The 57,121-nt window shown below is 69.7% G+C and carries 47 protein-coding genes and 1 tRNA gene (2 of these 48 only partly in view); 29 read left to right on the top strand and 19 right to left on the bottom strand.

The window, feature by feature from the left end:
- From HUA78_RS01045 to HUA78_RS01035, 3 genes are all read right to left on the bottom strand, one after another.
- Positions 1-630, bottom strand: the 5' portion of a protein-coding gene (locus tag HUA78_RS01045; RefSeq protein ID WP_174453529.1) for a zinc metalloprotease HtpX. The gene continues 357 nt to the left of window position 1, outside the view; only the first 630 of its 987 coding nucleotides appear in the window; the start codon lies at positions 628-630; the stop codon falls past the left edge of the window.
- A 304-nt stretch (positions 631-934) separates the two neighbouring features.
- Positions 935-2,368, bottom strand: coding sequence for an HTTM domain-containing protein (locus HUA78_RS01040; RefSeq protein ID WP_174475474.1), 1,434 nt, complete (start codon positions 2,366-2,368; stop codon positions 935-937).
- Positions 2,361-3,584, bottom strand: a complete 1,224-nt coding sequence (locus HUA78_RS01035; RefSeq protein ID WP_174475473.1) for an imelysin family protein — start codon at positions 3,582-3,584, stop codon at positions 2,361-2,363. Before HUA78_RS01035 ends, HUA78_RS01040 begins: the two co-directional genes overlap by 8 nt.
- Positions 3,585-3,743: 159 nt before the next feature.
- On the opposite strand from HUA78_RS01035, the gene HUA78_RS01030 reads away from it, so the two are divergent.
- On the top strand, positions 3,744-5,210 hold the full coding sequence (locus HUA78_RS01030) for a hypothetical protein (RefSeq protein ID WP_254623516.1): 1,467 nt from the start codon (positions 3,744-3,746) through the stop codon (positions 5,208-5,210).
- Positions 5,211-5,342: 132 nt separating this feature from the next.
- On the top strand, positions 5,343-7,781 hold the full coding sequence (locus tag HUA78_RS01025; protein WP_174475471.1) for a TonB-dependent receptor domain-containing protein: 2,439 nt from the start codon (positions 5,343-5,345) through the stop codon (positions 7,779-7,781).
- Between the two features lie 49 nt (positions 7,782-7,830).
- Here the strand turns inward: HUA78_RS01025 and HUA78_RS01020 are convergent, their stop codons facing one another.
- Positions 7,831-8,241, bottom strand: coding sequence for a hypothetical protein (locus tag HUA78_RS01020; protein WP_174453534.1), 411 nt, complete (start codon positions 8,239-8,241; stop codon positions 7,831-7,833).
- 163 nt (positions 8,242-8,404) lie between these two features.
- Here HUA78_RS01020 and fni point away from each other — a divergent pair, with 163 nt between their 5' ends.
- From fni to HUA78_RS00995, 5 genes are read left to right on the top strand one after another with little or no spacing between them, the layout of a single operon-like run.
- Positions 8,405-9,463 carry a type 2 isopentenyl-diphosphate Delta-isomerase gene (gene fni / locus HUA78_RS01015; protein ID WP_174463118.1) on the top strand — a complete coding sequence of 353 codons (1,059 nt, stop codon included), beginning with the start codon at positions 8,405-8,407 and terminating at the stop codon, positions 9,461-9,463.
- Positions 9,464-9,502: 39 nt separating this feature from the next.
- A complete protein-coding gene (locus tag HUA78_RS01010; RefSeq protein ID WP_141644230.1) occupies positions 9,503-10,831 on the top strand; it encodes a hydroxymethylglutaryl-CoA reductase, degradative in 1,329 nt (442 codons plus the stop codon).
- A gap of 5 nt (positions 10,832-10,836) precedes the next feature.
- Positions 10,837-11,769 (top strand): mevalonate kinase, encoded by a 933-nt coding sequence (gene mvk / locus HUA78_RS01005; RefSeq protein ID WP_141644229.1) that lies wholly within the window; start codon positions 10,837-10,839, stop codon positions 11,767-11,769.
- An 8-nt stretch (positions 11,770-11,777) separates the two neighbouring features.
- Complete coding sequence (gene mvaD / locus HUA78_RS01000; protein ID WP_174453536.1) at positions 11,778-12,764, top strand: diphosphomevalonate decarboxylase; 987 nt, start codon at positions 11,778-11,780, stop codon at positions 12,762-12,764.
- Positions 12,764-13,843: a mevalonate kinase gene (locus HUA78_RS00995; protein ID WP_174475470.1), complete on the top strand. Its 1,080-nt coding sequence runs from the start codon at positions 12,764-12,766 to the stop codon at positions 13,841-13,843. Before mvaD ends, HUA78_RS00995 begins: the two co-directional genes overlap by 1 nt.
- A 63-nt stretch (positions 13,844-13,906) precedes the next feature.
- Here HUA78_RS00995 and HUA78_RS00990 read toward each other — a convergent pair whose 3' ends face one another.
- Complete coding sequence (locus HUA78_RS00990) at positions 13,907-15,079, bottom strand: BamA/TamA family outer membrane protein (RefSeq protein WP_174453537.1); 1,173 nt, start codon at positions 15,077-15,079, stop codon at positions 13,907-13,909.
- 182 nt (positions 15,080-15,261) lie between these two features.
- Here HUA78_RS00990 and HUA78_RS00985 point away from each other — a divergent pair, with 182 nt between their 5' ends.
- A complete protein-coding gene (locus HUA78_RS00985; RefSeq protein ID WP_174475839.1) occupies positions 15,262-16,815 on the top strand; it encodes an alkaline phosphatase family protein in 1,554 nt (517 codons plus the stop codon).
- A 71-nt stretch (positions 16,816-16,886) separates the two neighbouring features.
- Positions 16,887-17,930: a lysylphosphatidylglycerol synthase transmembrane domain-containing protein gene (locus HUA78_RS00980; RefSeq protein WP_141644238.1), complete on the top strand. Its 1,044-nt coding sequence runs from the start codon at positions 16,887-16,889 to the stop codon at positions 17,928-17,930.
- Between the two features lie 75 nt (positions 17,931-18,005).
- On the opposite strand, the gene HUA78_RS00975 is transcribed toward HUA78_RS00980, so the two are convergent.
- From HUA78_RS00975 to HUA78_RS00945, 7 genes are all read right to left on the bottom strand, one after another.
- Positions 18,006-18,089: transfer RNA gene (locus HUA78_RS00975), tRNA-Leu, on the bottom strand.
- 89 nt (positions 18,090-18,178) lie between these two features.
- Positions 18,179-18,556 (bottom strand): 2Fe-2S iron-sulfur cluster-binding protein, encoded by a 378-nt coding sequence (locus tag HUA78_RS00970; RefSeq protein WP_141644225.1) that lies wholly within the window; start codon positions 18,554-18,556, stop codon positions 18,179-18,181.
- Position 18,557: 1 nt separating this feature from the next.
- Positions 18,558-20,402: a Fe-S protein assembly chaperone HscA gene (gene hscA / locus HUA78_RS00965; protein WP_174466345.1), complete on the bottom strand. Its 1,845-nt coding sequence runs from the start codon at positions 20,400-20,402 to the stop codon at positions 18,558-18,560.
- Complete coding sequence (hscB, locus tag HUA78_RS00960; protein ID WP_141644223.1) at positions 20,399-20,956, bottom strand: Fe-S protein assembly co-chaperone HscB; 558 nt, start codon at positions 20,954-20,956, stop codon at positions 20,399-20,401. The genes hscA and hscB overlap by 4 nt, the downstream gene beginning before the upstream one ends.
- A 112-nt stretch (positions 20,957-21,068) precedes the next feature.
- Positions 21,069-21,470, bottom strand: coding sequence for an iron-sulfur cluster assembly accessory protein (locus HUA78_RS00955; protein ID WP_141644222.1), 402 nt, complete (start codon positions 21,468-21,470; stop codon positions 21,069-21,071).
- 44 nt (positions 21,471-21,514) lie between these two features.
- Positions 21,515-21,916: a Fe-S cluster assembly scaffold IscU gene (gene iscU / locus HUA78_RS00950; protein WP_141644221.1), complete on the bottom strand. Its 402-nt coding sequence runs from the start codon at positions 21,914-21,916 to the stop codon at positions 21,515-21,517.
- Between the two features lie 98 nt (positions 21,917-22,014).
- Positions 22,015-23,376 carry an IscS subfamily cysteine desulfurase gene (locus HUA78_RS00945; protein WP_254614657.1) on the bottom strand — a complete coding sequence of 454 codons (1,362 nt, stop codon included), beginning with the start codon at positions 23,374-23,376 and terminating at the stop codon, positions 22,015-22,017.
- Between the two features lie 372 nt (positions 23,377-23,748).
- Between HUA78_RS00945 and HUA78_RS00940 the strand changes: the two genes are divergently transcribed.
- Positions 23,749-25,584 (top strand): SPFH domain-containing protein, encoded by a 1,836-nt coding sequence (locus HUA78_RS00940; protein ID WP_174453540.1) that lies wholly within the window; start codon positions 23,749-23,751, stop codon positions 25,582-25,584.
- Positions 25,585-25,646: 62 nt separating this feature from the next.
- Positions 25,647-27,089, top strand: a complete 1,443-nt coding sequence (locus HUA78_RS00935) for a protein-disulfide reductase DsbD (protein WP_141644218.1) — start codon at positions 25,647-25,649, stop codon at positions 27,087-27,089.
- A 7-nt stretch (positions 27,090-27,096) separates the two neighbouring features.
- Here HUA78_RS00935 and HUA78_RS00930 read toward each other — a convergent pair whose 3' ends face one another.
- The 3 genes from HUA78_RS00930 to HUA78_RS00920 form a co-directional block, all read right to left on the bottom strand.
- Entirely contained in the window at positions 27,097-27,714 is a 618-nt protein-coding gene (locus tag HUA78_RS00930; RefSeq protein ID WP_174453541.1) for a tRNA-uridine aminocarboxypropyltransferase, read from the bottom strand.
- The gene (locus HUA78_RS00925; protein WP_141644216.1) at positions 27,711-28,259 is read right to left on the bottom strand and encodes a hypothetical protein; all 549 of its coding nucleotides are present in this window, start codon (positions 28,257-28,259) and stop codon (positions 27,711-27,713) included. Before HUA78_RS00925 ends, HUA78_RS00930 begins: the two co-directional genes overlap by 4 nt.
- 104 nt (positions 28,260-28,363) lie before the next feature.
- The gene (locus HUA78_RS00920) at positions 28,364-29,233 is read right to left on the bottom strand and encodes a DMT family transporter (protein ID WP_174475469.1); all 870 of its coding nucleotides are present in this window, start codon (positions 29,231-29,233) and stop codon (positions 28,364-28,366) included.
- Between the two features lie 82 nt (positions 29,234-29,315).
- Between HUA78_RS00920 and HUA78_RS00915 the strand changes: the two genes are divergently transcribed.
- The 8 genes from HUA78_RS00915 (at position 29,316) to HUA78_RS00880 (ending at position 41,161) form a co-directional block, all read left to right on the top strand.
- The gene (locus HUA78_RS00915) at positions 29,316-30,923 is read left to right on the top strand and encodes a sensor histidine kinase (RefSeq protein ID WP_174453543.1); all 1,608 of its coding nucleotides are present in this window, start codon (positions 29,316-29,318) and stop codon (positions 30,921-30,923) included.
- A gap of 137 nt (positions 30,924-31,060) precedes the next feature.
- Complete coding sequence (locus tag HUA78_RS00910) at positions 31,061-31,648, top strand: RNA polymerase sigma factor (RefSeq protein WP_141644213.1); 588 nt, start codon at positions 31,061-31,063, stop codon at positions 31,646-31,648.
- Positions 31,645-34,620 (top strand): CHAT domain-containing protein, encoded by a 2,976-nt coding sequence (locus tag HUA78_RS00905; RefSeq protein WP_174475467.1) that lies wholly within the window; start codon positions 31,645-31,647, stop codon positions 34,618-34,620. The genes HUA78_RS00910 and HUA78_RS00905 overlap by 4 nt, the downstream gene beginning before the upstream one ends.
- Before the next feature lie 147 nt (positions 34,621-34,767).
- On the top strand, positions 34,768-34,959 hold the full coding sequence (locus HUA78_RS00900) for a hypothetical protein (protein WP_174453545.1): 192 nt from the start codon (positions 34,768-34,770) through the stop codon (positions 34,957-34,959).
- Between the two features lie 241 nt (positions 34,960-35,200).
- Positions 35,201-35,797, top strand: a complete 597-nt coding sequence (locus tag HUA78_RS00895; protein ID WP_174453546.1) for an RNA polymerase sigma factor — start codon at positions 35,201-35,203, stop codon at positions 35,795-35,797.
- On the top strand, positions 35,794-38,808 hold the full coding sequence (locus HUA78_RS00890) for a CHAT domain-containing protein (protein ID WP_174475466.1): 3,015 nt from the start codon (positions 35,794-35,796) through the stop codon (positions 38,806-38,808). Before HUA78_RS00895 ends, HUA78_RS00890 begins: the two co-directional genes overlap by 4 nt.
- A gap of 109 nt (positions 38,809-38,917) precedes the next feature.
- Positions 38,918-39,106, top strand: coding sequence for a hypothetical protein (locus tag HUA78_RS00885; protein WP_174453548.1), 189 nt, complete (start codon positions 38,918-38,920; stop codon positions 39,104-39,106).
- A gap of 717 nt (positions 39,107-39,823) precedes the next feature.
- Positions 39,824-41,161, top strand: a complete 1,338-nt coding sequence (locus tag HUA78_RS00880) for a M24 family metallopeptidase (protein WP_174475465.1) — start codon at positions 39,824-39,826, stop codon at positions 41,159-41,161.
- 7 nt (positions 41,162-41,168) lie between these two features.
- On the opposite strand, the gene HUA78_RS00875 is transcribed toward HUA78_RS00880, so the two are convergent.
- Both HUA78_RS00875 and rtcR read right to left on the bottom strand, forming a co-directional pair.
- Positions 41,169-42,071 carry a hypothetical protein gene (locus HUA78_RS00875; RefSeq protein ID WP_174475464.1) on the bottom strand — a complete coding sequence of 301 codons (903 nt, stop codon included), beginning with the start codon at positions 42,069-42,071 and terminating at the stop codon, positions 41,169-41,171.
- 127 nt (positions 42,072-42,198) lie between these two features.
- A complete protein-coding gene (gene rtcR, locus HUA78_RS00870; protein ID WP_141643493.1) occupies positions 42,199-43,845 on the bottom strand; it encodes an RNA repair transcriptional activator RtcR in 1,647 nt (548 codons plus the stop codon).
- Between the two features lie 144 nt (positions 43,846-43,989).
- On the opposite strand from rtcR, the gene HUA78_RS00865 reads away from it, so the two are divergent.
- Both HUA78_RS00865 and rtcA read left to right on the top strand, forming a co-directional pair.
- Entirely contained in the window at positions 43,990-45,225 is a 1,236-nt protein-coding gene (locus HUA78_RS00865) for an RtcB family protein (RefSeq protein WP_174475463.1), read from the top strand.
- Between the two features lie 186 nt (positions 45,226-45,411).
- Positions 45,412-46,428: an RNA 3'-terminal phosphate cyclase gene (gene rtcA / locus HUA78_RS00860; protein WP_174475462.1), complete on the top strand. Its 1,017-nt coding sequence runs from the start codon at positions 45,412-45,414 to the stop codon at positions 46,426-46,428.
- Positions 46,429-46,618: 190 nt separating this feature from the next.
- Here the strand turns inward: rtcA and HUA78_RS00855 are convergent, their stop codons facing one another.
- Positions 46,619-48,487 carry a S8 family serine peptidase gene (locus HUA78_RS00855; RefSeq protein WP_254623515.1) on the bottom strand — a complete coding sequence of 623 codons (1,869 nt, stop codon included), beginning with the start codon at positions 48,485-48,487 and terminating at the stop codon, positions 46,619-46,621.
- Between the two features lie 396 nt (positions 48,488-48,883).
- Between HUA78_RS00855 and mutM the strand changes: the two genes are divergently transcribed.
- The 3 genes from mutM (at position 48,884) to HUA78_RS00840 (ending at position 51,474) form a co-directional block, all read left to right on the top strand.
- Positions 48,884-49,738, top strand: a complete 855-nt coding sequence (gene mutM, locus HUA78_RS00850) for a bifunctional DNA-formamidopyrimidine glycosylase/DNA-(apurinic or apyrimidinic site) lyase (RefSeq protein WP_174475837.1) — start codon at positions 48,884-48,886, stop codon at positions 49,736-49,738.
- Positions 49,739-49,849: 111 nt separating this feature from the next.
- On the top strand, positions 49,850-50,092 hold the full coding sequence (locus HUA78_RS00845; protein ID WP_174475461.1) for a hypothetical protein: 243 nt from the start codon (positions 49,850-49,852) through the stop codon (positions 50,090-50,092).
- 8 nt (positions 50,093-50,100) lie between these two features.
- The gene (locus tag HUA78_RS00840) at positions 50,101-51,474 is read left to right on the top strand and encodes a sigma-54 dependent transcriptional regulator (RefSeq protein WP_141643497.1); all 1,374 of its coding nucleotides are present in this window, start codon (positions 50,101-50,103) and stop codon (positions 51,472-51,474) included.
- A gap of 1 nt (position 51,475) precedes the next feature.
- Here the strand turns inward: HUA78_RS00840 and HUA78_RS00835 are convergent, their stop codons facing one another.
- Positions 51,476-52,189 carry a hypothetical protein gene (locus HUA78_RS00835; protein WP_174463107.1) on the bottom strand — a complete coding sequence of 238 codons (714 nt, stop codon included), beginning with the start codon at positions 52,187-52,189 and terminating at the stop codon, positions 51,476-51,478.
- Positions 52,190-52,294: 105 nt separating this feature from the next.
- Here HUA78_RS00835 and HUA78_RS00830 point away from each other — a divergent pair, with 105 nt between their 5' ends.
- The 5 genes from HUA78_RS00830 to HUA78_RS00810 all read left to right on the top strand — a co-directional run.
- Positions 52,295-53,407 (top strand): PleD family two-component system response regulator, encoded by a 1,113-nt coding sequence (locus tag HUA78_RS00830; RefSeq protein ID WP_217442317.1) that lies wholly within the window; start codon positions 52,295-52,297, stop codon positions 53,405-53,407.
- 57 nt (positions 53,408-53,464) lie between these two features.
- Complete coding sequence (locus HUA78_RS00825) at positions 53,465-54,214, top strand: YebC/PmpR family DNA-binding transcriptional regulator (RefSeq protein WP_141643500.1); 750 nt, start codon at positions 53,465-53,467, stop codon at positions 54,212-54,214.
- A gap of 23 nt (positions 54,215-54,237) precedes the next feature.
- Entirely contained in the window at positions 54,238-54,813 is a 576-nt protein-coding gene (gene ruvC, locus HUA78_RS00820) for a crossover junction endodeoxyribonuclease RuvC (RefSeq protein ID WP_174453554.1), read from the top strand.
- Positions 54,810-55,418: a Holliday junction branch migration protein RuvA gene (gene ruvA / locus HUA78_RS00815; RefSeq protein ID WP_141643502.1), complete on the top strand. Its 609-nt coding sequence runs from the start codon at positions 54,810-54,812 to the stop codon at positions 55,416-55,418. Before ruvC ends, ruvA begins: the two co-directional genes overlap by 4 nt.
- A gap of 277 nt (positions 55,419-55,695) precedes the next feature.
- Positions 55,696-57,121: the 5' portion of an ELWxxDGT repeat protein gene (locus HUA78_RS00810; protein WP_174453555.1), read on the top strand. Its footprint extends 83 nt past the window's final position; 1,426 of the gene's 1,509 nt are visible here — the first part of the coding sequence; the start codon lies at positions 55,696-55,698; the stop codon falls past the right edge of the window.

Raw genomic sequence — 57,121 nt, 5'->3', positions numbered from 1 at the left:
GAACGCGCCGCCGAGGCCGCCCTCGTCGTCATCGCTCCGGCTGAGCATGGAGCCGCCGAACCAGAAGAGCATCTGCGCCGCGTAGCTGATGATACCGGCCAGCGTGGCCGCCACCGTGCCGATGAGCGTGTCGCGGTTGCGCACGTGCCCGATTTCATGCGCGAGCACGCCCTCCAGCTCGCGCTGGTCGAGGATGTCCATGATGCCCGCCGTCACCGCGACGGCGGCATGCTTGGGGCTGCGGCCCGTGGCGAACGCATTTGGCGAGCGCGTGGGCAGGATGTAGACCTTCGGCTTGGGCATGCCCGCGCGGGTCGCCAGTCGCTCCACCATCTGATGCAGCCACGGCGCCTGCTCATAGGGCAGTGGCTTCGCGCCGTGGATGGCGAGCGCGATCTTGTCGCTGAACCAGTAGGAGCCGAAGTTCATCACCACGGCGAAGAAGCCGGCGAACATCAGACCCTGGGCTCCGCCCAGTCGCTGGCCGATGACGAGCACCAGCGCGGTGAGGCCCGCGAGCAGCACCGTCGTCTTGAGCGCGTTGCCCAGGCGGTGCCACCCACCGCCGCCGTGCAGCGCCGGACGTCCGCCGCCGTTCCGGGAAGTTTCGTGGGTGCCAGTGAGTGCCATGTCGTCTCGTTCCTTTCCCCCGTTCAGGGGCTTCAGAAACGTAAACAGGCGGGCCGGCTCGTCAACGAAAGCCCCTGGATGTGTCCATGAATCCAGGGGCTTACGTCATCGCTCGGAAGCAGGGCAGGAGGGCAGGCAAGCCGTCGCCCGATAGCGCGCCGTGCGGGCTCGCGAGCCCTCTTGAGGACCGGAGGCGTCGTGGCTCGCGGCCCAATGGCAGGGGGCCGGGTGAGCCTGCGCGGGGACGGTTGGCGCGCCGCGAGGCCCCTCGTGGATGCCGCGAGCCGAGCCCGTCCCGAGGTTGTCAGGGCGAATCAACGCGCGCGGTGCGCATGGTCGGGCGCAGCCGGATGGGCGGTGAGTCGGGCGCTGGGAGAATCCACGCCTTGGGCGCGAGCCCATCCCGCTCTCGCGCCAGGTCCACGTTTGGATCCACGAGCACCTCCGCGGAGCGCCCGTTCAACGAAACGCGGACATCCGCACGCACCTCCACCGCGCCATGGCCTCGAGACTCGAAGTCGCGGGCGATGTGTCGGGCGAGCTGGAGGATGAGGTCGGGCTGCACGGACATCTCCCGCTCCTGCAGGCGGGTGAGGTGCTCACTCGGCGAGACGTGCCACTCGCGTCCCGTGCCCGGTGCGCGGACGATGAACGTCACGCTGCCGTTCTTCTCGCGCGCCATCACCCGCCAGGAGAAGCGCATGCCCTGCTCGTGCCAGAGCACGTTGCCGCCGTACAGGTGCGTGCGCAGCGGGACGGCAAGCTGCACCACGCCGTACGCCACCGCCGCGCCGAGCGCCACCCAGGCCTTCCATCCCGGCGACGCGAGCCCAGCGGTGCGGGGAGTCCAGGAGACCGCATCGCGCCATGGCAGTCCGCGCAGTCGCGCCGCCAAGCGTCGGGGCCAGGAGGGCTCGAAGAACACGAGCGCGGCCGTCACCATGATGAAGGGGAACATTCCGATGGGGAACAGCACGGACGTGGCCGCGTGGAACACGATGACCACGACGTACGCGAACGGGCGCAGCCGGCGCGACAACAGGAACGCGACGATGGTGGTGTCGAAGAGGAAGCCGGACCACGCCGCCGCATAGGCCACCCAACGCTGCTCCAGCAGGGGCCCCACCCACGGCAGGCTCGTGCGGGCCGACAGCCAGATGTTGAGTGGCTGCGCGTGCACCAACCAGTCGGAGGTGAGCTTCGCCAGTCCGGCGAACACGTAGACGACGGTGACCTGGAAGCGCAGCAAGAGCGTGCACCACGCGGGCAGCGTGTCGCTCCGGAGCGCGGGCCTGCGCCATGCATCGACGGAGAACGCGCGGTGCGCCGGCACGAAGATGAGCAGCCCGAGCAACAGGCTCACCAGGTAGTAGTGGTTCAGGTAGTTGCTGACGTCGACGAGCTGCACATACGTGAAGGCCACGAAGAGCAGGACGGCCGTCGCCCGATAGAAGAGGCCCGCCGCGAGGAATGCGCCCAGCAGCGCCAGCGCGGCGAACACCAGGTGCATCCACGGCGCGGGCAGCGACGGCACCCAGTCGAAGCCCCAGTAGCTGAAGTGGAACCGGGGGCGCACGAACAGCACGTCCACCCAGCCATAGGCGAGGAAGCGAATCGACGAGACGGTGATGAGCACCCCGAGCGCCACCCGGAACGCCGCCAGCGCCGCGATATCTCGCGGCGCCAGCAACAGCTTCCAGAGGCGCTCGTTTCGGGAGCCGAGGGCCTGCTCAGTCATTGTCCCCTTCGACGGACTGGGGCAGCTCCAGGTCCAGCACCGTGACGAGCTCCGTCTTGAGCACGTCCGTGACGCCCTTGAACGCGTCATGGAGCGCGCGCACGGACGGCTTGTCCTGGGCCAGCGCCTGCTTCAGGTCCTCTTCCTCGATGGTCGCGAAGGCGGCCTCGGCGGCGACGATTCGCTCACGGAGCTTCTGGGCCAGCGCCTCCGCGCCCGCGGCCACCAGCACGTCATCGAAGCCCGTGCCCGTGTAACCCTCACCGCAGCCCTCCGCGAGCAGCCGGAAGCCCCGGACATTGGCGCGCAGGTTCGCCTTCGAGCGGTTCGCGAACTGCGATTCGAAGTGCTCAGGGCACGATTCCGTCGAGCACTCCCGCATACCCAGGGGACGTGCCAGCTTCAGGTCCTTGCCCTCGCGCTCGAAGTAGAACATCGCGTCGCTCACCGCGTTGAGCGCGGCCTGGTTCGTCGGGAACACCGTGTTGCCCGAGCCCGCGGACGCCAACGTGTTGGCGAAGTTGTCCTGGTCCGCTGCCCACGCCTTCACCAACTGCGTGGCTCGCTGATTCACGTCCTGCGCCACCGCGAGCGCATAGGCGCGCTTGCGCGTCGCCCGCTCTGTCGGTGACAGCGCCGCCCAGGTGCCCTGCGCGACGATGGGCGAGGTGCCCTGACACGCCGTCTCCTCGCCCTCGTGGAACAGCAGGTACTCCAGTGCGTACAGCCCGCGCCGGCTCACCAGTGACGTCGGGAAACCCGCCGTTTCGTAGCTCTTGCTGACGACCTGCTCCTCCACGGCGCACCGACTCACCAGGGGCCACGAATAGACGTTGTCGCGCAGCTCCGCGCCGCCCGCCGCGCTGCGAGGCGCCGCCGGTCCCACCTGCATGACCTCCGCGACCTGCCAGACGTCCATGGCCGCGTGGAACGCCGCGCGCGCCTCCGCCTGCGTCGTGGCATCCGGCTGACCCGCGTACCGCGACACCGCCCCCGTCAGCGCGGTGCTCGCCTCCAAGAACTGCCGCGCCGTCTTCTCCACGCAGGCGCCCGTCGCCTTCAGGAGGTCCGCGCGCGTCGTGTCCGTGCCGCCCGGCCCCGCGTCCTCCTTGCCTTTGTCGGACTCCTTGCAGCCCGGAAGGCAGGTCAGGGCGGTGAGGAGCAGGAGCGCGCTGGTGCGGCGCGCGCGGAGGGGGCCCGGCGACTGGGTCTTCATGAGGGTCTCGATCATCTCGGGGAAGTCAGGGTGCTCAATGCTCGCGCGCTTGACAGCACGTGTGGATCCGTTTTACGAGCCGCACCCTGATTTTGAGAACGATTGTCATTAGCAGATTACGAAATATTGCAGGGAGAGGGGCATACGATGAAGAGCGGGATGCAGCAGCGTAAATCGTTCGCGGGCGTAGCGGCTCTTTCGCTCGCACTGGCGGTGTTCAGCAGCGCCTGTGGCGACGACGACGAGAAGGACCCGCAGAACACGCCGGACTCTGGCACGCCTGACTCCGGAACGCCCGACTCTGGCACGCCCGACTCCGGCACGCCTGACGCGGGCCCGGTGACGACGGTGTCGGACGCCGACATCGCGCTGGCTCGCTTCAACACGGACGGCACGCTGGACACGACGTTCGGCGCCAGTGGCACGACGCGCGTGGACCTGAGCACCGTGGCGGGTGGAACGAAGGACGCCGTGTGGGGTCTGGCGGCGGATGGGTCCAACCGGCTCGTCGTCTTCGGCTCGCGCCGTGGCGAGGGTGACCGCGTCGACGCGGACCGCGTGGTGGTGCGCTTCTCGGCCAACGGCGCCCGCGATACGACGTTCGGCACCGAGGGCGTGTACACGCTCAACGTCTCCAACCTGAGCGACGGCGCGCGCCACGGCATCGTCCAGGCGGACGGCAAGATTGTCGCGTCGGGTTACACCAGCCAGCCGACGGGCGTGGGCACGCAGGCGGCCAACCGCATCGTGCTGCTGCGCCTGGATGACGCGGGCAAGGCGGACAACACCTTCGGCTGGAAGGGCGTGGTCAACTCCGCGCCGTTCGGAGCCGTCAACCCCCCCACCAACCCCGAGTGGGGCATGGCGGAGGCGTACGCGGTGGGCCAGTTCAGGGACGGCAGCTACGTCACCACCGGCTACGGCCGCAGCGCGTCCTCCGGCACGGTGGACGTGGTGAACTTCAAGTACTCGGCCACGGGCGAGCGCGACCTGAATTGGGGGTCGAACGGCATCGCCCTGCTGGACCTGGTCAGCGACAACGACCGCGGCCGCAACCTGCTGGTGCTGAACGACGACCGCGTGTGCACGGTGGGCAGCGCGACGCCGGTGGCGCAGAAGATCTCCGCCCTGGTGTTCATGCTGGACAAGAACGGCGCCCGCGACACGACCTTCAACACGGAGGGCTACAAGCTGTACGACTTCGAGCGTCCGGAGCAGGCGTTCTTCGGCGTGGCGAAGTCCGCGGATGGCAACTGGGTGGCCGCGGCGGGTTACCGCGCCGGTGGCAGCGAGGATGACGACGGCGTGCTGGCCATCATCCCGGTGGGCGGCTCGGGCACCGAGGTCTTCAAGGCGGCGCCCATCTCCGAGACGGACCATGACCGCTTCTGGTCCGTGGCCTTCGACGCGTCCAACCGCGTCTACGTGGCGGGCTTCGTCACCGAGGGCGGCGACAACAAGATGGTGGTGGCGCGTTACACGACGGCTGGCGCGCTGGACACCACGTTCGGCACGGGCGGCGTCGTGAAGCACAACTTCATCGTCGGCAAGACGGAGGAGGCCGTGCGCGGCATCGTCGTGCAGTCCGACGGGAAGATCGTCGTCGCGGGCACGGCCGACAAGTAGTAGCAGCACGGTTTCGAAGCACCCAGTCCTGGAGCCGGGGAGTCGGGTCCCTTCATGGGCCCGGCCACCCCGGCTTCCTGGCGTCTGGCGCAGTGCCACCGCACATCATCGAGACAAGGGCGTACTTCGCAGATGGCATGGTTCAAGGACAGGCTGAGGCGGGCGCGGAGCTGGACGGCTCCGGTGCTCATGGTGGGGTTCGTGTCGTCGTCGGCCGCCCAGTCCGTGCCGGGTGCTCCCAGCGAGGCTGCGACTCCGTCAGAGGCGGCTCCTCCGGTGGCCCCATCGCCCGTTGGACCTGCCGAGGAGCCCGCTCTTCCCTCGACGTCCTCTCAGCCAGAGCCCCTTGTCGACGTGCCCGTGCCTTCGGAGTCGGTGGCCACACCGTCGGCGCCGGAGGACGCGCCGCTGGCTCCGGAGCAGGCCGGTAGCGTGCCCGCGCAGGCGCCCACCGCGCCGGACGCGGTGCCCGAGGCGGGGCAGCGGAAGTTCGAGAGCGTGGTGGTGGGGACCTCGGAGACGCGCACGAGCGGCTCGGTCCACATCCTCAAGCCCGCGCAGCTGGAGCGCTACGAGAAGGACGACCCGAGTGCGGTGCTGATGAGCGTGCCCGGTGTCTACGCGCGTGGCGAGGATGGCTTCGGGCTTCGGCCGAACGTGGGCCTTCGCGGCGTGAATCCGGACCGCAGCAAGAAGGTCACCCTGTTGGAGGACGGTGTCCTCTTCGGCCCGGCGCCGTACTCCGCGCCCGCGGCCTACTTCTTTCCGCTCGTCACCCGCATGCAGTCGGTGCGCGTGCTCAAGGGCCCCTCGGCCATCCAGCATGGTCCACAGACTGTCGCGGGCTCCGTCGAGTTCCTCACGCGCGACATCTCCGCGTCGGAGTCCGCGTGGCTGGACATCGCCGGAGGTGGCTACCTGTACGGCAAGGCGCACGGCGTCTTCAGCGCGAGCACCGAGCGAGCGGGCTTCCTGGTGGAAGGCATCCACCTGCGCAGCAATGGCTTCAAGGAGCTCGACGGTGGAGGCACCACGGGCTTCCGGCGCAACGAGTGGATGGCGAAGGCCCGCTACCGCCTGGTGACCGAGGGGGAGATTCGCCAGAGCCTCAACCTCAAGCTGGGCTACTCCGACGAGCTGTCCAACGAGACGTACCTGGGCCTGTCCGACGCGGACTTCCGCGCCAACCCGCTGCGCCGCTACGTCGCCAGCGCGCTGGACCGGATGAAGTGGCACCGCACCCAGGTGGCCCTCAGTCACGTGCTGGAAGCCGGCTCGCTGGCCATCACCACCACGGCCTACCGCAACGACTTCGCGCGCGTGTGGCGCAAGGTGAACCGCTTTGGCGGCGCCGCCATCGCCACCGTGCTCGCGGACCCGACGAGCGCGCGCAACTCCATCTACTACGGCGTCCTCACCGGCCAGCTCGACACGTCGTCGACGCAGGACACGTTGCTCATCGGCCCCAATGACCGCACCTTCGTGTCGCAGGGCCTCCAGAGCGTCGCGCGGTGGACCACGACGACGGGCCCGCTGAGCCACAGCCTGGAGGTCGGCGCGCGCTTCCACTACGACAGCATCGACCGCAAGCACACCGAGGACGCGTACCGCATGGCGGGCGGCGAGCTCGTCTCCGCTGGAGCGCCCACGGCCACCACCGCCGACAACAAGGACGCCACCCACGCCCTCGCGCTGCACGTGACGGATGCCATCGCCTGGGGACCGCTGGTCCTCACGCCGGGCGTTCGCCTGGAGGTCATCCGCTCCCGCTCGTATGACCGCATGACGGGGGAGGACACGGACGGCTCGCTCGAGGTGTTGATGCCGGGCCTGGGCGCGTATGGCGCGCTGACGCCGAACCTGGGCCTCTTCGCGGGCGCGTATCGGGGCTTCTCGCCGCCCTCACCGGGCCAGCCCGACGCGGTGAAGCCGGAGAAGAGCATCAACTACGAGTCGGGCGCCCGCTGGACGCGTCGGGGCGAGCGCTTCGAGGTCGTCGGCTTCTTCAACGACTACTCGAACCTCACCGCCATCTGCACCTTCTCCAGCGGCTGTGTGGATGACGACCTGGACCGACAGACGGACGCGGGACAGGCCCACATCTACGGACTGGAGGTCTTCGCGGAGAAGACGTTCCGTCCCGGAGGCGGCGTGACGTTTCCGCTCTCGGCTTCCTACACCTTCACGCGCACGGAGCTGCTCACCGACTTCCGCTCGGCGGATCCGCAGTTCGGCGACGTGAAGGCCGGCGACGAGCTGCCCTATGTGCCCAGGCACCAGGTCTTCGCGTCGGTGGGCGTGGAGGGCGCGCTGGGTGGCGTCATCCTGAGCGCGCTCTACATCGACAGCATGCGCGAGAAGGCGGGGCAGGGTGAGGCGGCGCCCGGCGAGCTGACGGACTCCCAGCTCACCTTCGACGTCAACGCGAACTGGAACTTCTCCCGCTGGGGACAGCTCTACTTCAGCGCGCGCAACGTGTTCGACTCGGCGGACATCGTCTCCCGTCGTCCCTATGGCGCGCGCCCCAACGCCCCCCGCACGGTGATTCTCGGCTTCAAGCTATCGCACTGACGCAAGGACCCCAGGTGCCCCGGAGGAACCCGGCCGGGGCGAGGGAGGGTCAGAGATAGAAGCGGTCCGTCACGCCGGCGGTGCGCTGGAGGATGGCGCTCCAGCCGAGCCACAGCTCGATGCCACTCTTCGCGGTCTCCGACTCGCCCCCCAGCGCGCCGAGCGAGCCCGTGCAGCCCGCGAGCGTGCACAGCCCGGACTCCGTCAGGTGCTCCAGCAGCGCGCGAAGCGTGGGCATGCCTCGTGATTCGAAGCGGTCCGAGACGTCCGCGCGGTTCTCGAAGTAGGGCTCATCCAGCGCGCCCCGCAAGAAGCGCTCGAGTGCCCACCAGAAGAGATACACCTCCGCGCGGCGCCCCGACGCGGTTGCCGCGGCGGCGATGGACAGGCCCTGGTGCACCCGGTCGTAATCTCCGCTGTGCAGGAAGATGACCACCTTGGATGACGCGGGCGCGCTCATGCGGGCCTCATACCGTCCAGCAGTGTCCGCCGTCCATTGAGTCACCAGGGCGGACCGCTCGGGCCCTTTGGCTTGCGCCCGTCCCCCGGCGCTTGCTAGGAAACCCGCGAGCCATCGGGCACTTACACGCCCTGACGGGCACTTGGGACGGGCTGCTTCTCTCATGGTCGAGGACATCACAGCGCGGCGCAAAGACGCTCACCTCGACCTGTGCGCCACCGGTGACGTCGAGCCGGGCGGAAACAGCACCCTCCTGGAGCACGTCCACCTGGTCCACTGCGCCATGCCAGAGATGGCCGTGGAGGACGTGGACCTGTCCACTCCGTTTCTTGGAAAGCAGTTGCGCCACCCGCTGCTCGTCACGGGCATGACAGGCGGCACCGAGCGCGCGGGCGCGGTCAATCGTGACCTCGCATTGCTCGCTGAGCGACATGGTCTGGCGTTTGGTGTTGGAAGCCAGCGCGCCATGTCGGAAGACGTTGCGCGGGCCGCATCCTTCCAGGTGCGGCAGGTCGCGCCCACGGTGGCGTTGCTGGGCAACATCGGGCTCTATCAGGCGGTGCGGCTGGGCGTGGACGGGGTTCGGCGGTTGATGGAGGACATCGGCGCGGACGGCATCGCGTTGCACCTCAACGCGGGCCAGGAATTGACCCAGCCCGAGGGCGACCGGGACTTCCGGGGCGGCTACGACGTGGTGGGGGCGCTGGTGAAGGCCTTCGGCGACCGGCTGCTCGTGAAGGAGACCGGGTGTGGCATCGGTCCGGATGTGGCCCGGCGGCTGGTGGCGCTGGGGGTCCGGAACCTGGATGTCTCCGGCCTGGGCGGCACGTCGTGGGTTCGCGTGGAACAACTTCGGGCCACGGGCGTACAAGCTCAGGTGGGCGCGGAATTCAGCGCGTGGGGAATTCCCACGGCGGCCGCGGTGGCGACGGTGCGCGCGGCCGTGGGGCCGGAGGCTCGGCTGGTCGGCAGCGGCGGGGTGAGGACGGGGCTGGAAGTGGCGAAGGTGCTCGCGCTGGGCGCGGACCTGGGCGGAATGGCGCTGCCGCTGTTCCGGGCGCAACAGGCGGGTGGGGTGGAGGCGGCGGAGCAGGCGCTGGCGGTCATCCTGTCGGGATTGCGACAGGCGCTCGTGCTCACGGGAAGCAGAAGCTGCGCTGAGCTGAGGCAGCGGCCGCGGGTGGTGACCGGAGTGTTGAAGGATTGGATTGCGGCGCTATAGCGGCCGTGCGCGTCGACGCAGGAAGAGGGAAGACTCAACATGTCTGAGACGGTGACGTCCCGGCTCTCCGGGTTCCACAAGCTGCCGATGGATGAGCGCCTCGCGCAGCTCGCTCGCATGTTGCGGCTTTCGCCCGCGGACCTGGAGCAGCTTCGCGGCACGGAGGCTTTGCAGCCGGTCCTGGCCAACCAGATGATCGAAAACGCGGTGGGAACCTTCTCCCTGCCGCTGGGGTTGGGACTCAACCTCCAGGTCAACGGGCGCGACTACCTGGTGCCCATGGCGGTGGAGGAGCCGTCGGTGGTGGCGGCGGTGTCGTTCGCCGCGAAGATCGTCCGCGAGGCGGGCGGCTTCATCGCCGAGGCCGACGAGTCGATGATGATTGGCCAGGTCCAGGTGACGCGCTATGGCGACCCGACCGAGGCCACTCAGAAGATTCTGGCGCACAAGGAGCAACTGCTGGCCCTGGCCAACAGCTTCCATCCCGCGATGGTGGCGCGCGGTGGCGGCGCGAAGGACGTGGAGGTTCGCGTGTTGCCGGCCCCCGAGGGCCCGCGCGGCGAGCCGCTGCTCGTGGTGCACATCCTCATCGACACGCAGGAGGCGATGGGGGCCAACCTCATCAACACCGTGGCGGAGGGCGTGGCACCGCTCGTGGAGCAGATCACCGGCGGCAAGGTGTACCTGCGCATCCTCTCCAACCTGGCGGACCGCCGGCTGGCGCGCGCCACGTGCCGCATCCCCCTGGCGATGCTCGCCGACTTCGAGATGCCCGGTGAGACCATCGCCGAGGGCATCGCCCAGGCCAGCCGCTTCGCGGAGGCGGACCCGTACCGCGCGGCCACGCACAACAAGGGCGTGATGAACGGCATCGACTCGGTGGCCATCGCCACGGGGCAGGATTGGCGCGCGATTGAAGCCGGCGCGCACGCGTTCGCCTGCCGTGGCGGTCAGTACCGCCCGCTGTCGACGTGGTACCTGGAGGAAGGTCACCTGGTGGGCCGCATCGAGCTGCCCATGGCGCTGGGCCTGGTGGGCGGCCCCATCAAGGTGCACCCCGGCGTGCAGATGGCGCTGAAGCTCCTGCGCGCCTCGAGCGTGCGTGAGCTGTCCATGGTGTTCGCGGCGGTGGGGCTGGCGCAGAACTTCGCGGCGCTCCGGGCGCTGGGCAGCATTGGCATCCAGAAGGGCCACATGGCGCTGCACGCGCGCTGCGTGGCGGTGACGGCGGGCGCGCGCGGTGACTGGGTGGAGAAGCTCGCGGACCTGCTGGTGAAGGCGGGCCACGTGAAGGTGGAGAAGGCCCGGGAGATTCTCGCCAGCCTGTCCGCCGAGGACGCCGCTGCCGCCACTGGCACGACACTCTGAGCGCCGTGGCCACCCAGTCCTCCCTGTCCACGTTCGGCGCCGGCAAGGTCATCCTGCTGGGCGAGCACAGCGTTGTGTACGGCCATCCCGCGCTGGCGGGTCCGCTGTCGCAAGGCGTGAAGGCTCGCGGCGTGCCGTCCAAGAAGTGTCAGCTCTCCCTGCCGTCCACGCTGAGCCGGGGACAGCGGGCGCTGCTCACCCTGGCCTTCGCGCGCGCGGCGAAGCTGGTGGGCGAGCCTCCGGTGAAGGTGTCGTTGGACCCGGAGCTGCCGCTGTCCGTGGGACTGGGCAGCTCCGCCGCGCTGTCCGTGGCGTGCGCGCGGCTGTTGCTGCTGGCGGCGGGCAAGGAGGCCACGCCGCGAGAGGCCGCGCGGGTGGCGTGGGAGATGGAGCAGGAGTTCCACGGCACGCCCTCCGGGGTGGACCACACCACCAGCGCGGAGGAGCGGCTGTTGCTCTATCGCCGGACGCCCAACGCGGCGGCGGTGGGGCGCGGCAGGACGGTGGAGAGTCCCCGTCCGCTCAAGGTGGTGGTGGCGCTGGCGGGTGAGCGCAGCCCCACGAAGAAGACGGTGGCGGCGCTGCGGGAGCGGCAGGCGCGGTGGCCCGAGCGCTACCGGCGGCTCTTCACGGAGATGGGGCGGCTGGCGTCGGAAGGCGCGAAGGCGGTGGAAGCCGGAGACTTGGAGGCGCTGGGTGACGCGATGAACGTCAACCAGGGCCTGCTGGCGGCGCTGGGCCTGTCCTCGCCGCCGCTGGAAGAGATGGTGTATCGACTGCGTGGCCTGGGGGCGCTGGGCGCCAAGCTCACCGGAGCGGGTGGGGATGGTGGGGCCGTGGTCGGTCTGTTCCTCGAACCGGAGGCCGCGGTGGTCCAGCTCACCCGACTCGGTGTGCGCTGCTTCAGCAGCCAGCTCGCGGGTCCGCGAGCGCCGTGAGTGTTCCCATGAAAGCCACTGCCCTGGCGCATCCCAACATCGCCCTCGTGAAGTACTGGGGGAAGCGGGACGACGCGCTCATCCTTCCACACCAGTCCAGCCTGTCGCTGACGCTGTCGCCCCTGTCGGTGACGACGACGGTGGAGTTCGGCGTCCCGACTGACACGGTGGAGATCAACGGCCACACGTCCAAGGGCAGCGAGCGCGAGCGCGTGTTGCGCCTGCTGGAGTCGGTGCGCGCCCAGACGAAGGACGCGCTGGGGCCGGCGAAGGTCGTCTCGCGCGGAGACTTCCCCATGGCGGCGGGGCTCGCGAGCAGCGCGGCGGGCTTCGCGGCGCTCGCTGTCGCGGGACGCGCGGCTGCGGGCCTGCCGTCCGACGCGAGGGCGGCGAGCATCCTGGCGCGGCTGGGCAGCGGCTCCGCGTGTCGCAGCGTGGAGGGTGGCTTCTGCGAGTGGCAGCGCGGCGAGCGCCCGGACGGAGACGACAGCTTCGCGGTGCAGCGCTTCGACGCGGCGCACTGGCCGGACCTGCGCATGGTGGTGGCGGTGCTGGACCGGGGCGAGAAGGACGTGAAGTCGCGCGACGGGATGAAGCAGACGGTGGAGACCAGCCCGTACTACCCGGCCTGGGTGCGTGACGCGGAAGAGGAAGTGCCGCGTGCCCGCGCGCACATCGCCCGGAGGGACTTGCAGGCGCTGGGGGAGCTGTGTGAGCGCAACGCGTGGCGGATGCATTCCACGTCGCTCGCGGCCGACCCGCCGCTCTGCTACCTGAACGCGGGGACGCTGGGCCTCATCCAGCACCTGCGCGAGCACCGCAAGAAGGGCATCCCCGTCTGGTTCACGTTGGACGCGGGCCCCAACCCGGTGCTGCTGACGGACGCGGCGAACGAAGTCGCGGCGGAGGCGCTGGCCCGCGCGTGTGGCGCGCTGGACGTGATTCGCTGCGTGCCGGGCGGGGACGCGGTGCTCAAGCAGGAGCACCTGTTCTGATGGAGCGCGCCCTCTCCGCACCGGGCAAGCTGTTCGTCTCCGGCGAGTACGCGGTGCTGTGGGGCGGGGTGGCGCGAGTGGCCGCGGTGGCGCCTCGCACCGCGGCCTATGTGCGGCGGCGCGAGGATGCGCGCGTGCATGTCTGCCTGGAGGAAGGGTCGCTGGGCGGCAGCGTGACGCCTCGGGGCGTGCGCTGGGAGCGCGAGGTGCCCGCGGGCTTCTCCTTCGTGGCGCGCACGCTGGACGAGGCGCTCCGAGCGCACGGCCGCGCGAGCCAGGGCTTCGACTTCGCGGTGGCGCCCTCGGCCGTGGGGCCCAACGGGCAGAAGCTGGGCATGGGCGGCAGCGCGTGCGCGACGGTGCTGGCGGCCGAGAGCGCGCGTTATGTGCTGGAGGAGCGCTACGACGCACTGAAGCTGGCGTTGCTGGCGCACACGCAGGGGCAGGGCGGCAAGGGCAGCGGCGGGGATGTGGCGGCGAGCTTCGCGGGCGGCGTGCTGCGCTACCGGCGCTATGACGTGACGCCCCTGGTCGACGCGAGCAACGGCGGACGGCTGAGCGCGGCGCTGACGGAGTCGGCCTCCGTGGACGTGTGGCGACTGCCCGTGCCCCGGGTGTCCATGGCGTATGCCTTCACGGGCGAGAGCGCGTCCACGCGCGTGCTGATTGGCCAGGTGGAAGCGCGGCTGGAGGCGTCTGGGCGCCAGGCCTTCGTCGAGCGCTCCAACATGGTGGGGCAGGTGATGGAAGACGGCCTCGCGGGCTGGGACTTCCGAGGCTTCTCCGAGGCCGTGAAGGCGCAGCACGCGCTGCTGTTGGAACTGGGGCCGCTGGAGACCGAAGGCATGCGCCGCGTGTTGTCCATGGCGGCGGCCTACGGCTGCGTGGGCAAGCTGTCCGGCGCGGGGGGCGGCGACGGCTGCATCCTCTTCGCACCGGACGCGGAGGCTCGCGCCGAGCTGTGCAAGGGACTGGAGTCGCGCGGCTTCCACACGCTGCTGCTGGAGGCCGAGCAGGGCGTCCGGGGCGAGACGCAGGTGGATGCGCGGCTGCGTGCCTGGGTGGACGCGCTCGTCTGAGTCACGCGACGCCCCTCGTCCTCGCTCACTCACTCACGAGCGAGACTGGGGCATTGGCTCCGTTCAGAACATGTGGCCGAAGGTGATGTAGATGCGCTGGCGGCCCGTCTCGGTGGAGCGGGCGTAGTCCATGCGCACCACGGCGGCGCGCCGGGTGAGGCGCAGGCCGCCGCCGATGCCCGGGTGCCACTCGTGCCACTTCCCGTCCGTCACGCCCGGGTGCCACACGCGCCCCAGGTCCAGGAACATCACCGCGCCAACCTTCATGCTCTTGCCGAACACCTGCATCTGCGCGGCCTGGAAGCGCAGCTCCGTGTTGCTGAACGCCTTGATGTTGCCGGAGAAGCGGTTGCGCTCGATGCCGCGCACGCTGCTCATCCCGCCGATGCCCTCCGACACATTCACGCCGCCCGTGTTGCTCCATTCGAAGAACGGCACGTCGCCGAAGAGCATGTCCAGCGTGAGCCGCTGCGCCAGCGTCAGCCGTGACGACAGCCGCAGGTATCGCCGCTCGCTCAAGGTGATGCCCACGTACTGATAGCGGCTGCCCGTCGCCTGGCCTGACACGCGCAGCGCAAGCTCCTCCACGCCGCCCTCCAGCGGGTCCGTCTCGTCGTCGCGTGTGTCCCACAGCGCGCCCACGAGGAGCTGGCCGGTGGAGCCACCCTCGATGCCGATGGGCTGCTGCTGCGTCAGCATGGACTGGTCTTCCGCGCTCACGCTCGTGTTGCGCCACGCGTAGCCCACGTAGGACTGGAGTGGATGCGTGGGACCGAAGGGCCGGCCACGAAGGCGCAGCCACGCGCCGGGCGAACCCTTGTCGAACGTGAAGCGCTCGTTGTCCAGGTCACCCTTGAAGTCCGGCGCCGACTGGTTGCCCGCGCCGAAGAAGGGGCTGCGCAGCTCCCTGCGGTACTCGAGCCCTGCCTCCAGGCGAAGCGGTCCGATGAGGCGCGGCCCGTCGTAGCGCAGGTAGTGGCTCTGCACGCCTCGGCTGCTGAAGAGCACCTGCGCGCCGATGCCGTGCGCGTACGGCGTCTTGCCGGGGCCGTACAGGTAGATGCCGCCCACCGCGCCGTAGCTGATGCCGTGGTCCGAACTGAACGTCATCATCGGCAGCGCGATGATGTCCGAGCCGGAGTCCGTCTTCGCGGGAGCCAGCCCAGGCGCCGGCCGGGCAGGCGGCGTCACCGGAGCGGCACTCAGGAGTGCGAGGAGGACAGCGGGAATGATCATGGGGACCGTGGTGACGCCTCTCTGAGTCGGATCCATCCCGACTGAAGGACGGCGCTACCTGCCCGCCTGCTTTCCAGGAGGGCTGCCTTCGACTGAAGGCGGCCGTCCCCCCAAGTGCTCATTTTGCCTGCCGAAGGAGGGGAGGCGTCAACGTGAGTGGTGTCATTACCCCAGCTTCATGGATGTGGGCCCACGGACTTGCGCGGAGGGTTCGCTCGAAAGTTCCGCCCGCAGCGGCGCATCGGCGCCGGAACCTCTTGATTGTCCATTTAGACGGGGTGCCGAAGGCCCTGCTGGATGAGGCGATTGTCGTCGGGAAGATGCCGTTCTTCTCACGACTCATCCGCTCGGGGGCGTTTCATCTGGAGGACGCCTTCTGGGGCGCGCCCACCTCCACGCCCTACTTCCAGGCGGGCTTGCTGTACGGCATGCGCGAGTCGAACCTGCCTGCCTACTCCTGGTACGACCGGGAGCTGGGTCGCAAGGTGCAGATGAACGTGCCCTCGGACGCGCTGGAAATCGATCAACGGTTGCGAGGCGCGGGGCGCGACAGCCTGCTGGATGGCGGTGGCCACGGGTACTTCTCGCTGTTTCGCGCGGGCGCGGACAACGCGCTGAGCATGAGCACGCTGGGCAGCTTCAAGCTGATGTCGCGCTCGCTCTCCTACGAGCTGATGGGCTTGTCGGCCGGTCGCACACGGGGCGCGTGGGACTTCCTGCGCTCGTTCGGAATGGACACGTGGCAGTCGGCGCGCGAGGTGGCCCGCTGGTCTCGCGCCCTCCACGACTGGCGCCACGAGCAGTCCTTCCTGCTCAGTCGCGTGCTCTTCCAGCGCCTGGGCTGGAGCTTCGCGCACACCAAGGCCCTGGTGGACATGGTGCGCGGCGTGCCCGCCATCTACCTCGTCTTCGGCAACTACGACGAGGTGGCCCACCGCCGAGGGCCCCGCTCGGAGATCGCGCTGGAGGAGCTGCACCGGGTGGATGCGTACCTCTCGGAGCTCTACGCCATGGCGCGCTCGGTGGAGCGGCCCTACGACGTCGTCATCCTCTCGGACCACGGACACGTGGACAGCCTGCCGCTGGAGCAGCGCCAGGGCGTTCGACTGGAGTCCATGTTGTTCGAGGGCGCTCACGTCCCGCTGTCCGACGACGTGGCGCGGGGCCTGTGTGAGGGACGTTCTCTGCCCGAGCCGGACACCGTCGCGCGCGCGCCTTTCAAGCCCGTCGTCATCGAGTGCGGCAACTTCGCCCATGTCTATCTCTCCGGCGAGAGCGAGCCGCTGGAGGCGAGGACGCTGCTGGCGCGGCATCCGGAGGTGCTGGCGCGCGCCACGCGGAGCCCGGACATCGGCATCGTCGCGATGCGCCGGGGGAACTCCGCGGTGGCCGTGGTGCGCGGTGGCGTCTACGGCCCGGATGAAATGGAGCGCGCGCCCCTGGCACCCGAGTACAGCCGCCGCGCGGTGGCGGACTTCCTCAGGGGCCTGCCGGCGATGAAGACGGCGGGAGACCTGGTCCTCTTCGGTGAGGCGGTGCGGCGCGGAGGCACCGTGGGCTTCGCGTGGGAGTTCGGCTCGCACGGCGGGCTGACGCGCACGGAGGCCAACAGCCTGGTGTGCTGGCCCGCGGACGCGCCCGTGGACCTGTCCGGCCTGGGCCACTGCGCGGACCTGCACGAGCGGCTCGCGGAGGCCTATCTGGAGCCCGCGCTCCGACTGCGGTGGGTCCAGTGAAGCAGGACCCCGTTCGGTCCACGACGGGCAGGTGGCCCAGTCCCTCGGCTCGCGGCGTCAGCGTGCCCAAGGTGCTGCTCGCCGTGCTGGGGCTGGCGCTGTCCGTCGTCCTGCTCTCCACGGCGTTCTTCCGGTGGCACCTTCAAGGCCCGGGGCCCCTGCTCGAGCCGCGCTTCCCCCTGGACGAGTTCCTGAGGGACCTGCCCGGCCACCTCGTGTGGCTGTTGCCCTTCGTGCTGCTCCAGGCCTCCATCATCCCGCTGCGCGCGGTGCAATGGCAGAGCACCTTGCGCAAGCGAGTGCCCTTCCGCGAGCGCTACCACCTGGTCGCCATTGGCGCCTTCGTCCACAACGCGCTGCCGGGGAAGCTGGGCGACATCCTCCGCTCGTTCCTCCTGTCGCGCACCGAGCGCATTCCCTTCCTGCGCTGCCTGGGCACCGTCGGCGTCTGCAAGCTGATGGAGTTCGCCGCGCTGATGTTGCTGGTGACGCTCTCCCTCTTGGGGCCCTTCGGCGCCACGCTCTCCCGCTTCCAGGGGCAGCTCAAGGTGGCGGTGTCCCTGTGCGTGGGATTGGTCGCCCTCGTCGTGCTGCTGGCCCACTGGTCCGCGCCGCTGGCGAACTCGCTGCACCGCCGTCACCGCTTCCCGCGCCTGGAGGGCCTCCTCCATCACGTCAGCGACGGCCTGGGCTCGGCGCGCTCCTTCCGGGGCATGGGCAAGGTGCTCTTCTTCTCGGTGGGCCCGGTCCTGGCGTCCGCGCTGGCCTACGGACTGGCGCTGCACGGCATTGGAATCCAGGGGGGCCTCTTCGCGGGGGCGGTGATGCTGGGGGCCATCTCCCTGGGACAGGCGCTCCCGGGTGTCCCGGCCGGCATGGGCATCTACTACTTCGTGACGAGCTGGGCGGCCCGCAGCCTGGGGGCCTCACCGGAGGACGCGGCGGCCTTCGCCACGCTCACCCACCTGGGGACGGTGCTCAGTCAGGCGGGAGTGGGGGCCATCTCCGTCTACGTCCGGAAGATTCGAATCAGGGACTTGCGCAAGGGCGGCAGCCTGGCGCGCGAGGCGGCGCACCACGTGGCCCACGAGTCCGTCGAGCCGGCGCCACCGTGAGCGCGCGGGGGCAATCCGAGCCCTGAAAAGCGAAAAGGGGCCCTGGTTTGAAACCAGGACCCCTTCTCAACTTTGTGCCCAGGAGAGGACTCGAACCTCCATGCCCTTGCAGGCGCTAGACCCTGAATCTAGTGTGTCTACCAATTCCACCACCTGGGCAGGTGGTTCCTCGCGGCGCTGCGGCGTTGCTGCGATGGGGCGGACATATAGAAGTCCTGCCCCGCGCCGTCAAGAACTACGTAACAAGCTCACTTCTTCAGCGGCCATTTCCCCTCGGCTTCGAGGGCGCGGCGGATGACGGGGTTCTCATCCATGAACGCGGTGAGGGACTCCTCGGTGATCTCCACCGTGACGTCCTCCTGGCTGACCTCCGTCTGGCAGCTCAACCGCGAGTACGGGCGCACGTCGAACCCCATGTCCAGCCGGTCCGCCTCCGCGTCCGATTGCTCGCTCAGCGAGTCGAGGCCCTTGCGCACCCAGATGTGACAGGTGGAGCAGCCGCAGACACCGCCACAGCTATGGCCCACCTGGGCACCGCCCTGCTCGGCCGCGTCCAGGAGGATGGTCCCCGGGGGCACGTCCACGCTGACCTCGGCCAGGGGGCTCTTGAAAATCACCTTGGGCACGTCAGTAGTCCTCCACCGACTGGCCGGCCACCACCTGGGTGATGGCCTGGTTCATCACCCGCTCGATGAAGGGGCGGCACGTCTCGTCCAGCGCGTGCACGGCCTCCTTCAGCTTCAGGTAGTCGTTGCCCTGGGCCGTCTCGCGCACCTTCGCGAGGGCCGCGTCGATGGCGGCCCGCTCGTCGCCCTGGACCAGCGCGCCGTGCTCGCGCAGCTGCCGGTCCGCCTCGGCCAGAACGCGCTCGGCGTCCACGCGCTGCTCGCGCAGCTGCCGGGCCTGGATGTCGTCCTCGGCGTACTCGATGGAGTCGAGCAGCATCCGCTCGATTTCATCCTCCGTGAGGCCGTGGCTCGGCGTGACGGTGATGGACTGCGCGGCACCGGTGCTCTGCTCCTTCGCGGAGACGGAGAGGATGCCATCGGCGTCCACCTGGAAGCGCACTTCCACGCGCGCCATGCCCGCCGCCAACGGAGGGATGCCGGAGAGGGTGAAGCGCGCGAGGCTGCGGTTGTCCTCCACCAGCTCGCGCTCGCCCTGCACCACGTGCACGTCCAGGCCGGTCTGCCCGTCCTTGAACGTGGTGAACACCTGCGCCGCCGCCGTGGGGATGGTGGAGTTGCGCTGAATCAACTTCTCGGTGATGCCGCCCATCGTCTCCAACCCGAGCGACAGCGGAATCACGTCCAGCAGCAGCACCTCGTCCTGACGGTCCTCGTTGGTGAGCAGGTCCGCCTGCACCGCCGCGCCCAGCGCCACCACCTGGTCCGGGTCGATGTCGCCCAGGGGCTCGCGGCCGAACATCTCCGCCACGAAGCGCCGCACGGCGGGCACGCGCGTGGAGCCGCCGACGAGGATGACGCCGTCCAGCTCCCCGGCCACCACGCCCGCGTCCTTCAGCGCCCGACGGCACACGAGCCCCGTCTTGTTCACCAGCGGCTGAATCCACGCGTCGAAGTCCGCGCGCTTCACCGTGTGCGACTGGCCACCCACGGTGACGGTCGCCTCGGGCGCGTCGGTGAGGGCCTCCTTCGCCTTGCGCGAGGCCGCCAGCGTCTGGGCCACGAGGGAAAGGGAGGGCTCGGTGATGCCGAGCGCCTGGAAGACCTGTGACGCGATGGCCCGGTCGAAGTCGTCGCCACCCAGCGCGGAGTCGCCGCCGGTGGACTTCACCTCGAACACACCGTCCACCAGCTTGAGGATGGAGATGTCGAAGGTGCCGCCGCCCAAATCGTAGACGGCGAAGGTGCCCTGGCTGCCCTTGTCGAGTCCGTACGCCAGCGCCGCCGCCGTCGGCTCGTTGAGCAGCCGCAGCACCTCCAGACCCGCGAGCCGGCCCGCGTCCTTGGTGGCCTGGCGCTGGGCGTCGTCGAAGTACGCCGGCACGGTGATGACGGCCTGCTCCACCTTCATGGAGAAGTGGGCCTCCGCGCGGCGCTTCAGCGCACGCAGGATTTCGCCCGAGACTTCAATGGGCGTCACCGGGTTGCCGCCGGCCACGTCGAAGCGCACCACGTTGGCGCCGGGCGCGAACTTGTAGTGCCCCAGCTTGCGCGTCTCCGCGTCGTCGGGGCCGCGTCCCATGAAGCGTTTCACGGAGGAGATGGTGTCGGTGGGGTGCTCGCCAGCCAGGGCGCGCGCGCGCGCGCCGGTGACCACGCCGCCGTCCTTGCCGTAGTGAACGACGGAGGGCAGCAGGAGCGAGTCGCCCTCGTCCACCGGGACGCAGCGGGGCTTGCCCTGCGCCACCGCGGCGACGAGTGAGTGCGTGGTGCCCAGGTCGATGCCCACGGCCTGGCCCTTGGGCTTCAGCGGGTCGTGGATCTGCAGGTAGCCGTTCTTGCTCACGACAGACTTTCCTCCTCGAACGCGTCCACCTGCTCGAGGAAGCGCGTGAAGTAGCGCACCCGCCCCAGCGCGTGCGATGCCTTTCTCACCTGGGCCGGCGCTTCCTCCGCTGGCCCCCCACCTTCCAGGGCCCTGAGGACACCGGCCGCCTCGTCGAGCGCCGCCTTGCTCCGGCCCCGCACCTGGCTGCCCATGGCCTGCACGCGGGCCAGGTCCTTCTTCTCCATGGCCCCGTCGAGCGCCTCGCGCAGCTCCATGACCTCCTCGAGGAACTCCAGGGGCATGTCCTTCTGCGCGCCCGCGTCCTCGCGGTCCAGGTCCACCCCGTGCAACTTCAGGAGGTAGAAGGCGCGGCGCACCGGGTCCTTCAGCGTCTTGAAGGCCTCGTTGAGGGCAGTCGTCCCCTCCAGGGCCTTGAGGCGCTCGCGCGCGTCGGCCTGGGCCACGCGGTCCGGGTGCAGCTGGAGCGAAAGCTCGCGGTACTGCTTCTCCAGCGCGGGCACGTCCACGTCATAGGCGCGCGGCAGCCCGAAGACGTCGAAGTGGGTCCTCACTCGGTGTGCTCCATGGGGGTGTGGGGCGGACAAACGAAAGGGGCCCGGCGGCTGGCCGGACCCCGCGTGACGGTGTCCCTTCCGGAAGGGAAGGGACGGGGACTGTCCCCACTCAGACGGAGAAGCTCTCTCCGCAGCCGCAAGCGGCCTTGATGTTGGGGTTGTTCAGCTTGAAGCCGGAGGCCATGAGCGTCTGCTCGAACACCAGCTCCGTGCCAATGAGGTACAGGTAGCTCTTCGGGTCCACGAAGACGCGCACGCCGTCCCGCTCGAAAATCTTGTCGCGCTCGCGGGACTTCTCGGACCACTCCATGGAGTACTGGAGGCCCGAGCACCCGCCGCCCTTCACGGCCAACCGCAGGCCCGCCTCGGGCGTCTGCCGCTGCTCCAGCAGCTCCTTCAGCCGGGCCACGGCGCTGTCCGCCACGACGATGCCCTTGGGAGCGGGCTTGGCCACGGGCGCGGGGCCAGGCACCGGGCTCTGCGTCGTCTGCTGGGTCGCCTGTTCGCTCATGGTTTCGCCTCCTGGAGTCGTGAAGTTCGCCGTACCAACAGCCCTTAGGATGCCTGGGCCTTGCGCGCGGCGCGCTTCTTCTTGAAGTCCTCGATGGCCGCCTTGATGGCGTCCTCGGCGAGGACCGAGCAGTGGATCTTCACCGGCGGCAGCGACAGCTCCCGGGCCACGTCCTTGTTGGAGATGGTCATCGCCTGGTCCACCGTCTTGCCCTTCACCCACTCGGTGACGAGCGACGAGGAGGCGATGGCGGACCCGCAACCGAACGTCTTGAAGCGCGCGTCCTCGATGAGCCCGTCGTCGGAAATCTTCAACTGCAGGCGCATCACATCGCCGCACGCCGGAGCCCCCACGAGGCCCGTGCCCACGTTCGGGTCTTCCTTGTCCATCGTCCCGACGTTGCGGGGGTTCTCGTAGTGGTCGATGACCTTGTCGCTGTAAGCCATGCCAACTCCTTCAACGGATGCTTCTCACCAAAGGTTCCGGGGAGCAATGCCCACCGGTCGAGGGGCCATGCGCCCCGCTGATTGCCTGGAAAGACGCGCTAATGCGCCGTCCACTCGATGCTCTTGAGGTCGATGCCTTCCTTGGCCATCTCGTAGAGGGGGCTCATGTCGCGCAGCTTGCGGACCTTGTCCACGACCAGGTTGACGACGAAGTCGACCTCCTCCTCGGTGGTGAAGCGGCCCAGGCCGAAGCGGATGGAGCTGTGCGCCAGCTCCTCGTCCACGCCCAGCGCGCGCAGCACGTAGGAGGGCTCCAGCGAGGCGGACGTGCACGCGGAGCCTGACGACACCGCGACGTCCTTGATGCCCATCATCAGGGACTCGCCCTCGGCGTGAGCGAAGGAGATGTTGAGGTTGCCCGGCAGCCGGTGCTCCAGCGAGCCGTTGAGCACCGTCATGTCCAGCGCGTCGGTGAGCCCCTTCCGGAGCTTCTCGCGCAGGCGGAGGATGCGGGCGGCCTCGTCGGCCAGCTCCTCGCGGGCAAGCTGCGCCGCGTGGCCGAAGCCGACGATGGCCGCGACGTTCAGCGTGCCGGAGCGCATGCCGCGCTCATGGCCGCCACCGTCGATGAGGGGGGCGATGCGCACGCGCGGCTTGCGGCGCACGTACAGCGCGCCAATGCCCTTGGGGCCGTACATCTTGTGCGAGGTGATGGAGGCCAGGTCGACCTTCATCGACTCCACGTCGAAGGGCACCTTGCCGATGCCCTGCACCGCGTCGCAGTGGAAGAGGATGCCCTTCTTGCGGCACAGCGCGCCAATCTCCGCGACGGGCTGCACCACGCCAATCTCGTTGTTGGCGAACATGATGGAGACGAGCACCGTCTTCGGCGTCATCGCCTCCTCGAGCTTCTCCATGCTCACCCGGCCGTCCTGCTCCACGTCCAGGTACGTCACGCGCGCGCCACCGGTGGGCATCTCCGCCCACTTCTTGTAGGTCGCGTCGTTCTCCAGGTCGTGCTTCGCGGCCAGCTCCGCCACGTCCTCGGGCGACACGTCGCGCTCGGCCAGCTGCCCCAGGCGCAGGAGCTTCAGCTCGTCCAGCCGCTCCTGGCGCACGCGCTCCAGGCGCTTGCAGGTGTCCAGGATGGCCTTGTGCTCGGTCTTCAGGGTGATGATGTGGTCACCCTTCGACTTGTAGTACTCGATGACGCCCTTGATCGCGAGGTTGTCGGACTCGGTGGCGCCAGAGGTGAAGACAATCTCCTGGTCCGTCGCGCCGATGAGCTCGGCCACCTGCTGGCGGGCCTTCTTCACGGCGGCTTCGGCCTTCCAGCCGAACACGTGGTTGCGGCTGGACGCGTTGCCGAAGTCCTCGCGCAGGTACGGGAGCATCACTTCCAACACACGCGGGTCCAGCGGCGTGGTGGCGTGGTTGTCCATGTAGATCGGCAGCTTCAGCATCGCTTCCCACACCTTCCTGAAGGGGCTTACGACTGCCCCCGCACCCCGGCGCCACCCAAGGGGCGCGCTGCGGCGGGCATACACCGTCACACATGAATGTGGACCGGACTGGTCAATTATAAAATCGGGTGCCCTCGGGTCAAGCGAACATAAGGCGGACGAGAGACCTGCCGGGACTGGCCGGATGGAGGGGATGTCGGCGGTGGAACGGCTGGGCCAGGGTGGATCAGTCCCAGGTGCGCCGTCCTGGAGCGGGGTGCTCCGAAATGGCGCGGTACCCTGGCTACTGTCGCCTGTAAGCGTCTGATTTCCCGTGGGGTCCGCGCTGGCTGGGGGGCTGCAACCTGGGGGGTCCATCAGGAGGCAGGCATGAGCGCGAACGCGAAGCAGACGGCCCGGTCGAGGGAGCAGGCGGAGTCCACGGAAGCCGGTCGGACGCAGCTGGTCCGGGTGGAGGGAGGCTCCGGGGGGATGGAGCGCAACCGGTACTCGGACGGCTGGCGCGCGGGGAAGCCGGCGGAGGACCCGGAGAAGGTGAAGCGCTGGGGCCTCATCACCGCGCGGCCCAGCGAGTTCCTCGTCCACATGCGTCGAGGCCGCGTGCGCGAGGTCAGCGGTCAGGGTGCGAGCTGCTTCAAGCTGCCAGGTGACTCGGTGGCGATTGTGCCCACCAGCATCCAGCGGCTCCAGTTCACCGCGGACCAGGTGACGAGCGAGAAGGTGGGCGTGCAGGTGACGGGCCTCGCGGTGTACCGAATCGCCGACCCGCTGGTGGCCTTCCGCATGCTCAACTTCTCCTTTCCGGAGCGGGCGCAGGAGAAGCTGGCGGAACTCTTGCGGGAGATGTTCGTCGGCGCGGCGCGGCGCCTCGTCGCCAACCTCTCCATCGAGGAGTGCCTGTCGCGGCGCAAGGAGGGCATCGCCGCGGAGCTGATGCGCGAAATCGGGCCCGTGCTCGCGGGCCGGGGTCGGCTGGAAGACTCGGTGGACGCGGGCTGGGGTGTGCTGCTGGACACGATTGAAATCCAGGACGTGCGCGTCCTGTCGTCCACCGTCTTCGAGAACATGCAGGCGCGCTTCCGTCGCGAGCAGGAGCGGCAGGCGCGCGAAGCGGAGCTGGCCAAGGAGCGCTTCGTCCACCGCGAGGAGACGGAGGCCGAGCGGCAATTGAACCTCCAGCGCCTGGAGGCCGAGGACGAGGTCCGCCAGCGCAAGCAGACGGCGGACGAACAATCCCAGCTGGAGACGCTGTCGGTGGCCGCGCGCGTGGCCGAGGCGAAGCTGGCCCAGGAGCGCACGCTGAAGCAGGAGCAGGTCACCGTGGAGCGCGAGGTGGCGCTCACCAAGCTGGCCGCCGAGCAGGAGGTCCGACAGAAGAAGCAGGTCTCCGACGAGCAGGCCAAACTGGAGACGCTCAACGCCGAGGCGCGACTGGCGGAGGCGAAGATTGTCTCCGAGCGGGCGCTCGCGACGAGCCGCGCGCAGGTGGACATGGAGAAGCTGGCGCGCGAGCAGGAAACCGAGGTGGCGCGCGCGCGCATCGCCCTGGAAACGCTCAAGCGCGAGCAGGACGCGGACGTGGGCCGCGCGAAGCTGGAGCTGGAGAAGCAGAAGCTGGCGCAGGAGGCCGAGGCCGCGCAGGCGAAGTTCGAGCTGGTGCGCCTGCAGCGGGAACAGGAAGCGGAGCACGCCCGCGCGCAGATGGAGCTGGAGCGCCTGCGCCGCGAGGAGGAACAGGAGAACGCCCGCGCGCAGATGGAGCTGGAGCGGCTGCGCCGCGAACAGGAACAGACGGCGGCGAGGCACGAGGGACAACTGGCCGAGCAACTCCAGGAAGTGGAGAAGCTCAAGGCCCAGCTCCAGGTGGTGCAGTCCCGGCGCTCCATCGCCGAGGCGGAGGTCGCCATCGCCGAACTGGAGGTGCGACGGGAGAACGCGCGCCAGGGGCTGGAGCTGTCGCGAGCCCGCGCGCTGCGCGACATCGAGAACACCATCAGTCCGGAGGTCATCCAGATGACGCTCGCGCAGCAGCTCCCGCTGGTGGCGGCGGCCTTCCAGCAGAAAATGGGCGAGGTTCACGTCACGGCGGTGGATGGAGCGAATCCCTTTGGTTACATCGCCGCCGCGGTGGAGGGCGTCATGGGGCTGGCGCGCTCCGCGGGCTTGAAGGTGCCCGCTTCCTCGCTTGCCCCCACGGCGCAGTAGCCCGCTGACCGGGGCCTGCGTATACAAGGCAGGCCCTTTCGGGAAGACGGAGTGAAGCGCGCATGAATGCCAAGAAGCTGGGATTGATGGCCGTGCTGGCCGGCGTGGCGGTGGCCGTGGTGCCGTGGCTGCTGCCCACCGGGCCGAGCACGGAGCTCGACGCGGCGCGTTTCCTCGAATCCGGCAGCCTCTTCGTGGGCGCGGCCGTCGTCTTCGGCGGCGGTCTGCTCACCGCGCTGACGCCCTGCGTCTACCCGCTCATCCCGATTACGGTGTCCGTCTTCGGCGCCCGCAAGGCGGACAGCCGGGGCAAGGCGCTGCTGCTCACCACGTCCTACATCGTCGGCATGGGGGTGGTGTTCAGCGCGCTGGGCATCCTCGCGGCGAAGACGGGGCAGGCGTTCGGTTCGATGCTGGGGCACCCGGCGGTGGTGACGGGGCTGGCGGTGTTCCTCCTGCTGCTCGCCTCGTCCATGTTCGGGGCGTTCGAGCTGGCGCTGCCGTCGAGCCTCCAGACGCGGCTGAACTCGGTGGGCGGCGCGGGCGTGGCGGGCGCGTTCCTGATGGGCAGCGTGTCCGGATTCCTGGCGGCGCCGTGCACGGGTCCGGTGCTGACGGGCCTGCTGGCCTTCGTGGCGAAGACGGCGAACACGACGCTGGGCGCCTCGCTGCTGTTCATCTACGCGCTGGGCATCGGCGTGCCGTTCTTCGTCCTCGGCGTGTCCACGGTGCGGCTGCCCAAGAGCGGCGTGTGGATGGAGTGGGTGAAGAGCGTGCTGGGCATCGTCCTCGTCGCGCTGGCCTTCAGCTACCTGAAGGACGCGTCGCCCTGGGCGCGCGGCGTGGTGAAGATGCTGGGCGCGGAGCTGGGCCGGGTGCCGGGCGCGGCCGTGGCGGCCGGGCTGGCGGTGGTGGGCGTGCTGGTGGGCGCGGTGCACCGCTCCTTCAAGGAGGGCGCGCGGGAGTTCTCGTTCAAGGCGTTCGGCGTGGCGCTGGTGGTGGTGGCGCTGGTGATTCGCGGTGGCGCGCTGGATGCGGGCCCGGTGGGCGAGCTGTGGGTGCGCCTGGGTGTGGCCGAGCCGCCGCGCGCGCCGTCCTGGCAGTGGCACCACGTGATGCCCGCCAAGCACGCGACGTTCTCCGCGGATGCGTTCGAGAAGGTGCTGGCCCAGGCGAAGACGGACGGGCGCCCGGTGCTCATCGACTTCTTCGCGGACTGGTGCGCGGCCTGCAAGGAACTGGACCGCGAGACGTACCCGGCGGCCGAGGTCATCTCGCAGTCGTCCGAGGGGCAGTTCCTCACCATCAAGATTGACGCGACGAACAGCGAGGACGCGCTCGACGCGTTGATGGAGCGCTTCGGGGTGGAGGGTCTGCCGACGGTGGCCTTCGTGGCCCAGGACGGCAAGGTGCTTACGCGTCCGCGCATCACCGGCTTCCTGGAGCCCACGCCCTTCGCCGCGGAGATGCGCAAGGCGCGCTGCACCGACGGCGCGTCCTGCTGAGCCGCGTTCAGTCCCCGTCGTCCTCGTCACACGAGGCGCCGGGCCTGCGTCCCCGGCTCGCGAGCACGCGGTCGATCATCAGCTCATGCAGCGCGTAGAGGGGCCTCGCCACGTCCTCGCCTTCCAGGTACGCGAAGGCACCGGCGATGGCCTCCAGCGTGGACATGCCATCCGGATGGGGCGGTCTGCGCAGCCTGCGTGAGTCGGGTGGCGGCGGAGGCAGCATCAGGCTCGGCAGCCGGCGCAGCTCCGGCACCCGCTGCACCATGCGCTTCGCCTGACCCCAGCTCCCATCCAGGACGATGAGTCGCTTCGGAAGCGCGGCATCCGGCGCGGGCGCCTGCTGCGTCGTGGGGAACAAGAGCCACGTGGCGCCGTCGTCCTCGAGCGTCGACACATCGAAGCGCTCGCTCGGCGAGCCATACGAGACGATGCGACAGCGAGGCATCGCGAGCGCGGCCATGCGGGCCGTGTTCGTCGACTTCAGCGTCTCCTTGTGGTGACGGATGATGAGCAGCTCGGTGCGCGTGGAGATGACGGGCAGCTCGGCGCACAGGCACAACACGGTGGGCAGAAAACAGCGCGGACAGCGACCCGCGAGGTCCTCCGGAGTTCGAGACCTCATTTCCCCTGACGGTATCGCTCCATCAGCACGCGCGCCTCACGAAGCTTCTCCTCGACGTAGCGGTCATCCGCGTCCGGCTCGTAGTCGGCGTCCGGCACGTCGAGTTGGAAGATGGCGGACAGGAGGATGGGCGCCACCTCCAGCCACTCGGCCGTGCGGTTGAGCGCCGCCTGCCTCCGGCCCGCGAAGGTCTCCGGCCCGTCCTCCGGCCCGCAGCGGCAGATTCGCGCCGAGTCACCGGATACGTCCACGTAGAGCCCCAGCACCTCCGCGTCGACCTCGGCGGCGAGCGCGCACGTCGCCTCGCTCACGTACGCGGCCATGGCCTGGGCCGCGGAGCGCTCGGTGAGGGAGCGCACCAGGTACACCTGCCAACCGGCCTCGGAGAGCGCGCCCGACTCCTGGATGGGCGTCAGCTCCGCGGGGGGCGCCTGGATGCGTGACAGCAATCGCCGCACGGGTGCCTCCAGCCGCTCCAGTCGCGCGTTGGACGCGGGACAGAAGAAGAGGACGCGATACTCACGGCTGTCTGCTGCGGTTTCCATGGGCATACGGCGTCGCCAGGCGCTGCACTGCAAGCAAGAGCTTCGTTCACCCAAGAGGACCAAAGGATTCCCCGACCTTGCAAGTGGGGAGTTCGGCGGAGGGTTCAAGGCGCGGCGGACGGGAGGGGCACGCCTGACGCGGCGCCCCTTCGCTCGGAGGCGACCCAGACCCCCGCCGCCAACACCAGCAGTCCGCCCGCCACCCCCACCGGGGTGAGGGCCTCCGCGAAGACGGCCCAGCCCACCAGGGAGGCCGTGAGCGGCTCCAGATAGGTCAGGGCCCCGGCCGCCGCCGTGGGCACATGGCGCAGCCCGGCATTGAAGAGGCAGGTCCCCAGCAGGCCACACACCGCGCCCCCGGCGAGCACCTGGAGCGTGGCCCCATCCAGCGCCGGGGGCAAGGCGTCCGCCCCGGCGATGAGCAACAACACCCCCGCGGACACCGGCGCATGGAGTGACGCGACCGCCACGGGAGAATATGCCCGTGTCGCCGCTTTCGTCCCCAGGACGATGGCCGCGTAGAACAGGGCGCTCCCGGCGCCCAGCGCCGCCGTCATGCCCGCGCCGCCCGTCCCATCCGGCCGGCCGATGAGCAGCACCAGCCCCAGCAGCGTCACGGGCGCGGCGACCAGGGCCCGGAAGGAGCGCCGCTCGCCCAGCACCCAGGGGGCCGCGAGCGCCAGCAGCAGGGGGGCCAGATAGTGCGTGAGCACGGCCACCGAGACGGGGCCACGCTTCATGGCGGCGAAGAAGAGGCTGATGTTGGCCGCGTCCGCCAGGCCGACGACGAGCAGGGCCGCGGTGGCTCGCTTGTCGCGCCAGAGGGCGCCGCGCAGCAGGAAGGGCACCGGCAGCGACATGGCGATGAGGGCCAAAAGCGCGTTCTGGGCCCAGGACAGGCCCGCGGGCCGGAGGAAGAGGGACCAACACCCCCAGAGGGTGGCCCCGGCCGCGACCATGGCGAAGTGCCGCACTGCTCATGACTCCTGGTGACGCCGAATCGCCCGGAGGCGCCGACGGGGCGCGCAGCCTAGGAACATCTGCCACACTCCGTCCATGGGGCCCTTGTTCGCCTACAGCCTCGTGCCCGTCCTGTCGGTGTCGCTCCTCTTGTGTTTCACCGCCGCGCTGCGCGGACGTGACGCCCGGGGCTTGACGCTGTACTGCCTGGCCACGGCCTTCTGGAGCGGCTCGTTGCTCTTGATGTGCGTGCCCCAGGGCGCGTGGCTGGGGTCGCGCTTCGCCGCCAGCGGTGCCTTCACCGCCGCCGCGTACCTCCACGTCGCCTACGATGTCACCCGGCAGCGCTCCTACCGGCAGGTGGTGCTGGCCTACTTCGTGGCGGCGGTCGTCACCATCGTGGGCGCGCTCTTTCCGGATGCGCTGTACGGGCCGCTCGCGATGAAGCGGGGGCCGTTGTTCTGGCCCGTCATCGGGCTGTCGGTTTCCGCGGCCGTGGTGCCGCTGCTGCATCTGGCCCGCTCGTATCCGCGCGAGACGCCGGAGCGACGGCCGCTGTTGCGCAGCCTGGGCATCGTCGGCGCGCTGGCGTACTCGGGCGGGCTGGGCACGGCGCTGCTCCTGTCGGGTGGCTACGCGCTGCCCTTCGGGCTGTACGGGGTGCTGGCCTCGCTGCTGGTGCTGGTGCACGTGGTCAACGCGCATCAGCCTCCCGGGGAGCGAAGGCTCCTGGAGCGCAGCCTCGTCTACTCGGCGATGGCGGCGGTGCTGTCGGCGGGCTTCCTCTTCGGCGTGTTGACGCTGATGGCGGGCAGCGGGCAACCCTTCCTGCGCGAGTACCGGGTGGGCGCCTTCTTCCTGCTGGCGCTGGCGGCGCTCGCCTTCGAGCCCCTGCGGCAGGGGCTCCAGGAATGGCTGGGGCGCCGGTTCCTGAAGGGTCGGGCCACCGGCACCGAACTGGTGGCGGCCCTGGCCGAGCAGGAGACCCGCGCGGACCAGGCGGCGCGACTGGCGGAGCTGGGCCAGTTCACCTCCGCCGTGGCCCACGAGGTGCGAAACCCGCTGGGCGTGCTCGCCGCGCACCTGAAGCTCCTGGAGCGCCAGGGCGTGGATGCGGACTCGGTCGCCGCCATGCGTGAGCAGATCTCCCGCGCCGGGCACTTCGTGGACGAGCTGCTGCGATATGGCCGGCCCCGGCCGCTGGAGCTGCGCCGGGTGGACATCCAGGCCACCGTGGAGCTGGCGTATTCCACCGCGCGACAGGGATTGGGAACGCTGGCGCCGGACGTGGCCTTCGAACTCGCGGACAGCGGACCCCTGGCGCTGGAAGCCGACCAATCCCAGCTCTCGCAAGTGTTTGTGATTGTCCTGGAGAATGCCTTGCTCGCGCTGCGCGAGACTCCCGCGCCACGCCTTCGCGTGCGCTGCGAGCGTTCCGAGGCGACCCTCCAGGTCATCGTCGAGGACAGTGGCCAAGGCATCCCTCCGGAGCTGCTCCCCCGGCTGTTCCAACCCTTCGTCACGGGACGTCGCCGTGAGGGACCTCGCCCGGGGACGGGCCTGGGGCTGGCCATTGCGCGGGGAATCCTGGAGCGTCACGGAGGCGCGGTGCGGGCTGGACGCTCCGAGTCCCTGGGTGGCGCGAGCTTCGTCGTGACGCTCCCTTTGACGCAGCCCGTGCCCCTGGCCGCTGCCGCCTCCTGACGTCATACTGTCTTCACGTAGACACTTTTTCTACAGGGCTTTCGGATGTCGCTCGAATGCCGTGTCTGTGAGGAAAAGAGCGTGTCGGCAATAAAGCAGACCTGACGCGTTCTCTGGTGAAAGGGAAGGAGGGGGCCATGAGAGCACGGCCGAGATTGAGGGTGGTGGAGCCTCCGTCTGGAGAACCGAGGGCGGACTTCGAGGTCTTCGCTCGCCAATTCCAACCCGCGTTGTTTGCCATTCTTAGAAAGTATTGCGTGGGCATCGAGCACGAGGTCGAAGACCTGGTGCACGATGTGTTGTTGCGTGCGCTGCTCCAGTGGGAACACCTACAGCATTGGGAGTCGTACAAGCAGCGCTTCTGGTTGGGGCGGGTGGCGGAGAATTGCTTCCTGGACCGGTGTCGGCGCCGCAAGAGCGAGGCGGACCGGCTGCGCAACCTGCTCGAGCTCCACGAGGAAGCGGAGCACATCGACGAGGCCGCGCAGGACGAACTGTGGTGTCACGTCGGTGAAGAGGACGTGAAGTGGGCGCTGACCTTCCTCAGCCCCAAGCTGCGATTGACCTTCGAGCAGTACCTCCAAGGGATGTCCTATGCGCGCATCGCTCGAGAGACAGGCGTACCGCAGGGGACGGTGGGCGCGCGCCTGCATCACGCTCGACTGGAGCTTCGAGAACTGCTGCGTGAGACGGCCGAGCGTCGACGCCGGGAGCGGGGACGATGACGGTCGACTGCAAGGACCTGCCTCGGTTCCTCGACGGCCAGATGAACGCGGCGGAGCAGGGCGGGTTTCGTCAGCACCTGGGCATGTGCGCGCTTTGCGAGGCTCGCTTCCGGGAGAGCCTGCAACTGGAGTTGCTGGCGCATCGGGCCTTTCCCTCGCATGCGCCTTCATCCGCGAAGCGGCCTCCTTCCACCGGGCGTTGGTTCGGTGAGAGCGGGTCTGGCTTCAAGGTCCTCGTCGCGTGTCTCGCGGTGTTGTTGTTCTTCCCGAGCGCCGGCCACTGGGGCGGCGAAGACCTGTCCTGGCTCGTCAAGGACGGCCCGCGCACGCTGGAGGCGCGGGTGACGTATCGCGCGGTGGATGCGCGCTACCAGCCCTATGTCCCGGACCGGAGCGGGGCCTGGTCACGTCCCGCCGTGCCCTCGCTGCCGCTGCAGGAGCTGTCGAGGATGGAGGCGCGGGGAGACCTGCACGGCATCGCCACCGCGTACCTGCTTCATGGCGCGCCCCGACAGGCCCTGGCCTTCCTGAAGCGGCTGCCTCCCTCGGTGGACAGGGACTGTGACCTGGCGCTCCTGGCGCTGGAGCAGGCGCGACAGGGCGGGCCGCTGGACACGCGTCACGCGCATCTGGAAGAGGCGCTGGAGCTGCTGGCGGGTGTGCTGCGCGTCTCACCGAGACATCCCCAGGCCCTGTGGAACAGGGCGCTGACGCTGGCGGAGCTGGGGCTGACGCTCCAGGCAGCGGACTCGTTCGGAGAGGTCGCGAAGTTGGGAGAGGTGGGCTGGAGCGAGGAGGCCTCGGCCCGGGAACGGGCCCTGCGCGAGTCCACGCTCTGGCGCGGTCGAGCCTGGAAGGACGCCTTCGCCGCGACGCGGGACTTGCTGACGGATGCGTCCGCGCCGCTGCCCCTGGTGGCGGTGAGGGACCATCCAGGCATCCTCCGACTGGCCTTCTACGACGCGGTGCGAGCGGCACCCCGGCGACAGGACGTGCTGCGGTTGCTGCCGCTGGCCCGGGCACTGGACGAGCGCTACGGCGGAGCCGTCCTCCAGACGTGGCTGTCTCGCGTGGCGGAGCGGGACTTCACACGAAGGGGACCTCTGGCGCGGAGGTACGCCCAGCTCGTGCTGGGCGCGCTGTCGCCTTCCGGAGCGGTGATGGAGGAGCTGCGCCGCTCGGGAGAGGATGACCTCTATCTGGGCGCGCTCGTGCTCGCGGGCTCGGCGCGACAGCCGGTGGACTCGGAAGCGCTGGTGCGACTGGCGCAGGCGTCCGAGGACCCGTGGATGCGGGTGCTCGGCGAACTGGAGCTGGCTCGCGCGGACCAGCGGGACGGTCGCTGGTGGAACGCCGAGCAACGGCTGCTGGAGGCGCTGGACACCTGCCAGAAGCAGGGCCTGGTGTATCGCTGCCTGGGTCTGGAGCATGCGCTCACGGAGCTGTACCTGGACCTGCACCGCCCCGCGGACGCCTTCCAGCATGCGTGGAACGGCTGGGGCCGCGCGCAGGAGTCTCGCGAGTGGAGGTACGAGCAGTTGTTCCTCCAGGAGCTGGCGGACGTGGCGCGCTATCAACATTCCTTCACCAGCGCCCGCGCCTATCTGGAGGAGTCGCTGGTCCGCATGCCGGAGGACTGCGCCCAGCGCACGCACGTGCACAGCAACGTGGCCTTGCTGGAGTGGCAGCGCTTCCGTCCGGACGCGGCGCGTGAGTCGCTGGAGCGGGCGCTGGAATGTGAGCGACCGCTGGGGATGACAGGCGCGCGGGTGTTGTCGGAGATGGCCCGCTCCAATCCCCGGCCCCATGACGAGCATTGGCTGCGCCGGGCCCTGGCGGACCTGCGGCGGGAGGGAGGCTCGCCCGGGCGCGAGGCGTTGCTGCTCGTCTTCGAGGGTCAGTTCGCGCTGGAGCAGTCGCGAGACGCGGGCCAGGCGTTGCTCTGGAGGGGCGTGTCGATGGCGGAGCACACGCCGGACAGCGTCGACGCGCGCAAGGCGCTCGCCTTCGGCTACTCGGCCCTTCTCTCCGAGGCGGGGCGTGCCGGTGCCTGGAACGAGGCCCTCGCGTTGATGGGCCGCGAGCTGCGCGTCGAGTCCGTCCCCGCGAGCTGCCTGCTGGTGGTGTCGCTTCAGCACGAGCGCACCCTGGTCCTCGCGCGCGGGCCTCAGGGCGAGCTGAAGGGCGCGTATTCCTCCGACCGTCGGGAGCCGCTGCGCGACGATGCCTCCGGACTGGTTCCCGCCGAACTCGTGAAGGAGCTGACGGGCTGCGAGCACGTGGAGGTGCTCACCCGGCCGCCCGTGCACGGTCTCACCGGTCTGTTGCCGGATTCGCTGGCGTGGAGCTATCGCGTGGGGCGAGGCGCGCGGAGCCTGCCCGCGCAAGGAGGACAGTCCAGTCACCTGGTCGTCACCGAGGTGGCGAGCCCTCCCACCCTGCGGCTGCCGAAGCTGGGGGCGCTGACGCCGCCGCGCGTACCGGACCCGTGGCGCGTGGAGCTTCGGGGCGCGGAGGCCACGCCGTCACGGGTGCTGCGGGAGATGGAAGACGCGTCCGAGGTCGAAATCCACACCCATGGGTTGTTCAGCGCCTCCCTGTCCGACGCGTCGATGGTGGTGCTCGCGCCGGACCCGGACGGACGCTACGCGCTGACCGCCGACAAGGTCCGTCAGACAAAGCTGAAGCATGCTCCGCTGGTGCTGCTGGCCACGTGTGGCGCGGCGAAGACGGCGCCGTTTCCGCATGAGTCCTTCAGCCTGCCCGTGGCCTTCATCTCTGCGGGCGCGAGCGCCGTGCTGGCGGCCTCCGTGGAGATTCCCGACACCGCGGGCGGCTTCTTCGAGAAGGTGCGCGAGCGCATCCGCGCGGGGGCTCGTCCGTCCGTGGCGCTGCGGGACTTGCGCGCGCTGTGGTTGCGCGAACAGCCCGATGACGCGCGGTGGCTGTCCCATGTCCTCCTCTTCGAGTGAGCGCTTCGCGAGAGCGCTCCTTGTCGAGGGATGTGACGTGAGGGGTTTCCGACAACAAGCAGGACGTCGTGCGTTCTATGGCATGAGGGCCGCCAGCGCCCCGCATCCAGCGGGGGAGCGGAAGGCGGACCCCAGGAGCCGTGCGACATGACGAACTGCTTGAGCGACGCGAAGCCGACGGAGGAAGCGCCCGCGCTGCAAGGGCCCGCGGTGAGTGGGACCGCTCCGGAGCAGGAGCCGAAGGTGGAGGGGGATGTCCACGGAGACGAGTCCGACACTCCTCCGGCGGCCGCCCGTCCCGACGTGAGGGACCCTCCTCCCACCGGTCCTCCGGGCTGAGAGGGACGAGCGCGGCGGCCGGAACGCTTCGCGGATGTCTCCCGTTCGTGGGGCGTCCAAGCAAGTGGTGGGGCGGAGCAGACGCGGTGTCCTTCCGGTGGCGGGTCGACTCCGCCCTGGGGGCTGCACCGATGTCCGGGAGCTGGCGGAAACCGGCGTGGTTGCGTCGGTTTCCAGACGGCGACCCAAGGATTCCGGGTGGCTGCGTTTCGAGTGGGCGTGGAAGGAGGGCGAGGGGTCGATGAAGGACCATCGCAATGCCTCGGTGAAGCGATTCACCGTGGCCTACAGTGCCGCCGTGGCACACGAAGGCTTCGAGGAGTTCGCTCAGCGCGTCAGGCCCATGCTCGTGGCCCTGGCGAGGCGTCTGTGCGGCCAGGGTGGCATCGACCCGGAGGATCTGGCGCAGGAAGCGCTTGTCCGGGCGCTTGTCCACCATGCCACCTTGTCCTCACAGCCAGAGCCCGTGTACCGGGCGTGGCTGTGCAGGGCGCTCACCAATCACTTCCTGGACCAGTGCCGCAGGAGGCGGACGGAGCTGCTGGAGCAGGAGCGCCGGGATATCCGCCTGGTGCGCGAGGACGTGGAGTCTCCCGACGCGAGAACGGGCGAGATGTGGGAGCGCATCACCGACGCGGACCTGGTCCAGGCCATTTCCCGGCTGCCCAATCCGCGCGTGCGCGAGGCGTTCGAGCTGCACGCCACGGGACTGCGCTACCGGGCCATCGCCCACCGCATGGGCGTGCCCGAGGGCACCGTGGGCAGCTGGCTGTTCCAGGCGCGCAAGGAGCTGCGCGAGCTGCTGATGCCGCTGACGGATGGTGGGGGGATGGCATGAGCCCTCCGTGTCATCGGTTGTATTTGTTCCTGGATGGCGAATTGCCCCCGGTGGACGAGGAGAACTTCCGCCACCACCTGGCTCGCTGCGGAATGTGCGCGTCCGGGCTGCACGAGGCGATGCAGCTGGAGCTGCTTGGCTTCCAGGCACTCCACCCGGAGGGGCTGCCCCTCGAGGAGGAGGTGGAAGAAGCGCCGCGCTTCGAGACGTCCCCGGCGTGGCCCGCGCCGCCCTGGCCGAAGCCCGCGTGGCACCAGCGGCTGCGCTCGGTGTTGCCCGCGCGGAGGGGCCCGGTGGGCTGGTGGGCCGCGGGAGCGGTGGCGCTGGCCGCGGGGCTCCTGGTGTTGGTGCTGGCCGTGCCTCGCGCGAGGGACACGTCGCCCGAGGTGTGGGTGGCCCATGCGACGCAGCGCGCGCTGGAGGCGCGGGTCTCCTATTCACGGGCGGACGGGTATCGCCCCTACGTGCCGATGCGCGCCGGGCCCGAGGCTCCCGTGGTGACGGCGCCCCTGCCGCTGCGCGAGCTGGCGGAGCTGGAGGACCGGGGCGACCTGCATGGCATCGCCGCCGCTTACCTCGTGCGCAGGGACGTGCGGCAGGCGGCGGACTTCCTGCGACGGACGCCCGCGTCGTTGGACCGCGACAGCGACCTGGCGGTCATCGCGCTGGAGCAGGGGCGGCGAGAGGACGCGCTGGAGCAGTTGGAGACCGTGCTGCGAAAGTCGCCGGACCATCCGCAGGCGCTGTGGAACCGGGCGCTGGTGTTGCGGGAGCTGGGGTTGACGCTCCAGGCCGCGGAGGCCTTCGACGCGGTGGTGAAGCTGGGGGAGGCCGGGTGGAGCGAGGAAGCCCGGGTGCGCTCCCAGGCGCTGCGCAGCGAGACGTTGCTGCGCTCGCGGGACTTCCAAGACGCAAGGGCGGCGGCGCAGAACCTGACCACGATGCAAGGCGCGCGTCTGCCGCTGGCCGAGGCCCGTCGCTTCCCGGGCGTGGTGAGGCTGTCCTTCTACGACGCGTTGAGGACGGCGACCACGCGCGAGGCGGCGCTGCGGCTCCTGCCGCTCGCGGAGGTGCTGGACGAGGTGCAGGGCGGCTCCACGCTGCGCGACACCGTGCAGGCCGTCGCGCGCGCGGACTTCCAGCGCAGAGGGCCGCTGGCGCGAGACTATGCGCGACTGCTGAGGGGTGAGCATCCCTCGCCGGGCGCGTTCCTGGAGAGCCTGCGGCGCTCCGGAGAGGACGACCTGTACCTGGGCGCGCTCGTGGCGCTGGACATGGTGGCGCGCCACCTGGACGACTTCGAGCGCATCGCCCGGGCCGGAGGCGACCCCTGGTTGGTGCTGCTGGCCGAGCGTGAGCTGTCCGTCCGGGAGGAGCACGCGGGCGAACCGTGGAAGGCGGAGCAGCGGCTGCGCGCGGCGCTGTCGTCGTGCTCGGGGCGGGGGTTGGCGTACCGGTGCGCGATGCTGCGACGACGGCTGGCGGACCTCTTCGTGCGACTGCACCGGCAGGCGGACGCGCTGGAGGAAGCGCGTGACGGCTGGCGCCTGACGCGGGAGCTGGGGGAGTGGAACCTGGAGCAGCAGTTCCTCCAGGAGATGGCGCAGATCGCCCGCCTTCGCCACAACGCGGCCAGCGCGCGGGCCTTCCTGCGCGAGTCCCTGTCACGCATCCCGGATGACTGCGAACAGCGCACGTATGTGCACCGCAACCTCGCCATCGTGGCCTGGTCCGACTTCCGCCCGGACGAGGCCCGCGAGGAGCTGGAGCAGGCCACCCGCTGTGGACGCCCCCTGGGCATGTCGGGCGCATGGGTGCTCTCGTATCTGGCCCGCCATGGCGCGGAGGTCCGCGACGAGGACCTGCTACGGCGCACGCTCGACGAACTGCGCCGCGGCTCGCGCACGCCAGGGGAGCTGGCGCTGCTGACGTTCCTGGACGGTCAGTTCATGCTGGAGCGGGAGCGGGCGTCGGGGCGGGAACTCTTGCATGGCGCCATCGACGCGGCGGAGGCGCTTCCTCGGGACGTGGACGCTCGCAAGGCCCGGGTCTTCTCGTACGGCGTGTTGGTGAGCGACGCGGCCCGCTCCGGTGTCCAGGAGCAGGTGCTGGCGCTGATGGGGCAGGCCCTCCGGGTGCCCGTCCCGGAGCGCTGTGTGCTCGCGGTGTCCGTGGACCACGAGCGCACGGTGACGACCGTACGCGACGCGGCGGGCGCGCTGTCGGGCGTCTATGACGACCGGCGTTCCTCGTCCCTGCACGGGACGGCCGACGGGCTCGTTCCATCGAGGCTGGTGGCGGCGCTCCGCGGATGCGAGCACGTGGACGTGCTGGCCTTGCCGCCCGTGCACGGCCTGCCGGGACTGCTGCCCGCGGACCTGGCCTGGAGCTACCGCGTGGGGCGCCCCGGGCCCGTTCCCGAGGCGCGGGTCCAGGGCGGCCGCCACCTGGTCGTCACGGGCGTGGACGCGCCGCCAGCGCTCGGGCTGGAGAAGCTTTCGCCCCTGGAGGCGCCTCGTGTGCCGGACCCGCTGCGAGTGGAGCTGCGCGGCGCGGCGGCCACCCCGTCGCGCGTGCTTCGTGAGATGGCGGAGGCGCGCGAGATTGAACTCCACACGCACGGCCTCTTCAGCTCGGAGCTGTCGGACTCCTCGCTGCTGGTGCTCGCGCCGGAAGAGGATGGACGGTACGCGCTCGCGGCGAACCAGGTGCGGGAGCAGCCGCTCGCCGGCGCCCCCCTGGTGTTGCTCGCGGCGTGTGGGGCTGCTCGCGCCGCGCCCTTCCTTCACGAAACGGTGAGCCTGCCGGTGGCCTTCATCGAGGCAGGGGCGCGCACCGTGCTCGCCTCCACCGGTGACATTCCCGATACGGCGGGGCGCTTCTTCGAGTCCGTACGCGAGCGCATCCGCGCGGGGGCCCCGGCCTCCCGGGCCCTGCGCGACGAGCGCCTGGCGTGGCTGGCCCGCGAGCCGGCGGCAACCTGGCCCGCACAGGTCCTCCTGTTCGAGTGACGTGTCGACACGTCATCAAGGATTCCGACCCCCCGCGTTCTGGAGGTGACGCTCCGTCGACCTGACGGCGCGTCGCGTCTTGAAACATCGAACAGGGGGGGATTCTCACATGCTGAATTCAAATTCGGGGAAGACCAGCGCGGGCCTCGTTGCCCAGGAGATTCCGGATCCACCGCCGGAGAAGGATCGGGGCCTTCGCGCGCCGACCGGGGAGGAGGCGACGCCTGTTTTCTCCGCCAGGCTCTCGTTGCCCCCGCCTCCTCCGGCGGACGAGCCGGCCGCCAACGACGAGCGCTGAAACACGTAACAGCCGTTTCATGACTCTCCTGAATTACTGGAGAGTTGCTTGTTTTTCGGGGCGTTTCCGGGGGGAGGCGCCCCGATTTTTTTGAACAAGGACGCTCAAGGAAAAAGGCTCGGAACGTATTTCAGAAGGAAGAGGGCGGCGACGGGGGAGTACGGCTGCTTCGACTGCATCGCGACAGGGGGGAGTGATGTTCCGAGGTGACGCGCGGGGCCATGGTGACACCCATGGGATGTGGGCACCGGAGGATGGGCGTGGAGCGGGTGGGGGGACCTGGGGGGCGTTGGCGGACGGGGGCGAGTGGGAGGCGGGTCGGGCGGGGGGGGTCGTTTTCGGGGGGGATGAGCAGGACCAGGAGGAGGCGCGGACGGAGCTCCTCCTGGGTGACGACCTGGATTTCCAGATCGCCAGTTATTGAGATTCACGGCGCGAGGGTTCGGGGAAACGCATCATGCTGGCGGATGGCGTCGGGGGACGACCATCCACCTCAATCGGATGGCGTCGTAGTGGTGGGGGAGACGACGCGCAGGACCAAGTGGGTCGTGGGGGGCGTCATCCGAAGAGGGCCAGATGCGGCGGACGAGGGAGCAGGTGGCAGGACGCGCCCCAGGTCCTCCGCCTCCGGAGTCTCCAAGGGCTCCGGGGGTGGGGGACTTCGGCGTTGGGGGGACGGGAGCTAGGGTGTGACTCCAGCTCGACTCGGAGTCCCCCATGACCCTGCTGAAGTGGGCGGCCTTGCCGCTCTTGTTCTTGGCCGCCTGTACCGGACCTCGGTGCGCGGCACAGAAAGCTGAAACGCCCAAGCTGTTGTCCCTGTCCCAGCAGATTGCGCTGCGGGAGGACTGGCTGGACAAGCGCCATGGCCTGCTGCTGGAGATGATGCGGCGGCACGGCGTGGGCATGTGGATCATCGTCAACGAGGAGTTCAACGATGATCCGCTGACGCAGTTCGTGGCACCGCCGCGTCCGTACGCGGGCAACCGGGACATCTTCGTCTTCGTGGACGCGGGCGCGGAGGGCCTGAAGCGCGTGGCGCTGACGGGCTACGCGGAGGAGTCCATCCTCAAGTTCTTCGAGGCGCCCGAGGAGGGCCAGTCCGCCCCCGAGGCCTTGAAGTCGCTGGACTCGCGCTACCAACCCAAGGCGATTGCACTGGGCATCGGCGGCAAGCGGGGCGTGACGCGCAGCCTGACGAAGGATGGCTATGCCTACCTCCTGGACGCGTTCGGCGCGGAGGCGGAGGCTCGCTTCGTGAGCGCGGCGCCGCTCATCGAGGAGTACCTGGACACGCGGCTGCCCGAGGAGTGGGAGCCCTACAAGGGGATGGTGGAGTTGACGGACGCCATCGTGAAGGAGGCCTTCTCCTCGAAGGTCATCGTGCCGGGGAAGACGACGGTGGGGGACGTGCGCCGATGGCTCTACGACAGGCTGGGCGCGCTGGGCGTGGGCACGTGGTTCCAGCCGGACATGCGCGTGCAGCGCAAGGGTGGCATCCCCGCGAAGTCCCGAGGCTTCCTCGCGGTGGCGAAGGAGGAACTGGTCATCGAGCGCGGCGACCTCATCCACGTGGACTTCGGCATCAGCTACCTGGGGCTGCACACCGACTGGCAGAAGATGGCCTATGTGCTGCGCGACGGTGAGACGGACGCGCCCGAGGGCCTGAAGAACGCGCTGGCGAACACGAACGCGCTCCAGGACGTGTTGATGGTGCAGGCCTCCCGGCCGGGCCGCTCGTCCGCGGAAGTGTATGACGAGACGATGGCGGAGATGACGGCGCGTGGCATCGAGGCGCAGGTGTACAGCCATCCCCTGGGCAACCACGGCCACGCGCTCGGCGCCTCCATCGACTTCCGCTCGTCGACGCGCAAGGACACACCGAAGCCGTTGCGAGAAGGCTCATACATCGCCATCGAGCTGAACACGGCCACGCCCGTACCGGAGTGGGACGGACAGAAGGTGGCGGTGATGGAGGAGGACCCGGCCTACCTCACGCACGAGGGCTGGAAGTTCTTCGTGCCGCGTCAGGAAGCCTTCTACCTCATCAAGTAGAGGGGCTTCAGAACGCCACGCCCAACCCCATCCCCAGTGCCCACATGCGTGAGGCGCTGGGCGCGGGGCTCGACTCGGGAGCGCCCAAATCGATGCGCACGCCAGCCCGAGCGAACGCGGGGCCGAGCCGCACGCGGACGAAGGGCTCCAGGGAGAGCTGGGAGTCCTCTCCGTCCCACGTCGCCTCGGTGAGGTGGGGCGAGACGACCTGGGCGCGCACGCCGGGCTCGAGCATTCCAAGGCCGAGCGAGGCCTCCACGCTGGCCTGGGCGACGAAGTGGGTGTCGCGCGCGGAGCGGGACACGGGCATGAGCATTCCGAGCGCCACGTCGGCGCGGGCCTGGAAGCCGGGCAGGTCCACGCCCACGGCCATGGGCAGCACCACGGACGTGGTGTCGAGCGCCCACAGCCACGGGTCCGCCAGCCCCCGCACGGCGGCGGCGGTGGCGTAGTTGACGCCCTCCGTCTCGACCCTCCGGGAGCCGATGATGTCGGCGTCCTCATGGCGGGCCAGGGGCAGGGCGACGCCCGCGCCGATGCGGACGAACAGGCTGTCATCCGCGAACGTGCGGACATGGTGCAGGCCCACGAGCAGGTTGGACGAGCCAACGTGGCTCGTGGTGCCCTCCACGCCATCCTCGGGTTTCAGCGCGGTGTAGGGCAGCCCCCAGTCGAGCCGGAGCTGACCATGCTCGGAGACACGGAAGCCGGCGGCGAGGGTGGGCGAGACGTGGCGCGTGGAGACGTGCCGCAGTCGGGGCGCGGAGGAGAAGGTGACGGAGGTGGCGAGGAAGTTGTCGGGCTCGCGCACCTGCGCCCCGGCGCGCATCCCGGTCAGGAGCAGGGCGGTGGCGACGAGCCACGCGGTGCTCCAGCGGTGAGGCACGAGGGTGCGGTGAGGCGTAGGCATGGCGGTGGTCCCGTCGAAGGCCCGTCCGGCTCACGGCCCCCCTTCTTCGTGGAACACCGATGAAGACGCTGAGCGTCACCACCCTTGACGCGTGGGCGTGCTTTTTTCCGCGCCGCCCTCGGCTTCGTCAGTCCGGGCCCGCCGCCCCGCTGACGTCGGCCCAGGTGAGGCCGAAGCGCGCGAGGTACTTCTTGAGGCGGTCCGCGTCATTGACGCTCGCCTTCCTCGCGCGGGATTGGGAGAACAGCACGCGCCCGGCTTCGGACAGCGAGCGCACGCCCTGGCAGACCCCCAGCACGTCCGCGAGCTGCACGCGGTCGAACCTGTCCAGCTCCTGGGCCAGCGCTTCACCCAGCACCTCGGCGACACGGTCTGCGGAGCCCACGGGCTGCAAAGGCCCGGGGCGCGAGCCTCCCGTGCGCCACTGCGCGCGCAGTCGCTCCAGCTCCTCGTCGACCACGTCGCGGGTGATGCGGCCTCCGGGAGCGAGCGTGGCCATGCGCAGCACGGCGGCGTTGAGGTCGCGGAAGTTGCCGGACCACCGGGCATCGGGCGAGGTGGCGAAGCGCAGGAAGCGCTCCTGGGCTTCCTTGTTGAAAGTGATGCGCGCGCCCATCGCCTCCGACGCCTTGTCCAGCTCGTAGAGGAGGTTGGGCGGGATGTCCTCCGGACGCTCGCGCAGGGCGGGCAGCCGGAAGGTCCACAGGTTGATGCGCGCGAGCAGGTCCTCCCGGAAGCGCCCCTGCTCGACGTCCCCCTGTAGGTCCCGGTTGGTGCCGGCGATGAGCTGGAAGTCGCTCTCCACTTCCCGGTCCGAGCCCACAGGCAGGAACCGCTTGTCCTCCAGCGCGCGCAGCAGCATGGCCTGCTCGTCCGCGCCCAGCTCGCCAATCTCGTCCAGGAAGAGCACGCCGCCGTGGGCCTGTCTCAGCAGGCCGGGCCGGTCCTGCAGCGCTCCGGTGAAGGAGCCCTTCACGTGGCCGAAGAGGGCGGACATGGCGCCGTCACCGCGCAGGGTGGCGCAGTTGAGGTCCACGAACGGCCCGCTGACGGTGCCGCGAGTCTTCTTGAGCGTGTAGACGCGCCGGGCCAGCTGGGACTTGCCCGCGCCCGTGGGGCCGGTGATGAGCAGCGGCGCTCGCGACTGGGTGGCCACCTGCTCGATTCGCTCGATGATGCGGTTGAAGGCGGCGTTGCGCGTGTCGATGCCGGCCTTGAGGAAGGACAGGCCCTCGCGTTGCTCCTGCTGGAAGCGCGTGGCCAGCGTGTCGTAGCGCGACAGGTCCAGGTCGATGAGCGTGTGCGTGCCCGCGCCCGTGCCCGTCCTGTCCCGCCCGGCCGGTGACAGCTGTACCAGTCGGCCGGGGATGAGCCGGCTCTCCACCAGGAGGAACATGCAGATCTGCGCGATGTGCGTGCCCGTGGTGATGTGGACGAGATAGTCCTCCTCCTCCGGGTTGAAGGGGTAGGCGCGCACGTAGTCGAGCAGCGCGCCGTAGGTCTCCTCCAGGTCCCACGGGTTCTTGATGTCCAGCGGCGTGGCGCGCACGGACGTCTCCGGAGACACCTGGCGGATGTCGCCCACCAGCGTGCCCGCGAGCGCCGCCGCTCCAGGCGGGTGCAGCAGCTCCAGCCGGTGAACGACGAGGTCGTCCTGCTGGCACAGCGCCACCGTGGGCCGCCACTTCGTCCACCGCCCGGGGCCCTGCCCCGTGTCCAGCGTCGTCCCGAGCATCCCCAGGACCACCGTCTGCTTCGCCCGTGTCTTCGCCATTCGAATAGGACTTTATCCCAAGGGATATGGATGACCAGCCGCCTCGGGGCGCTTCCCTCGGAGAAAGGGTTGGCACGCCGGCTGCTTTACGTCCCTCCGTGCCCGGGAAACAGAGCCCGGGCGAACGACCGAAAGGTGAAGGCCATGGAGCGCAACAAGGTGAGCTACGAGGTGCTGTCGGACGAGGCGGGTCGCCCCATCAAGTCGTGGACGATGGGAGTGCCGTTCGAGGACGAGGCCAAGAAGCAGCTCCGGAACCTGCGCGGCCTGCCCTTCATCCACAAGTGGGTGGCGGTGATGCCGGACGTGCACCGCGGCTACGGCGCGACGGTCGGTAGCGTCGTCCCCACGGTGGGCGCGGTGGTTCCGGCGGCGGTGGGTGTGGATATCGGCTGCGGGATGATCGCCGTGCGCACCACGCTGCGCGCGGACCAGCTGCCGGACTCTCTGCGTGGGGTTCGCTCGGCCATCGAGCGGGCGGTGCCGCATGGCCGCTCGGACAACGGGGGCCGCAACGACGTCGGCGCGTGGCGCGTGGCTCCGGCCTCGCATCAGCAGGTGTGGTCGCGGTTGATGGAGGGGTATGACCGTGTCGTCGCCAAGCACCCTCGCATCGGCCGTGGGCCGGACCTGGCGCACCTCGGTACGCTCGGGACGGGTAACCACTTCATCGAGCTGTGCGTGGACGAGTCGGATGGCGTGTGGCTGATGTTGCACTCCGGTTCGCGTGGCGTGGGTAACCGCATCGGAAGCTACTTCATCGAGCTGGCGAAGGAGGACATGCGCCGCTGGCATATCAACCTCCCCGACGCGGACCTGGCGTACCTGCCGGAGGGGACGGAGCACTTCGATGACTACGTCTTCGCGGTGAGCTGGGCGCAGGACTACGCGGCGATGAACCGCGAGCTGATGCTGCGAGGCGCGGTGGATGCCCTGCAGTTGAGTGGTGAGCTGCCTCCGTTCTCGCTGTCCGAGTCGGCGGTGAACTGCCACCACAACTACGTGGCGCGTGAGCACCACTACGGGAAGAACTGCTTCGTGACGCGCAAGGGCGCGGTGCGGGCGCGCGAGGGTGACCTCGGCATCATCCCCGGCAGCATGGGGGCGCGTTCGTACATCGTCCGAGGGAAGGGAAACGCGGACAGCTTCCATTCCTGCAGCCACGGCGCGGGTCGGGTGATGTCGCGTGAGGCGGCGAAGAAGCGCTTCACACTGGAGGACCACGCGAAGGCGACGGCGGGCGTGGAGTGCCGCAAGGACGTGGACGTGATTGACGAGACGCCGGCGGCGTACAAGCCCATCGATGCGGTGATGGCGGCGCAGTCGGACCTGGTCGAAGTGGTCCACACGCTCAAGCAGGTCGTCTGTGTGAAGGGGTAGCCGAAGGACCACGACAACCCCCAACACGCGAGGTGGCCATGCCGGGATGACGACACCGAGGCGCCCGTTCCCCCCAAGAGGCCGAAAGGCCGCCAGTGGTGGGGGAGCGGGCGCCGCTATTTTGGGAAGGGTGTCAGAATGCCCGGGCGGAGCCGTGAGGCGTGGGAAAAGCAGGAGACGAGACACATGCTGCGCATCGATGGTTCAAGGGGAGAGGGCGGCGGCCAGGTGCTGCGCACGTCGCTGGCGTTGTCGCTGGTGACGGGGACGCCTTTCACGATGACGAACATCCGCGCGGGACGCGCGAAGCCGGGCCTGTTGCGCCAGCACCTGACGGGCGTGAAGGCCGCGGAGGCGGTGGGCGCGGCGGAGGTGTCCGGCGCGGAGCTGGGCTCGAAGGAGCTGACGTTCCGTCCGCGCGCGCTGGCCGCGGGCAACTACCACTTCGCGGTGGGCACGGCGGGCAGCGCGACGCTGGTGCTGCAGACGGTGCTGCCCGCGCTGCTGGCCGCGACGGAGCCGTCCACGCTGAGGCTGGAGGGAGGGACGCACAACCCGGCGGCGCCGCCGTTCGACTTCCTCGCCCGGGCGTACCTGCCGATTCTGCGCAAGCTGGGGCCGAGCGTCACGGCGACGCTGGAGCGTCCCGGTTTCTTCCCGGCGGGTGGCGGGAAGTTCCACGTGGACGTGCGGCCGGCGCCCATGAAGCCCCTCTCGCTGCTGGAGCGGGGGCGGGTGCTGCGCCGTGACGCGAAGGCGGTGGTGGCGATGATTCCCTTCGACGTGGCGAAGCGGGAGATGGAGACGGCGGGGGCACTGCTCAAGTGGCGTCCGGACGAGCTGCGGGTGGAGGAACTCAAGCGCACCACGGGCCCGGGCAACGCGCTGGTGGTGGAGGTGGAGAGCGAGCACGTCACCGAGGTCTTCACGGCTTTCGGAGAGCGAGGCAAGCGCGCGGAGGTCGTGGCGGAGGAAGCGGCTGGCGAGGTGAAGCGCTACTTGAACGCGGATGTCCCGGTGGGTGAGCACCTGTGCGACCAGTTGCTCCTGCTGTTCGCGCTGGCGCGGGGCGGGGAGTTCCGCACGCTGCCGCTGGACGGGCACTCGGTGACGCAGTTGGAGACGATGGCGCACTTCCTCGACGTGAAGGTGGACGTGCGCGAGATGTCCCGCGAGGTGCGCGAGGTGGTGGTGCGCGGCTGAGCCCTCTGTCGAGGGCGTCCTCCAGGTTCCGGCCGCACCTGGAGGACGCGCGTGTCACGTGCGTGATGCCGACGCCGTGACAGTGCTCCCGGCTCTGGAAGAGAAACTCCATGCCGGTGAAGGCCGCCCACGCGGACTCGTGGGGAAGGGCACCCCAGGTGCCGGTGACTCACCCGGGGGGCCCGATGCGTCAGGGGCGTCGGCGGACGATTTCGTTCTGACTCGAGATGCCCCAGACGGTGCCGTCCGAGGCCGCCGAGATTTGTTTCAAGGTGCCGGTCCTGGGCGTCCAGGCGGAGCCGCTCCACTGGAAGACATTGCCCGCGGGGTTCAGGGCCCAGATGACGGACGCGCTGCCGACGGAGACGTAGTTCATCCCGGGCGGGATGTTGAACGTCCACTCGGTGCCGTTCCAGCGCAGCACGCGCAGGCCATCCGGAGGGTTGGTGGCCCACAGCTCGCCATCGGTGCCGACGGAGATGCGCTCCACGCAGCAGCGCTTCGGGGACCAGGCGGAGCCGGTGTATTGGTACAGGGTGTTGTCATTGCCCAGGCCCCACACCGTGTTCGCATTGGCGATGGTGACCTGCTTCATCCCAGCCGGGATGTTGAAGGTCCACCGCGTTCCGTCCCAGCGCAACACCCGCATGCCGTCCGGAGGGTTGGTGGCCCACAGTTCACCATCGGCCGCGGCGGCCAGTTCGGTGACGCAGCAGCTCTGATTGACCCACGTCGCGCCATCCCACTTCCAGTGTCGCCCCGTGGTGTCCAGCAGCCAGACGATGTTCGACGCGCCCACGGCGACCTGCTTGGGCGTCGTCTGCGGCGGCGCCGGGATGACCACGTATTCCGAATCGGGCGGGACGATGAGCGAATACAGCATCTTGTTGGGCGAGCCCTTCACGTCCTGGATGACGTTCGCCGTGCCTCCATTCAGCACGGCCTGCGACACCTGCGCGGGAGTCGCGGTGGGGTTCTTCTCCAGATAGAGCGCGGCCACGCCCGCGACATGGGGCGACGCCATGGAGGTGCCGCTGAGGTCTCGCGTTCCGGTGTCGGACGTGTTGCTCGTGGAGCGGATGCCCACGCCGGGCGCGAAGAGGTCCACGCAGGCACCCCAGTTGGAGAACGTGGCGCGCCGGTCCTGGATGTCGGAGGCCGCCACCGTGAGGGCCTCTGGCGTGCGGGCCGGACTCGACTGACAGGCATCCGCATCGCTGTTGCCGGCCGCGAGGACATACGTGATGCCCGCGTTGATGGAGGCCCGCACGGCGTCGTCCAGCAGGGAGTAGGCGCCACCGCCGAGGCTCATGTTCGCCACCGCCGGCTTCTGGTGGTTCTTGGTCACCCAGTTGATGCCGTTGATGATGCCGCTGTAGCTGCCTCGGCCGTCACAGGCCAGCACCCGCACTGGGTGCAGCCGGCTATTCTTGGCGACGCCCCACGTCGCGCCGCCAATGGTGCCCGCCACATGGGTGCCGTGGCCCTGGCAGTCATTGGTGCCGTTCCCATCCGAGATGGCCGTCATGCCTCCACTGACACGGCCTCCGAAGTCCGCGTGTGACGCTCGGATGCCGGTGTCGAGGACGTACACGTGCACGCCCTGGCCGGTGGTGGTCTGCTCGTAGCGCTGGTCCAACGCCAGGGGATGGGAGTCGAGCCGGTCCAGGCCCCAGGGCGCATTGGTCTGCACGGCCTCCACGTCGACATAGCCATCCTGGCCGAGCGCGATGACGCGCAGGTCGCTGGCGATGACGGTGGCGGAGGCGTCGGTCAATCCGTTGGCCGAGAAGCCGAGTGAGCCCGCATCGAAGTAGGCGAGGATGGTGCCACCGAAGCGTTGCGTCAGGTATTGCGCCACGGTTTGGACCTGGTCGGGTGTCACCAGGGTTGGGTCGAAGAAGAAGAGGTATTGGCCCGCGATGGCGTTGGCGGGACGGACGATGGGGGGCGGTGGATGGGTGGGCGGCGATGGGTCACAGTCGTGGAACTGGGTGCCGGTGACCAGCATGGCCCCCAGCATGAGACGCGAGGATGCCTGTCGAAACGAGAGCAGCATGGCGAGTCAATCCAATGGGGTGCGGGTTGACGCGAGCCGAGCCGCGCTCGCGCGGTGACTCCGCATTCCAAGTCCCGGGCCATGCGGCGCGCGGTTTCGTGAGCAAGGGATTGTGAGCGCTTGGCGCGGGCTCACGCCTGGCGCGACGTGCGTCATCTCGAATGGACGCGTCATTCCTGGGACTCGTGGTGAACACTGACGCGTCAGTCGTGAAATGAGACACATCCTCGGTGTCGCGTGGCTCGCATTTCCCAGCCTCCTGGGGTGGTGAGTGAGCGCTTGCGCCCAGGGGACGCGCTCGCCTGAAGCCCTGCCGGGCATGCGGGAATGAAGCGGTCCTGGCTGGCTCGGAGCCTTGGCCGCGCGACAGGGGATGCGCGGAGGCATCAATACGAGATGGCCGAGGTTCCCGAAGTCGAAATCATCGCCCGGGACTTGCGACAGGCAGTCGTGGGGCGCCGAATCACGGACGTCGAAGTGCTCGTCCCGGAGGCGGTTCGTTTCCCGTCGCCGCCGGAGTTCATCGCCGCGCTGCGGGGTCGGTGCATCACCGGTGCGCGTCGTCGGGCGAAGTTCATCCTGCTGTCGCTGGACGACGGACAGACGCTCGCGTTGCACTTCATGCTCTGGGGCACGCTGTCGCTGCGGCCCGTGGGAAGTGAGTCGCCACCCGAGAGTCTGGTTGTCATGACACTTGATGGGGAGGAGGTGCTCTGGCTCACGGACACGCTGGGGTATGCGCGCGTGGCGGTGGCCCGCACGGCCGAACTGACCTCGCGATTGAAGCTCGAGGAGTTGGGGCCGGAGGTGCTCGACGACGACTTCACCTCGGACCACCTGGTGCGTCGGTTGTCACGTCGCAGAAGCCCGCTCAAGACGGTGCTGCTCAATCAGCGTGTCGTCGCGGGGCTGGGGAATCGGGACGCGGACGAGAGCCTGTGGAAGGCGGGGTTGGATCCGCGTCGCCTGGCGGCATCCCTCACTCGTGACGAAGTGATGCGGTTGCATCGTGCCATGCGCGCGGTGCTCGAAGAGGGGCTGTCGCTCCGGGGCACGCAGCGGGATTTGTTCGGCGTGAAGGGACAGGCGAAGCACCGGCGCAATGTCTTCGAGCGCACCGGCGCGCCGTGTCCCAGTTGCGGCACGCCGATTACCCACGCTCGGGTCGGCGGCCGGAACACGCACTGGTGCGTCCGGTGTCAACCCGAGTCAGGGGCACCCTCGGTCCCGACGCAAGGGGTGTTGCTGTGAGCGCCTGCCTGGTGGCGGCCATCGCCTCTGCTTTTCTTTCGGAGCAGGAGGGGTGGGCCGTCCAGCCGCCCCCCGCTGCGCTGACCGTCGCTCCGCTGTTATGAAGCAGGTGTGTCCGACGTCACCGAGTCCACACCGTCGCCGCTCGACTCCGCGCTGGCTCGCGCCGGTGAGGAGCTGGGCCTGCCCAGCTACTACCAGTCCTGTGTGCGCCCTCTGCTGCGCAACCCCGAGGGCCGCTGGCCCCGGTGCTGTGGCGGCGGCTGTGAGCCGTGCGCCCAGACGCTCATCCAGGTGGCGCTGCGCACCCTGGAGATTCTGGGCACACCGCGACAGGCCCCTCTTCCGGACTGAGTCCACACATGGCTTCCGCCCCTCCGCTGTTGCTCGTCGACGACGACGCCGCCTTTCGCAAGGTCTACGGCAGCCTGCTGCGCGACGCGGGCTATGAGGTGGTGGAGGCAGCGGACCGTCCCTCCGCCCGCGCCGCCTTCGATGCGCGGCCCTTTCCCCTCGTCCTGCTCGACTTGATGCTGCCTCCGGATGGCAGTGTCTCCTCGGGCCTGGCGGGACTGGCGGCGTTGCTCGACGCTCGGCCGGGCACCAAGGTCATCGTCGTGTCCGGGGTGGGCGATACGCGCCACTCGCTGGAGGCGATTCGCCTGGGCGCGTACGACTTCCTCACCAAGCCCGTGGACCCGGACGTGCTGCTCGTCGTCGTGCAGCGCGCGCTGGCCCGTGTGGCGCTGGAGCGCCAGGTGGAGGCGCTGCGCACGTCCCTGGAGCGAGCCGCGGGCGACGCGGCCATGGTGGGGCAGAGCGCTTCGTTCCTCGCCGCCCTCTCCCTGGCCGAGCGCGTGGCCGCCAGTGACTTGCCCGTGCTCGTCACCGGCGAGAATGGCACCGGCAAGGAGCTGCTCGCGCGCATGGTGCACCAGAAGAGTCGGCGCCATGCGGGCCCCTTCATCCCCGTCAACTGCGGCGCGCTGCCGGAGACCTTGCTGGAGAGCGCGCTCTTCGGCCACGTGAAGGGCAGCTTCACCGGTGCGACGCGAGATCATCGGGGCCTCTTCGCGGAGGCGGACGGAGGCACCCTGTTCCTGGACGAACTGGGGGACATGACGCCGTCCCTCCAGGTGAAGGTGCTGCGCGCGCTGGAGACGGGGGACATCCTGCCGGTGGGCGCGGACCTGCCCGTGCACGTGGACGTGCGCCTCATCTCGGCGACCCATCGTGACCTGGGACGCATGCTCCAGGAGGGCGCCTTTCGCGAGGACCTCTACTGGCGCGTCAAGGGCGTGGAGCTCCGCCTGCCGCCGCTGCGCGAGCGCGCCTCGGACCTGCCGCTCCTGGCCAAGCACTTCCTCAACCAGTGCGCGCACCTGTGTCCGGATGGCCGGGCGAGGTTGCTGTCGGATGCCGCCGCGGAGTCGCTCGCCGCGCACGGTTGGCCGGGCAACCTGCGCGAGCTGCGTCACGAGATGCAGCGCGCGACGGTGTTGGCCGGAGAGCGCCGCGAGCTTCAGCCCGAGGACCTGTCCTTCACCGGCAGCGAGCGTCCTCGCGCGAGCACCCCGGGCGCCACCACGCTGGCAGCCAAGGTGGAAGCGCTGGAGCGCCGCGAAATCGAGGACGCGCTGAAACGCTTCGGCGGCAACCGCACGCACTCCGCGGAGGCCCTGGGACTGTCGCGACAGGGACTGCTCAAGAAGCTGGAGCGCTTCGGGCTGACGTGAGTCAGAAGAGGCGTGCGCCCAGGCCTGCCTTCAGTGCCCAGCCCAGCCTCGTGTCGGAGAGGCCCGCGCGCTCCTGGAAGGTCTCCGTGCCCAGCTGCCCCGCGAGCAGCACGGACACGTTGTTGCCCAGGTACACCTCGACGCCGCCACCGCCGAGCGCCTGGAAGCGCAACGACTTTGACTTCGAGATGCCGATGTCCAGGGGCAGGTCCACCAGCCCCAGGATTGTCACCGTCTCGGCCACCCGCCAGCCGGCGATGAGCCCCGGAGACAGTCGCAGCATCACGCCCGAGAAGTTCTGGTCGTCCATGTACGTGGAGCCGGAGTTGAACACCACGCCCAGCCCCAGCGTCGGCGCCAGCGACACCGAGCCCCGCTCCAGCACCTTCAGCCGCCCCACCAGCTCCAGCGCGGCGGATAGCTGGAACCAGTTGAGCCGCGCTCGCGCCTCCAGCTCGAAGCTGGAGATGCCCTGGCGAAACCCCACGCCAATCTCCGGCGCCCCCGCGTAGCCGTACAGCGCCGTTGTCCCGGCCGGCAGCGTCACCGGCGCAATCACCGCCCCGAGCGGATCCTCCTCGGACGAGACGGGCGTCTGCTCGACGGTGACGCGCCCCTCCTCTCCGGGTTGCGCGGCCGTCGCCTGCTGGGCGGCGGAGGCGGAGGTCAGCAACAGCGCGGACACCAGGAGCCAGGAAGAGACCGAGCGCGTCATGCCGCGCACCCTACCGCGACCTGTTTGTTACCGAAACTCAACGATTCCGAGGACTTGTGTCCAGGTTGCCAATCTATCAAGCTTCGCTGGAATAATTCGGTATCCATGACTCCCGCGCTTACACAGCTCTCCGCGCGCAATGAACCGACGGCGTCGGTGCCGTCGGAGGTTGGCGCGCGTCGTCGAGGGGGGCGGAGTCGGGCGCGGGTGCTGCTGGTGGACTCGGACGCGGGCGCGCAGTCGGCGCTGGCGGCGGCGCTGGTGGAGGCGGGCTTCGAGGCGCTGCTGGTGGGTGGGGCGCAGGCGGCGCTGGATGCGCTGGCTCCAGAGGGCCCCTTGCCGAGGCTGGTCATCGCGGACGTGGAGCTGCCGGATGGCGACGGCTTCAGTCTGTGCGGACAGATTCGCGCGGACGTGCGCACCGCTCACCTGCCGGTGTTGTTGCTGGCGCGGCGCGAGGAGGACTTCCACCGCGACCTGGCCGGTGGCGTGGGCGCGGACGACTACCTGACGCGCCCGTTGGACGTGGAGGACGTGGTGTCGCTCGCGCGGCTCAAGTCGGGGTATGCGACGGGCGCGGCGACGTTCGAGTCACATACCGCGAGGCTGGCCCTGCCGAGGGTGACACGGGCGCTGCTGGCGGGCGTGCGCTCCGGGCGGCTCGTCCTCGCGGAGGGTGAGGGCTGGTTCTCCTTCCGCCATGGCCTGGTGGTGGACGCCATGTTTCATGGTGAGCGCGGCAGCCTCGCGTTCCGCCGGCTGCTGGGCTTCGCCAGCGGCGCGTACGCGGTGGCCCTCGGGCCCGAATTGCATAAGGGCTCGTTCACCATGGACCGCGCGCACCTGTGCGAGACGGTGTTGCCTGCGCTGGAGCGCTTCGAGGCGCTGAGAGCGCGCGGCCTGCCGCTGGCCTCGCGGCTGACGGTGGACTTCGCGCGGCTGGCGGAGGAGCTGCCCGCGCTGCCCGAGGACGTGGGCGAGGTGGTGCGTCTGTTCGATGGGCGACGCACGGTGCGCGCCGTGCTGCTGGAGTGCCTCTACCCGGAGGCGGTGGCGTACGAGGCATCCACGCGCCTGTTCGCGCTGGGCGTGCTGGTGCCCGCGTGTTTCATCGAGGAGCGGGAGCGCGCGCGCGGAGGCTCGGGAGTGCTCGGCTTCTTCGAGCCCGTGCCCTCGGTGGACCCGGTGCCCGGGGTGTCGCGAGGAGATGCGGACTGAGGGTTTGACTCCGCGCCCCGGGCTGGGAGACAAGGCCGCCCAGAGGCGACACCTTCCATGTCCGGTCACAATCGGTGGTCGAAGATCAAGCGCCAGAAGGCCGCGATGGGCGCGACCAAGGGCAAGCTCTACTCGAAGGTCGTGAAGGAGATCACCGTCTCCGCGCGACTCGGGGGAGGCGACCCCGCTGGCAATCCGCGTCTGCGTGTGGCGCTGGGCCTGGCCCGTGAAGCCAACATCCCCAAGGACACCGTCGAGCGTGCCATCAAGAAGGGCACCGGCGAGCTGGAAGGGGAGCGCTACGAGGAGGTGATGTACGAAGGCTACGGCCCCGGCGGCGTGGCCGTCCTCGTCGAGTGCGTCACCGACAACCGCAACCGCACCTCGGCCGACGTGCGCTCGACGTTCGGTCACCACGGCGGCAACCTGGGCGCCGAGGGCGCGGTGGCCTGGATGTTCCAGAAGAAGGGAATCGTCACCGTCAAGCCCGGCCCCGAGGAGGACGCGGTGCTGGAGAAGGCGCTGGAAGCGGGCGCCGAGGACGTCGTGCCCCAGGGCGCGGACGGCTTTGAAGTTCGCACCGCGCCGGTGGACCTGCATACGGTGGCCACGGGCCTGGAGTCCGGGGGCCTGCCGGTGGGCGAGCAGAAGTGGGCGTACCTGCCGCAGAATACCGTCCAGCTCGACGGCGATAATGCGAAGAAGATGCTCAAGCTGATGGACGCGCTCGAGGACAACGATGACGTGCAGAACGTCCACGCGAACTTCGAGATCGACGAGTCCCTGATGGAGTCCCTGTCGCAGTAGCGGCGGGGCGAACGGAGCGAACGGTGCGCGTTCTCGGAGTAGACCCTGGCAGCCGCTTCATGGGCTACGGGGTGGTGGAAGAGAAGCGAGGCCGACTGGTGCATGTGGGCCACGGCGTCATCAAGGTGGATGAATCAGCGCCCCTGGCCTTTCGCCTGAAGGAGCTGCATGCCGCGCTGAGCGCGCAGCTCGCGATCTTCCGTCCGGAGGCGGTGGCGGTGGAGGGCCTGTTCACCTTCCGCAATGCCCGGAGCGCGTTGGTGCTGGGGCACGCGCGCGGCGTGGCGCTGCTGGCGGCGGCCCAGGTGTCGCTGCCCGTCTTCGAGTACGCGCCCGCGAAGGTGAAGAAGTCGGTGGGCGCCGGCGGCGCGGACGGCAAGGACGCGGTGGCGCGGATGGTGCGGACGTTCCTGCAACTGGAAGCCAAGGACCTGGGGCGCGCGGACGCGAGCGACGCCCTGGCCGTGGCGCTGTGTCACCTCAACCATGGTCGCGCCGCCGTTCCCACGGCGAGCACGGCTGGCAAGAAGCGCAAGGGCGCCGCGGCGCTGCTCGCGGACAGACTGGCGCCGTCCTATCGGCGCCCGGAGGCGGGATGATCGCTCGGCTGCGTGGCGTGGTGCTGGAGAAGGATGCCGAGGGCGCCGTCATCGACGTGCAGGGCGTGGGCTACCTGGTGAACTTCTCCACGTTGGCTCTGGGGAAGCTTCCGCCGGAGGGCCAGACGGTGGACGTGCGCGTGCGCACCGTGGTGCGCGAGGACGCCTTCGACCTGTTCGGCTTCCTGACCCGGGCGGAGGAAGAGCTCTTCCTGCTGCTCAACGGCGTCTCCCGCGTGGGGCCGCGCATGGCGCTGGGCGTGCTGTCCGGCATGGAGGTGCCGGAGCTGGTGGCGGCCCTGTCTCGCGGCGAGGTGGCGCGCCTGGCGAAGATCCACGGCGTGGGAAAGAAGACCGCCGAGCGACTGGTGCTGGAGCTGAAGGACAAGATGAAGAACGTCCACCTGGAGGCAGTCTCCCGGGGGACTGCGCCCATTCCGGTGAGCGGGCCTCAATCCGACCTTGTCTCCGCCCTGCTCAACCTTGGCTACAAGCCCCCGCAGGCGGAAAAGGCCGCAGAGCTGGCCACCAGCAGGCTGGGTGCCGACGCGTCCTTCCAGGTCCTCTTCCGCGAGGCCCTCAAGTCCCTCAGGGCAGGCGCCTGACGTCTTCTGGACGTCCGCCGTCGCGGGTGTAGTCGGGTGGCCAAATCCGGACCTCCCTGACCAGCCCGCACAAGCTTCTTTCCTCTGAGAAATCGAAACGGTCCAGGGTCCGACGGGCCCTGTGTCGGCTCGGCGGCAAGGGTCGACGCCTGTCGCAGGATGCCGGACAGCCTGGGCTGCCTCCTACCCGCAGTGGGTAGCCAGTTTCATCGACGGTGACACTTTCCAGCCACAGCGGTGGAGGCGAGTGCCCCACCCAGGACAAGGAGTTGCTCACATGAAGGCATGGCGTGGCGTCCCGGTGCTCGTGTCCGTTCTCGTCGGAAGTCTGGGCGGGGTGGGGTGTGGTCCGGCCTTCGAGTCGAGTGACGAACCGGGAAGCGAGCGCGTGGCGTCGGCCCGGGCCTCGGTGGATGCGGCGCCGGAGGAGGCGGACGCGGAGGTGACGGCGCGTCGGGCCTGTGGGACGGACCCGGTGGGGTCGCCGGGTTCCAAGCCGGAGTGGCTGGCGCGGGGCGACGGGCGGCTGTTGTTCAGCGCGGAGGCGGTGGGGCAGGGTCGCGAGCTGTGGAGCAGCCCGGGGCGCTCGGGCTGCGCGGGCGTGGTGAAGGACATCCGTCCGGGGACCATGGGCTCGGTGCCGCGCTTCCTGACGCCGCTGGAGCCGTGGGTGCTCTTCGTCGCGGATGACGGCCAGCACGGACCCGAGCTGTGGCGCACCGACGGCACGGAAGCGGGCACGGTGATGGTGAAGGACCTGCTGCCCGGCGAGCGCGGCTCGGCCCCCCGGGCGCTCACGAGGGTGGGCGACTGGCTCTACTTCACCGCGGAGGACTTCGAGCACGGCCTGGAGCTGTGGCGCACGGACGGCACGGAGTCAGGCACGCGCCTGGTGCACGAGTTCGTCCCGGGCCCCGGTTCGCTCCAGCTGGTGTCGCTGACGGCGTGGGGGAAGCGCCTCGCCCTGGTGTCGTACTCGCCCGAGGCCGCGGTGCTGTGGGTGGTGGAGGCGAATGGCCAGGCGCGCGTGCTCTACCAGTCGGCGGTGGGGGTGCTGCTGTCGCTGACGGCGTCGGAGCGGCGCCTGTTCTTCCTGCGGGACACGGGGATGGATATCGCGGAGCTGTGGGTGACGTCGGAGCGGCCGGGCTCCGCGACGCGGGTGCGGGACTTCACCGGAGAGTTCCCCTCGTACCTCACGGCGATGAATGGCTCGGTGTTCTTCCTGGCCGGCGCGGATGGCTACTTCGGGGAGCAGGGCGACACGCTCCACGGGGGCGAGCTGTGGCGCAGCGACGGCACGGTGTCGGGCACGCGGCTGGTGCGCGACATCTGGCCGGGGCCCAAGGGCGCGCTGCCGTCGCATCTGGTGGTGATGGATGGCGTGCTCTACTTCGCGGCGGATGACGGCTGGCGCGGGCGCGAGCTGTGGCGCAGCGACGGCACGCTCCTGGGGACGTGGATGGTGTGGGACCTCCAGTGGGGCCCGGAGGGCAGCGAGCCGGAGCAGTTGGTGGCGGAGAACGGCTGGCTGTTCTTCTCCGCGAAGACGGCCCTCCACGGGCGCGAGGCGTGGTCCAGCGATGGGTGGTTGTGGCGCACGCGCCGGCTGACGGACATCGCGCCGGGGACGTCATCGTCGGACCCTCGCTCGTTCGTGCGCTCGGGCTCGGAGGTCTTCTTCCTGGCCGGAGAGGCGCCGG

The sequence above is a fragment of the Myxococcus sp. CA033 genome (assembly GCF_013336625.1).
GTDB classification, from domain to species: Bacteria; Myxococcota; Myxococcia; order Myxococcales; family Myxococcaceae; genus Myxococcus; species Myxococcus llanfairpwllgwyngyllgogerychwyrndrobwllllantysiliogogogochensis.
The sequence above is the reverse complement of the archived record's forward strand: the minus strand, read 5'-3'. Positions and strand labels throughout refer to the sequence as shown.

Excerpts from the sequence above, each read along its gene's own strand:
- HUA78_RS00935 (WP_141644218.1), top strand. The coding sequence starts at position 25,647 with ATGAATGCCAAGAAGCTGGGATTGATGGCCGTGCTGGCCGGCGTGGCG.
- HUA78_RS00840 (WP_141643497.1), top strand. The coding sequence starts at position 50,101 with ATGGCTTCCGCCCCTCCGCTGTTGCTCGTCGACGACGACGCCGCCTTT.
- HUA78_RS01040 (WP_174475474.1), bottom strand. The coding sequence starts at position 2,368 with ATGACTGAGCAGGCCCTCGGCTCCCGAAACGAGCGCCTCTGGAAGCTG.
- HUA78_RS00880 (WP_174475465.1), top strand. The coding sequence starts at position 39,824 with ATGACCCTGCTGAAGTGGGCGGCCTTGCCGCTCTTGTTCTTGGCCGCC.
- HUA78_RS00915 (WP_174453543.1), top strand. The coding sequence starts at position 29,316 with ATGGGGCCCTTGTTCGCCTACAGCCTCGTGCCCGTCCTGTCGGTGTCG.
- HUA78_RS00990 (WP_174453537.1), bottom strand. The coding sequence starts at position 15,079 with ATGATCATTCCCGCTGTCCTCCTCGCACTCCTGAGTGCCGCTCCGGTG.
- HUA78_RS00910 (WP_141644213.1), top strand. The coding sequence starts at position 31,061 with ATGAGAGCACGGCCGAGATTGAGGGTGGTGGAGCCTCCGTCTGGAGAA.
- HUA78_RS00905 (WP_174475467.1), top strand. The coding sequence starts at position 31,645 with ATGACGGTCGACTGCAAGGACCTGCCTCGGTTCCTCGACGGCCAGATG.
- HUA78_RS00875 (WP_174475464.1), bottom strand. The coding sequence starts at position 42,071 with ATGCCTACGCCTCACCGCACCCTCGTGCCTCACCGCTGGAGCACCGCG.
- HUA78_RS00825 (WP_141643500.1), top strand. The coding sequence starts at position 53,465 with ATGTCCGGTCACAATCGGTGGTCGAAGATCAAGCGCCAGAAGGCCGCG.
- HUA78_RS00885 (WP_174453548.1), top strand. The coding sequence starts at position 38,918 with ATGCTGAATTCAAATTCGGGGAAGACCAGCGCGGGCCTCGTTGCCCAG.
- mutM (WP_174475837.1), top strand. The coding sequence starts at position 48,884 with ATGGCCGAGGTTCCCGAAGTCGAAATCATCGCCCGGGACTTGCGACAG.
- HUA78_RS01020 (WP_174453534.1), bottom strand. The coding sequence starts at position 8,241 with ATGAGCGCGCCCGCGTCATCCAAGGTGGTCATCTTCCTGCACAGCGGA.
- mvaD (WP_174453536.1), top strand. The coding sequence starts at position 11,778 with ATGAAAGCCACTGCCCTGGCGCATCCCAACATCGCCCTCGTGAAGTAC.
- HUA78_RS01035 (WP_174475473.1), bottom strand. The coding sequence starts at position 3,584 with ATGAAGACCCAGTCGCCGGGCCCCCTCCGCGCGCGCCGCACCAGCGCG.
- HUA78_RS00895 (WP_174453546.1), top strand. The coding sequence starts at position 35,201 with ATGAAGGACCATCGCAATGCCTCGGTGAAGCGATTCACCGTGGCCTAC.
- HUA78_RS01030 (WP_254623516.1), top strand. The coding sequence starts at position 3,744 with ATGCAGCAGCGTAAATCGTTCGCGGGCGTAGCGGCTCTTTCGCTCGCA.
- iscU (WP_141644221.1), bottom strand. The coding sequence starts at position 21,916 with ATGGCTTACAGCGACAAGGTCATCGACCACTACGAGAACCCCCGCAAC.
- HUA78_RS00890 (WP_174475466.1), top strand. The coding sequence starts at position 35,794 with ATGAGCCCTCCGTGTCATCGGTTGTATTTGTTCCTGGATGGCGAATTG.
- HUA78_RS00855 (WP_254623515.1), bottom strand. The coding sequence starts at position 48,487 with ATGCTGCTCTCGTTTCGACAGGCATCCTCGCGTCTCATGCTGGGGGCC.
- ruvA (WP_141643502.1), top strand. The coding sequence starts at position 54,810 with ATGATCGCTCGGCTGCGTGGCGTGGTGCTGGAGAAGGATGCCGAGGGC.
- HUA78_RS00900 (WP_174453545.1), top strand. The coding sequence starts at position 34,768 with ATGACGAACTGCTTGAGCGACGCGAAGCCGACGGAGGAAGCGCCCGCG.
- rtcR (WP_141643493.1), bottom strand. The coding sequence starts at position 43,845 with ATGGCGAAGACACGGGCGAAGCAGACGGTGGTCCTGGGGATGCTCGGG.
- HUA78_RS00830 (WP_217442317.1), top strand. The coding sequence starts at position 52,295 with ATGACTCCCGCGCTTACACAGCTCTCCGCGCGCAATGAACCGACGGCG.
- HUA78_RS00940 (WP_174453540.1), top strand. The coding sequence starts at position 23,749 with ATGAGCGCGAACGCGAAGCAGACGGCCCGGTCGAGGGAGCAGGCGGAG.
- HUA78_RS01025 (WP_174475471.1), top strand. The coding sequence starts at position 5,343 with ATGGCATGGTTCAAGGACAGGCTGAGGCGGGCGCGGAGCTGGACGGCT.
- HUA78_RS00985 (WP_174475839.1), top strand. The coding sequence starts at position 15,262 with ATGTGGGCCCACGGACTTGCGCGGAGGGTTCGCTCGAAAGTTCCGCCC.
- HUA78_RS00995 (WP_174475470.1), top strand. The coding sequence starts at position 12,764 with ATGGAGCGCGCCCTCTCCGCACCGGGCAAGCTGTTCGTCTCCGGCGAG.
- HUA78_RS01010 (WP_141644230.1), top strand. The coding sequence starts at position 9,503 with ATGTCTGAGACGGTGACGTCCCGGCTCTCCGGGTTCCACAAGCTGCCG.
- HUA78_RS00835 (WP_174463107.1), bottom strand. The coding sequence starts at position 52,189 with ATGACGCGCTCGGTCTCTTCCTGGCTCCTGGTGTCCGCGCTGTTGCTG.
- HUA78_RS00955 (WP_141644222.1), bottom strand. The coding sequence starts at position 21,470 with ATGAGCGAACAGGCGACCCAGCAGACGACGCAGAGCCCGGTGCCTGGC.
- HUA78_RS00925 (WP_141644216.1), bottom strand. The coding sequence starts at position 28,259 with ATGGAAACCGCAGCAGACAGCCGTGAGTATCGCGTCCTCTTCTTCTGT.
- fni (WP_174463118.1), top strand. The coding sequence starts at position 8,405 with ATGGTCGAGGACATCACAGCGCGGCGCAAAGACGCTCACCTCGACCTG.
- HUA78_RS00865 (WP_174475463.1), top strand. The coding sequence starts at position 43,990 with ATGGAGCGCAACAAGGTGAGCTACGAGGTGCTGTCGGACGAGGCGGGT.
- rtcA (WP_174475462.1), top strand. The coding sequence starts at position 45,412 with ATGCTGCGCATCGATGGTTCAAGGGGAGAGGGCGGCGGCCAGGTGCTG.
- HUA78_RS00930 (WP_174453541.1), bottom strand. The coding sequence starts at position 27,714 with ATGAGGTCTCGAACTCCGGAGGACCTCGCGGGTCGCTGTCCGCGCTGT.